At 53.7% G+C, this 57409-nt stretch carries 65 protein-coding genes (2 of these 65 cut by a window edge); 54 read left to right on the forward strand and 11 right to left on the reverse strand.

Annotated features, from left to right (window positions below; genetic code table 11):
- The 7 genes from WC891_06905 to WC891_06935 all read left to right on the forward strand — a co-directional run.
- Nucleotides 1-151: the final stretch of a M50 family metallopeptidase gene (locus WC891_06905; GenBank protein MFA5867670.1), read on the forward strand. The gene continues 893 nt to the left of window position 1, outside the view; only the last 151 of its 1044 coding nucleotides appear in the window; the start codon falls outside the window, past its left edge; it ends in the stop codon at nt 149-151.
- A 120-nt stretch (nt 152-271) separates the two neighbouring features.
- Complete coding sequence (ispG, locus tag WC891_06910) at nt 272-1351, forward strand: flavodoxin-dependent (E)-4-hydroxy-3-methylbut-2-enyl-diphosphate synthase (GenBank protein MFA5867671.1); 1080 nt, start codon at nt 272-274, stop codon at nt 1349-1351.
- A gap of 91 nt (nt 1352-1442) precedes the next feature.
- The gene (gene proS / locus WC891_06915; protein ID MFA5867672.1) at nt 1443-2867 is read left to right on the forward strand and encodes a proline--tRNA ligase; all 1425 of its coding nucleotides are present in this window, start codon (nt 1443-1445) and stop codon (nt 2865-2867) included.
- A gap of 153 nt (nt 2868-3020) precedes the next feature.
- Nucleotides 3021-3668 (forward strand): glycosyltransferase family 2 protein, encoded by a 648-nt coding sequence (locus WC891_06920; GenBank protein MFA5867673.1) that lies wholly within the window; start codon nt 3021-3023, stop codon nt 3666-3668.
- Nucleotides 3669-4001: 333 nt separating this feature from the next.
- Entirely contained in the window at nt 4002-4340 is a 339-nt protein-coding gene (locus WC891_06925; protein MFA5867674.1) for a type II toxin-antitoxin system RelE/ParE family toxin, read from the forward strand.
- Nucleotides 4337-4615, forward strand: coding sequence for a helix-turn-helix transcriptional regulator (locus WC891_06930; protein MFA5867675.1), 279 nt, complete (start codon nt 4337-4339; stop codon nt 4613-4615). Before WC891_06925 ends, WC891_06930 begins: the two co-directional genes overlap by 4 nt.
- A 74-nt stretch (nt 4616-4689) precedes the next feature.
- Nucleotides 4690-5826, forward strand: coding sequence for a hypothetical protein (locus WC891_06935; protein MFA5867676.1), 1137 nt, complete (start codon nt 4690-4692; stop codon nt 5824-5826).
- A 353-nt stretch (nt 5827-6179) separates the two neighbouring features.
- On the opposite strand, the gene WC891_06940 is transcribed toward WC891_06935, so the two are convergent.
- Nucleotides 6180-6686 carry a flavodoxin domain-containing protein gene (locus WC891_06940; protein MFA5867677.1) on the reverse strand — a complete coding sequence of 169 codons (507 nt, stop codon included), beginning with the start codon at nt 6684-6686 and terminating at the stop codon, nt 6180-6182.
- A gap of 177 nt (nt 6687-6863) precedes the next feature.
- On the opposite strand from WC891_06940, the gene WC891_06945 reads away from it, so the two are divergent.
- The 4 genes from WC891_06945 (at nt 6864) to WC891_06960 (ending at nt 9046) form a co-directional block, all read left to right on the forward strand.
- On the forward strand, nt 6864-7364 hold the full coding sequence (locus WC891_06945) for a hypothetical protein (protein ID MFA5867678.1): 501 nt from the start codon (nt 6864-6866) through the stop codon (nt 7362-7364).
- A gap of 222 nt (nt 7365-7586) precedes the next feature.
- Nucleotides 7587-7901, forward strand: a complete 315-nt coding sequence (gene cutA / locus WC891_06950) for a divalent-cation tolerance protein CutA (GenBank protein ID MFA5867679.1) — start codon at nt 7587-7589, stop codon at nt 7899-7901.
- 27 nt (nt 7902-7928) lie between these two features.
- Nucleotides 7929-8507, forward strand: coding sequence for a flavin reductase family protein (locus tag WC891_06955; GenBank protein ID MFA5867680.1), 579 nt, complete (start codon nt 7929-7931; stop codon nt 8505-8507).
- 146 nt (nt 8508-8653) lie between these two features.
- Nucleotides 8654-9046, forward strand: a complete 393-nt coding sequence (locus WC891_06960) for a YtxH domain-containing protein (GenBank protein MFA5867681.1) — start codon at nt 8654-8656, stop codon at nt 9044-9046.
- Nucleotides 9047-9118: 72 nt separating this feature from the next.
- Here WC891_06960 and WC891_06965 read toward each other — a convergent pair whose 3' ends face one another.
- Together WC891_06965 and WC891_06970 are read right to left on the reverse strand one after the other, a co-directional pair.
- Nucleotides 9119-10102: a magnesium transporter gene (locus WC891_06965; GenBank protein ID MFA5867682.1), complete on the reverse strand. Its 984-nt coding sequence runs from the start codon at nt 10100-10102 to the stop codon at nt 9119-9121.
- A 190-nt stretch (nt 10103-10292) separates the two neighbouring features.
- The gene (locus WC891_06970; GenBank protein MFA5867683.1) at nt 10293-11306 is read right to left on the reverse strand and encodes a heparan-alpha-glucosaminide N-acetyltransferase domain-containing protein; all 1014 of its coding nucleotides are present in this window, start codon (nt 11304-11306) and stop codon (nt 10293-10295) included.
- A 116-nt stretch (nt 11307-11422) separates the two neighbouring features.
- Here WC891_06970 and WC891_06975 point away from each other — a divergent pair, with 116 nt between their 5' ends.
- The 42 genes from WC891_06975 (at nt 11423) to WC891_07180 (ending at nt 49837) form a co-directional block, all read left to right on the forward strand.
- On the forward strand, nt 11423-12163 hold the full coding sequence (locus WC891_06975; GenBank protein ID MFA5867684.1) for a DUF72 domain-containing protein: 741 nt from the start codon (nt 11423-11425) through the stop codon (nt 12161-12163).
- 87 nt (nt 12164-12250) lie between these two features.
- Nucleotides 12251-12412: a hypothetical protein gene (locus WC891_06980; protein MFA5867685.1), complete on the forward strand. Its 162-nt coding sequence runs from the start codon at nt 12251-12253 to the stop codon at nt 12410-12412.
- Nucleotides 12413-12563: 151 nt separating this feature from the next.
- Nucleotides 12564-12851 (forward strand): peptide-methionine (R)-S-oxide reductase, encoded by a 288-nt coding sequence (locus WC891_06985; GenBank protein MFA5867686.1) that lies wholly within the window; start codon nt 12564-12566, stop codon nt 12849-12851.
- A gap of 70 nt (nt 12852-12921) precedes the next feature.
- On the forward strand, nt 12922-13878 hold the full coding sequence (locus tag WC891_06990) for a sensor domain-containing diguanylate cyclase (protein ID MFA5867687.1): 957 nt from the start codon (nt 12922-12924) through the stop codon (nt 13876-13878).
- Entirely contained in the window at nt 13875-14195 is a 321-nt protein-coding gene (spoVG, locus tag WC891_06995; protein ID MFA5867688.1) for a septation regulator SpoVG, read from the forward strand. The genes WC891_06990 and spoVG overlap by 4 nt, the downstream gene beginning before the upstream one ends.
- A gap of 13 nt (nt 14196-14208) precedes the next feature.
- A complete protein-coding gene (locus WC891_07000) occupies nt 14209-14802 on the forward strand; it encodes an MEDS domain-containing protein (protein MFA5867689.1) in 594 nt (197 codons plus the stop codon).
- A 45-nt stretch (nt 14803-14847) separates the two neighbouring features.
- Complete coding sequence (locus WC891_07005) at nt 14848-15495, forward strand: response regulator transcription factor (GenBank protein ID MFA5867690.1); 648 nt, start codon at nt 14848-14850, stop codon at nt 15493-15495.
- 39 nt (nt 15496-15534) lie between these two features.
- On the forward strand, nt 15535-17499 hold the full coding sequence (locus WC891_07010) for an MEDS domain-containing protein (GenBank protein MFA5867691.1): 1965 nt from the start codon (nt 15535-15537) through the stop codon (nt 17497-17499).
- A 26-nt stretch (nt 17500-17525) separates the two neighbouring features.
- Nucleotides 17526-19004, forward strand: coding sequence for an ammonia-forming cytochrome c nitrite reductase subunit c552 (locus WC891_07015; GenBank protein MFA5867692.1), 1479 nt, complete (start codon nt 17526-17528; stop codon nt 19002-19004).
- The gene (locus WC891_07020; GenBank protein MFA5867693.1) at nt 19005-19607 is read left to right on the forward strand and encodes a TMEM175 family protein; all 603 of its coding nucleotides are present in this window, start codon (nt 19005-19007) and stop codon (nt 19605-19607) included.
- A 145-nt stretch (nt 19608-19752) separates the two neighbouring features.
- Complete coding sequence (gene nusA, locus WC891_07025; protein MFA5867694.1) at nt 19753-20895, forward strand: transcription termination factor NusA; 1143 nt, start codon at nt 19753-19755, stop codon at nt 20893-20895.
- 12 nt (nt 20896-20907) lie between these two features.
- Nucleotides 20908-21156, forward strand: a complete 249-nt coding sequence (locus tag WC891_07030; protein MFA5867695.1) for a YlxR family protein — start codon at nt 20908-20910, stop codon at nt 21154-21156.
- Nucleotides 21146-23026: a translation initiation factor IF-2 gene (infB, locus tag WC891_07035; protein ID MFA5867696.1), complete on the forward strand. Its 1881-nt coding sequence runs from the start codon at nt 21146-21148 to the stop codon at nt 23024-23026. Before WC891_07030 ends, infB begins: the two co-directional genes overlap by 11 nt.
- A gap of 15 nt (nt 23027-23041) precedes the next feature.
- Nucleotides 23042-23341 (forward strand): DUF503 domain-containing protein, encoded by a 300-nt coding sequence (locus WC891_07040; GenBank protein ID MFA5867697.1) that lies wholly within the window; start codon nt 23042-23044, stop codon nt 23339-23341.
- Nucleotides 23338-23700 (forward strand): 30S ribosome-binding factor RbfA, encoded by a 363-nt coding sequence (rbfA, locus tag WC891_07045; protein MFA5867698.1) that lies wholly within the window; start codon nt 23338-23340, stop codon nt 23698-23700. The genes WC891_07040 and rbfA overlap by 4 nt, the downstream gene beginning before the upstream one ends.
- Nucleotides 23684-24664 (forward strand): bifunctional oligoribonuclease/PAP phosphatase NrnA, encoded by a 981-nt coding sequence (locus tag WC891_07050; GenBank protein ID MFA5867699.1) that lies wholly within the window; start codon nt 23684-23686, stop codon nt 24662-24664. Before rbfA ends, WC891_07050 begins: the two co-directional genes overlap by 17 nt.
- A complete protein-coding gene (gene truB / locus WC891_07055; protein MFA5867700.1) occupies nt 24665-25360 on the forward strand; it encodes a tRNA pseudouridine(55) synthase TruB in 696 nt (231 codons plus the stop codon).
- Nucleotides 25357-26265: a bifunctional riboflavin kinase/FAD synthetase gene (locus WC891_07060; GenBank protein ID MFA5867701.1), complete on the forward strand. Its 909-nt coding sequence runs from the start codon at nt 25357-25359 to the stop codon at nt 26263-26265. Before truB ends, WC891_07060 begins: the two co-directional genes overlap by 4 nt.
- A gap of 9 nt (nt 26266-26274) precedes the next feature.
- Nucleotides 26275-26544, forward strand: a complete 270-nt coding sequence (gene rpsO, locus WC891_07065; protein MFA5867702.1) for a 30S ribosomal protein S15 — start codon at nt 26275-26277, stop codon at nt 26542-26544.
- 67 nt (nt 26545-26611) lie between these two features.
- Entirely contained in the window at nt 26612-28708 is a 2097-nt protein-coding gene (locus WC891_07070; protein ID MFA5867703.1) for a polyribonucleotide nucleotidyltransferase, read from the forward strand.
- An 11-nt stretch (nt 28709-28719) separates the two neighbouring features.
- Complete coding sequence (locus tag WC891_07075) at nt 28720-29982, forward strand: pitrilysin family protein (GenBank protein ID MFA5867704.1); 1263 nt, start codon at nt 28720-28722, stop codon at nt 29980-29982.
- Between the two features lie 17 nt (nt 29983-29999).
- On the forward strand, nt 30000-30773 hold the full coding sequence (gene dapB, locus WC891_07080) for a 4-hydroxy-tetrahydrodipicolinate reductase (protein MFA5867705.1): 774 nt from the start codon (nt 30000-30002) through the stop codon (nt 30771-30773).
- 19 nt (nt 30774-30792) lie between these two features.
- Complete coding sequence (dapA, locus tag WC891_07085) at nt 30793-31671, forward strand: 4-hydroxy-tetrahydrodipicolinate synthase (GenBank protein MFA5867706.1); 879 nt, start codon at nt 30793-30795, stop codon at nt 31669-31671.
- Nucleotides 31671-33320, forward strand: a complete 1650-nt coding sequence (locus tag WC891_07090) for a ribonuclease J (protein ID MFA5867707.1) — start codon at nt 31671-31673, stop codon at nt 33318-33320. The genes dapA and WC891_07090 overlap by 1 nt, the downstream gene beginning before the upstream one ends.
- A gap of 156 nt (nt 33321-33476) precedes the next feature.
- On the forward strand, nt 33477-35624 hold the full coding sequence (locus WC891_07095; GenBank protein MFA5867708.1) for a DNA translocase FtsK 4TM domain-containing protein: 2148 nt from the start codon (nt 33477-33479) through the stop codon (nt 35622-35624).
- A 17-nt stretch (nt 35625-35641) separates the two neighbouring features.
- A complete protein-coding gene (locus tag WC891_07100) occupies nt 35642-36088 on the forward strand; it encodes a helix-turn-helix domain-containing protein (protein MFA5867709.1) in 447 nt (148 codons plus the stop codon).
- Complete coding sequence (pgsA, locus tag WC891_07105; GenBank protein ID MFA5867710.1) at nt 36085-36684, forward strand: CDP-diacylglycerol--glycerol-3-phosphate 3-phosphatidyltransferase; 600 nt, start codon at nt 36085-36087, stop codon at nt 36682-36684. The genes WC891_07100 and pgsA overlap by 4 nt, the downstream gene beginning before the upstream one ends.
- The gene (locus WC891_07110; protein ID MFA5867711.1) at nt 36685-37953 is read left to right on the forward strand and encodes a competence/damage-inducible protein A; all 1269 of its coding nucleotides are present in this window, start codon (nt 36685-36687) and stop codon (nt 37951-37953) included.
- A gap of 11 nt (nt 37954-37964) precedes the next feature.
- Nucleotides 37965-38540, forward strand: a complete 576-nt coding sequence (gene thpR / locus WC891_07115) for an RNA 2',3'-cyclic phosphodiesterase (protein MFA5867712.1) — start codon at nt 37965-37967, stop codon at nt 38538-38540.
- A gap of 65 nt (nt 38541-38605) precedes the next feature.
- Nucleotides 38606-39751 (forward strand): recombinase RecA, encoded by a 1146-nt coding sequence (gene recA / locus WC891_07120; protein MFA5867713.1) that lies wholly within the window; start codon nt 38606-38608, stop codon nt 39749-39751.
- On the forward strand, nt 39744-40226 hold the full coding sequence (locus WC891_07125; GenBank protein MFA5867714.1) for a RecX family transcriptional regulator: 483 nt from the start codon (nt 39744-39746) through the stop codon (nt 40224-40226). The genes recA and WC891_07125 overlap by 8 nt, the downstream gene beginning before the upstream one ends.
- A 332-nt stretch (nt 40227-40558) precedes the next feature.
- Nucleotides 40559-42091, forward strand: coding sequence for a ribonuclease Y (rny, locus tag WC891_07130; GenBank protein ID MFA5867715.1), 1533 nt, complete (start codon nt 40559-40561; stop codon nt 42089-42091).
- A complete protein-coding gene (locus WC891_07135; protein MFA5867716.1) occupies nt 42081-42914 on the forward strand; it encodes a PHP domain-containing protein in 834 nt (277 codons plus the stop codon). Before rny ends, WC891_07135 begins: the two co-directional genes overlap by 11 nt.
- Before the next feature lie 11 nt (nt 42915-42925).
- Nucleotides 42926-44242, forward strand: coding sequence for a tRNA (N6-isopentenyl adenosine(37)-C2)-methylthiotransferase MiaB (miaB, locus tag WC891_07140; protein MFA5867717.1), 1317 nt, complete (start codon nt 42926-42928; stop codon nt 44240-44242).
- Entirely contained in the window at nt 44224-44844 is a 621-nt protein-coding gene (locus tag WC891_07145; protein ID MFA5867718.1) for a phosphoribosyltransferase family protein, read from the forward strand. The genes miaB and WC891_07145 overlap by 19 nt, the downstream gene beginning before the upstream one ends.
- A gap of 3 nt (nt 44845-44847) precedes the next feature.
- Entirely contained in the window at nt 44848-45834 is a 987-nt protein-coding gene (locus WC891_07150) for a 2-hydroxyacyl-CoA dehydratase (GenBank protein MFA5867719.1), read from the forward strand.
- 107 nt (nt 45835-45941) lie between these two features.
- Nucleotides 45942-46313, forward strand: a complete 372-nt coding sequence (queD, locus tag WC891_07155; protein ID MFA5867720.1) for a 6-carboxytetrahydropterin synthase QueD — start codon at nt 45942-45944, stop codon at nt 46311-46313.
- 17 nt (nt 46314-46330) lie between these two features.
- Nucleotides 46331-47017: a 7-cyano-7-deazaguanine synthase QueC gene (gene queC / locus WC891_07160; protein MFA5867721.1), complete on the forward strand. Its 687-nt coding sequence runs from the start codon at nt 46331-46333 to the stop codon at nt 47015-47017.
- Nucleotides 47007-47579 carry a DUF366 family protein gene (locus tag WC891_07165; GenBank protein MFA5867722.1) on the forward strand — a complete coding sequence of 191 codons (573 nt, stop codon included), beginning with the start codon at nt 47007-47009 and terminating at the stop codon, nt 47577-47579. The genes queC and WC891_07165 overlap by 11 nt, the downstream gene beginning before the upstream one ends.
- 4 nt (nt 47580-47583) lie before the next feature.
- On the forward strand, nt 47584-48291 hold the full coding sequence (locus WC891_07170; GenBank protein MFA5867723.1) for a 7-carboxy-7-deazaguanine synthase QueE: 708 nt from the start codon (nt 47584-47586) through the stop codon (nt 48289-48291).
- Between the two features lie 6 nt (nt 48292-48297).
- Nucleotides 48298-49317: a potassium channel protein gene (locus WC891_07175; protein MFA5867724.1), complete on the forward strand. Its 1020-nt coding sequence runs from the start codon at nt 48298-48300 to the stop codon at nt 49315-49317.
- The gene (locus WC891_07180) at nt 49307-49837 is read left to right on the forward strand and encodes an archaemetzincin family Zn-dependent metalloprotease (protein ID MFA5867725.1); all 531 of its coding nucleotides are present in this window, start codon (nt 49307-49309) and stop codon (nt 49835-49837) included. Before WC891_07175 ends, WC891_07180 begins: the two co-directional genes overlap by 11 nt.
- A gap of 146 nt (nt 49838-49983) precedes the next feature.
- Here the strand turns inward: WC891_07180 and dut are convergent, their stop codons facing one another.
- The 6 genes from dut to nrdR all read right to left on the reverse strand — a co-directional run bounded on the left by dut (nt 49984) and on the right by nrdR (nt 55099).
- Nucleotides 49984-50415 (reverse strand): dUTP diphosphatase, encoded by a 432-nt coding sequence (gene dut, locus WC891_07185; GenBank protein ID MFA5867726.1) that lies wholly within the window; start codon nt 50413-50415, stop codon nt 49984-49986.
- Entirely contained in the window at nt 50415-51341 is a 927-nt protein-coding gene (locus tag WC891_07190) for a GGDEF domain-containing protein (protein MFA5867727.1), read from the reverse strand. The genes dut and WC891_07190 overlap by 1 nt, the downstream gene beginning before the upstream one ends.
- A 136-nt stretch (nt 51342-51477) precedes the next feature.
- Entirely contained in the window at nt 51478-52203 is a 726-nt protein-coding gene (locus tag WC891_07195; protein ID MFA5867728.1) for an anaerobic ribonucleoside-triphosphate reductase activating protein, read from the reverse strand.
- Nucleotide 52204: 1 nt separating this feature from the next.
- Nucleotides 52205-52450 carry a thioredoxin family protein gene (locus tag WC891_07200; GenBank protein MFA5867729.1) on the reverse strand — a complete coding sequence of 82 codons (246 nt, stop codon included), beginning with the start codon at nt 52448-52450 and terminating at the stop codon, nt 52205-52207.
- Nucleotides 52447-54621: an anaerobic ribonucleoside-triphosphate reductase gene (nrdD, locus tag WC891_07205; protein MFA5867730.1), complete on the reverse strand. Its 2175-nt coding sequence runs from the start codon at nt 54619-54621 to the stop codon at nt 52447-52449. The genes WC891_07200 and nrdD overlap by 4 nt, the downstream gene beginning before the upstream one ends.
- A 25-nt stretch (nt 54622-54646) precedes the next feature.
- Nucleotides 54647-55099 (reverse strand): transcriptional regulator NrdR, encoded by a 453-nt coding sequence (gene nrdR, locus WC891_07210; GenBank protein ID MFA5867731.1) that lies wholly within the window; start codon nt 55097-55099, stop codon nt 54647-54649.
- Between the two features lie 204 nt (nt 55100-55303).
- Between nrdR and lexA the strand changes: the two genes are divergently transcribed.
- Nucleotides 55304-55930: a transcriptional repressor LexA gene (gene lexA, locus WC891_07215; GenBank protein MFA5867732.1), complete on the forward strand. Its 627-nt coding sequence runs from the start codon at nt 55304-55306 to the stop codon at nt 55928-55930.
- Here lexA and hflX read toward each other — a convergent pair.
- Nucleotides 55886-57217: a GTPase HflX gene (gene hflX / locus WC891_07220; protein MFA5867733.1), complete on the reverse strand. Its 1332-nt coding sequence runs from the start codon at nt 57215-57217 to the stop codon at nt 55886-55888. The two genes, lexA and hflX, sit on opposite strands and share 45 nt — an antisense overlap.
- On the reverse strand, nt 57195-57409 hold the final stretch of the coding sequence (locus tag WC891_07225) for an LL-diaminopimelate aminotransferase (GenBank protein MFA5867734.1). Its footprint extends 943 nt past the window's final position; only the last 215 of its 1158 coding nucleotides appear in the window; its start codon lies beyond the right edge, outside the window — the gene reads right to left on this strand; it ends in the stop codon at nt 57195-57197. Before WC891_07225 ends, hflX begins: the two co-directional genes overlap by 23 nt.

Here is a 57409-nt window from a genome sequence, read left to right on the forward strand (position 1 = left end):
GCTATGGACGGTCGAGCGGGTGATAAGACGGCAGCTTTCCAACCGCGCGGTTTACGCTTACCAGTTCACCGGCGTCGGCCTGCTGCTCTTGGCCACTATTTGGGCTCTTTATCTTGATATTTTTAAGGCCATACCCGATCCGTTTAAGTAGACTGAAGTGAAAATGGAAGTGAGTTTTGGGGTGATTGTTGAAGTGAAGATAGATGCTCTTTTTCACTAACATCACTCCGAAATTAACCTAGGTCACTAGAAAAAGGTCAATCTTTTGAACATTGTCAGATTGAAGACTCGACAAATCAATATCGGCGGTGTAACGGTCGGCGGCAACGCCCCTGTCCGCGTTCAATCCATGACCAACACCAAGACCGCCGACGTCGAGAAAACGCTCAAGCAGATCAAACGGTTGGAGAAAGCGGGCTGCGAGTTGATCCGCGTTTCGGTGCCTGACGAACAATCGGGCAACGCGATTAAGGACATAAAGCCCGACATGAAGGTTCCGCTTATCGCCGACGTTCATTTCGACTGGCGGATGGCCATACTGGCCATGCAAAACGGCGCGGACTGCGTCCGGATAAATCCCGGCAACATGCGAGACCAGGATATATCGGCGGTGGCCGCGGAGGCTAAGAAACTCGACAAAGCCATGCGCGTCGGCGTCAACGCCGGCTCAATCAGGGAAGACATCCTTAAGAAACACGGCCACCCGACGCCGGAGGCTCTAGTGGAAAGCGCGGTCGCCGCGTCCGCCGTTCTGGAGAAGGCCGGCTTTAACGAGTTCAAGATATCCGTCAAAGCCAGCTCGCCGACCTCGACCATTGACGCCTATCGGCTGCTATCGAAGCAATCCGAATACCCGCTTCACATCGGCGTAAGCGAGGCCGGTCCTTTTGTCTCCGGGACTGTCAAATCGTCGGTAGGTTTGGGAATTCTCCTCTCTGAAGGCATCGGGGACACAATGCGTGTTTCCTTGACGGCCGATCCCGTGGACGAGGTGTTTATCGCCAGGGAGATCTTGTCGTCGCTGGGTTTGATTAAGAAACTAGACATTATCTCCTGCCCGACCTGCGCCCGGACAAGTTTTGACTTAATCGAACTGGTCAGGGACGTCGAGGAAGAGCTTGGCAAGGGCGATTATCCGCCTATCACGGTGGCCATAATGGGATGCGTTGTGAACGGACCGGGCGAAGCCAGGGAAGCAGATATAGGCCTGGCGGCGGGTAAGGGCAAGGGAGCGATTTTTAAGAACGGTGAGGTAGTTCGCACGGTCAATGAAGACGATTACCTCGACGAATTAATGCGCGAGATAGATATAATAAAGCGGGATTATAAAGAAAACGACTGGCAACACTAAAGATTTCCTCTCCCCTACGGGGAGAGGATTAAGGTGAGGGGACCAAGCCCCACAAGGAGCGCATGTGACCGATCTAACTATAGATGAGAAGATGCCCGAGAAGCTGACCAAGAAGAGTCAGAATATGTCCCGCTGGTACACAGACGTCATCAGGATGGCTAAACTGGCCGACTATGCGCCCGTCAAGGGCTGTATGGTTATCATGCCGTACGGTTTCGCTCTGTGGGAGAACGTCAGGGACGCGCTGGACAGCCGCATCAAGGAAACCGGCCACGTAAACGCGTATTTCCCGCTCCTCATTCCGGAGAGTCTCCTCCAAAAAGAGGCCGAGCACGTGGAAGGCTTTGCGCCGGAGGTCGCCTGGGTGACGGTCGGGGGCGGGGAAGTGCTGGAAGAGCGCCTGGCCATCAGACCGACCAGCGAAGCTATTATATGCTCAATGTACAGCAAATGGATCAGGAGCTACCGCGACCTGCCGGTCCTAATCAATCAGTGGGCCAATATCCTTCGTTGGGAGAAGGTCACGCGGCTATTCCTGAGGACAACGGAGTTTCTCTGGCAAGAAGGGCACACTGTGCACGCTACGGCCGAAGAGGCCGAAGCCGAGGCTTTGAAAATGCTCGACGTCTACCGGGAGTTTGCCGAGAACGTCCTGGCCATGCCGGTACTGGTCGGCCTCAAATCGGAATCGGAGAAATTCGCCGGCGCGTCAACGACCTACGCAATAGAGGCTTTGATGAGCGACGGGAAGGCTTTGCAGGCCGGCACCTCGCACGACCTGGGCCAGCATTTCGCCAAGGCCTTTGATATCAAGTTCCTGGACAAGGACGAAACCGAGAAGTTCGGCTGGCAAACGTCATGGGGCGTATCAACGCGGTTGATCGGAGGATTGGTCATGACGCACGGCGACGACGCGGGCTTGATCATGCCGCCTCGCATCGCGCCCGTCCAAGCTGTAATCGTGCCGATATGGGACGACACCAACAAAGAGGCGGTCGGGGCGGTCGCCAACGCTTTAAAGGACGCGCTGAGTAAGAAGTTTCGTGTAGAAGCGGACCTTCGCGACGAGTACAGACCGGGCTGGAAATTCAATGAACACGAGCTTCGCGGTGTACCTCTGCGAATTGAAATCGGTCCCAAAGACATAGAGAAAGACCAGGTTGTAGTGGTTAGACGGGACACCAAAGAAAAGATATTCATACCTCAGGCACAACTTGAATGTGAGGTTGAGCGTTTACTGGAGGAAATCCAGCAATCTCTATACGCAAAGGCCTTAATATTCCAGAAGGAGAATACATTCAAAGTAAAAACGCTGGACGAGATGAAGAACGTGATGCGACAAACGCGCGGATTCATGGACGCGCACTGGTGTGAGTGTCCCGAGTGCGAGGATAAGGTCAAAGCAGAAACCAAAGCGACCATACGGGTGCTGCCGTTCAACGAAGAGCAGACGGATGGAAAGTGCGCAGTCTGCGGAAAACCGGGAAGGCGAGCAATCTTTGCCCAAGCATATTAAGCTCAAGATAAATAGACTCGCATGCTGCTCGCGATCTACCATCGTTAGTGCTTTGGGGTCAGGCCCTTTCTTCTTAAGTGATAGGGCCTGACCCCATGTTTCAAGAAAAGCATTGGTTTGCCGATAAACCCTTCGATAAAGGATAATCAGAGCATGAAAGTAATCGTGATCATTCCGGCATATAACGAAGCGGAGAGGATCGGAGCCGTCATCGGCGCCGCTAAGGCCTGCCGGGAGGTTGACGATATCCTGGTAGTTGATGACGGAAGCAAGGATGATACCGTAGAGGCGGCCAAGGAATACGGCGTAAACGTACTGGCTTTGTCTCACAACATAGGCAAAGGCGGGGCAATGTGGTCCGCGATCATGGCCACGGACGCTGACGTGGTCGTTTTTATAGACGCCGACCTGCAGGGATTACGCCCCAAACACCTAGCGGCATTGATCCGGCCGATGCGGGAAGACGAAACCCTGGACATGACGGCCGGCCGTTTTACAGGCGGCCGCATGGCAACCGACATGTCGCAGAAGTTCATGCCCAGCATAAACAGCCAGCGTGCCATCAAACGATCTCTCTTGCTGAAGGTCCCCGACTTTAGTAAATCCAGGTTCGGCGTTGAAACAATTATTAATGAATATATCAAGAAAAACGGGGCCAACGTCCTGGAAGTGCAGCTGGCGGGCGTTTCTCATGTTATGAAAGAAGAGAAAGACGGCCTTGTCAAAGGCGCTTCTGAACGCGCGAAAATGTACGGAGACATAATTAAGTCAAAGGTCAAGAAACAAGAACCTAAGAAATAGTAGGGAAAGAAATAGACTCGCATGCAGCCTGCCTGCCGCAGGCAGGCTCGCGGCCTACCATCGTTTTTGCTTTGGGGTCAGGCCCTTTCTTCATAAGCGACAGGGCCTGACCCCGTGTTTCAAGTCGCAACGCCTTCGCGAACAATGCTCTCCGCTCGTGCGTGATTTGTCTGCATGCACGATATTATAAGTGCTAATTTTTCCCCCTGGGGGAGAGGAAGGAAACCCAGGGTCGAGGCTCCCGCCCGCCCTCAGTCGAGACTCGCACAACATGGGCGCTCGGCCATACTATTTAAAGACTATTTACCGAATATAACTTATAGGATATAATTAGTGAAGAAGTGGAAGATTGAGTACTACACAACTGAAGCAGGGCATGTACCGGTTCGTGATTTCATCGACGACATGCCAATAAAAGCGAAAGCCAAAACCTTTCACACGTTCGTTCTTATCGAAGAATACGGGCCGTTAGTCGGAGAACCGCACGTCAAGTATCTTGAGAAGGGTCTGTGGGAGATCCGGATTAGCGCGCTCGAGGGCATTTACAGACTAATGTTCACAACAGTAAAAGGGAAGATTATTATTCTGCTTCATGGATTTCAAAAGAAATCTCAAAAAACGCCTTTAGGTGAATTAAGGACCGCGAGAGCTAGGTTGCGGGAGGTCAAATGAAAAACTACACGTGGGAAGAACATAAGAAAGAATTGCTAAAGGATCCCGAATTCTGCCGCGACCTAGAGGCGTGCGAACCGGAATTTGCCTTAGCGCGCGAAATAATTAAAGGTAGGATACAGGCAAGTCTTACACAGTCGGAATTGGCCAAGAAAGCGGAAACCAGCCAGGTCGTGATATCCCGCCTCGAAAATGGGCGAATGAATCCATCGGTTAACCTGCTCAAACGGGTTGCCAAAGGTCTCGGCAAACATATCTCAATCTCTTTTAAATAGACGCAACATTGTATTCCTCTCCCTGCCTGCCGGCAGGCAGGCCTCGAGAGGGAGAGGGTAGGGTGAGGGTGAAAATGCGTAAGTTTTTCACGGTCATATTCTTTCTTCTGTTTACTTTACTATTTACCTTCGTTCTGCTGCTTGGCGAACTGAAGTTCTACGTCCTGACGCCAGCTTTCATCAAAGACCCGATGCGGGAGACGCAAGTCTACAGTAAACTTGTCAAGAATGCCGACGCCTTGACAAGCATCATGCAAGGCCAGGACCCGGCGATTGAGCAGGGGATCGCACAGATGCCGGAGGCGGCGCAGAAACTATCACAGGCAATGCTGAAATCGGTGGATGAGAAGTGGATGGAGAGGGAAGCGGAAAAGGGAATTGACGCGCTTTACGCATACGCGACGACTGACCAGCCGGACGTAAAGATAAGCCTCGACCTGAAAGACTTTAAGACCAGGTTGCGCAAGAATCTCTACACATACATGCTGGAAGAATATAACAAGTTGCCGGAAGTACCGTTGGAGCAATTCGATCAGCAGATGGCGCAGAAACCAGGCCAGTTTCCAACCACGCGGCCGGCCGGCTTCACTCTTGAGCAGACTCTAGCCAAAACCGGCCTGAATCCTTTGGACGAGATTATGAAGAACATCCCGGACAAGTACGACTCCAGCTTTACTGATAAAAACCAACCCGAAGCTATGGAGGGCCTGGCAGGATTCAAGCAAGTGAAGACCGTGCTTAACGCCCTGAGCATTATTTTCTGGGTTTTGCTGGGGGTAATTATCGTCTTCCTCCTACTGTTCGCCAAGCTAACCAGTAGAACACTGTTGGAATTCTTGATGCGTCTAGGCATCTTCTTATCCGCGGCGCTGGTTCCATTCTTAACATTTGCCATCCTGTGGTATGTGACGACAAACATATTCCTGGTTGAAGGACTGGCTCGCCTAGATTTCCCGTCGCTGGTGGTCAAGCAGATCGTTGAACCGTTGGCAGCGTACACAGTCGGCCGGGTGTTCATACATCTGTTGGCCTGGTCCGGCGCAATGTCGGTGGTTGGGCTTGCCCTGGCGATACCTACAGGAATCATACTTAGACGCAAACCAACACCCCCGAGACCAGAAGAACCTACGCCTACAGAAACGAAACCCTTGGAACCAAAACCCGATAATACTCTTCGACCGAGCGTAGCGAGTGGAGAAGCCGCAAAATAGTCTCGCCTGCCGCCTGCCTGCCGCGGGCAGGCTCGCGGCCTACCATCGTTTTACTTTGGGGTCAGGCCCTTTCTTCATAAGCGATAGGGCCTGACCCCGTGTTTCAAGTCGCAACGCCTTCGCGAACAATGCTCTCCGCTCGTGCGTGATTTGCCTGCATGCTTGATCTTATTATTTCCTCTCCCCTGCGGTCTATACAGAGAGGTTAGGTGAGGGGGACGAAGTGAGGGTGCCGCTTGCCGGCACTTTAATGAAAATCAAGCGGGATCAGGTCTTTAATGGAGACTGAGGGCGATCAGGAAATTCCGGATAATGTTGCAGTTAGTTTGTGTGGCGATAAGTGACTCCAGCGCCTAACGCAATGACGCTGCTATTTCTTTAGCCCAAGACGTAACAGCTTCCCAATCGCGGAAGTCACCGAGCGAGCCTTTAGCTTTCTTTATCATCCACTTTTCCAACCCCTTTAGCTTCTCAAGATCGACCGCGCCTCTGAAGATAACAATACCTCGAGGTTTTATGAGAGCGGCGACGTCCTTAAGCTTCTTGGGTAGATTTCCTCCGTCCATAAACGCGTCGTCTTCCTCTTCACCTGTCGGCCCGCTTGAAAAAATCCAGACAGGTTTATCGGCCAGCGCTTCTTCATTCGCCTGTATGAATTTCACGGCCTTCTTGCGCCAAAGCCCAATATAAACAGCGCTACCAATTATGAATGCGTTATAGGACGACACATCACCAACCTTATCAACCGGCGTCACGTCAACCTGTAAACCGGCCTCACGCAGAGTCTCTCCAATCTTCTCGGCGATTTCCGCTGTCGCGCCGTACTTGCTGGCATACGCGACCAGTATTTTCCCTTCCATGTATCCTCCTCATGTTTTAATATGCAACTTCCAGATATTTTAGATTATCACTAACTGGGCTGGTGTGATGGCCGTTGCGACTATCATTTATCTGGTGTTCTTTAAATAGTCTTTACATTTCTCTTCAGAGTGGTTTAATGGGCGTGAGAAGACGCAAGAAGGGGGGGGGGTGTTGAAATGAAGAAAAGCGTAATTCTTGTATTGGCCGTAATGTTTCTGCTTGTCGTAGCGCTTGGAGGAACTGCGGCGGCGGGCGGTGGATTCGACGAATTCGGATATAACTACACAGCCCGCATTTTCAACGGCACAGGCGAATCTTGGTCTCTGGCCAAAGGCCTGCCGACCGATTATCTGGGCATATATGCCCACGACAAACTCATCATGAAATGGAATGCGGAATGGGATCGCGGCAATGCCGAGGGTTGGTCAAATCCGCCTTACAATGCTTGGGAAGATAATGAATGGAACGGGATGAAACCCGGTGGATCGGGCGCAGTCTGGCACTACAAGATCATCTGGGTCGGTTCGGAGATGGAGGCCGGTCCGTACTGGCGCGAGGGCGGCTATCCTATTTGGGGCCAGTTCGAAGTGATAATGGATCAGGGGATAGACCCTTCTTACGGACCAGGTCATATGTGGTTCGCAAAAGCGATTCCCTGCGGGTACGACGCCAAGTGATCTCAGATACTTGAGATGTGTCAAAAGGACCGTCTTAATAAAGCGGTCCTTTTGCATTTTTAACGGCCGGAGCCGGGGGTTGGACTGATAGTGTTACGGCTAAACCGGGCAAGACGCTGGATTTAGGCGACGTCATGCTTCATCCCACACTACCGTTCCCGTAGGTTTCTGCCTAAACTACGTTAGATTCGCATTTATTGAATATATTGATACCATAGGGTCATGATACAAATTCAGACGACAGTCGCCACCAAAGAAGAGGGCGAGAAGATCGCCGATGCGCTTGTGCAAGCAAAACTGGCCGCTTGCGTCCAAATTATCGGGCCGATAACCAGCATGTACAGCTGGAGAAACAAGGTCGAAACCGCCCAGGAATGGCTAATACTAATAAAAACCCGTACCGACCTTTACGACCGAGTCGAGAAAGAGATTCTGGCTTTTCATTCTTACGAGACTCCAGAAATCATAGCCATACCCATCGAGCGGTCATCGGCGGAGTATCTTGGCTGGCTAAACGAAGAGACCATAGGAGACTAAATGCCCAAAAGGGAGATGAGCTAAAAGATGAAAAAGAATCTAGGTGCTATCCACAGTCTGTATCCGATGCCGATAGCGATCGTCGGGTCAATGGTGGAGGGGAAGCCGAACTACATGACCATAGCCCACGTCGGAATCATCAACCAAGAGGCGAAGCGGCTGGTAACACTAAGCGCCACCAAGGTTCACCAAACCAATAAGGGCATCAAGGAGAATATGACCTTCAGCCTAAATATGCCTACGGAGAGCATGGTTGTCGAGACCGACTATATCGGCATCTATACGGGAAAGAAAACAGACAAGTCTGTTGTTTTTGAGGCTTTCTACGGTGAGCTCAAAACCGCCCCCATGATTTCCCGGTGTCCCGTTAACATGGAATGTAAAGTGCTGGACGTTCTGGACTATTCTTCACACGATGTTTTCATAGGAGAGGTCATGGCCACGTACGCCAACGAGCAGGTGTTAACGGATTGCGTAATCGATCTGGCAAAAGTAAAACCGATACTCTTTGACATGAACCAGAGAAAATACTGGAAACTCGGCGATCAGTTGGCCAATGCTTGGGAAATCGGCAAGGAATATAAAGCGGAGGCAACCGAGGTCTAAGGTTTCTTGACCATAACGAGCAGCATCTTGAACCGAGTGAGCGCGCTCAAGGCATGAGGCGTACGCAAAGGCTGTAAAACTAGACTAACCCCTAGTTTCTTTAAAGGTTAACCGGGTTTATTATCAAATCGCGATGTACTTAAGTAATGAAAGGAGAGTGGGTCGTGATGGTCAACAAGAGTGACGTCTACAAGGTTGGTGGCGGACTGCTTTTGGGAGCGGCAATCGGCAGTGCTGTCGGCGTATTGTTTGCCCCTAAGGCAGGCAAAGAGACAAGGGAAGACATTAAGACTAAAGCAAATGAAGCCCAGGAAAAAACACAAGAGCTGATTGAGCAGACAAAAGAACGCGCTGAACAGATGTATGAAAAAGGCCGTAATGTTGTCACCGAAAAACGGGATTGGGCTTTGGAGGCATTCAACTCAGGCAAAGAAGCCCTGATCGGACCTGGGAGCTCGTCTGAACAAGAAAACAAGGACAAGAGCGCTCGCGCGGCAGCCAAACCGAAGGCGACAAAAACTCACGCCGCAGCCAGCTAATTAATGGTTTGCCTTAACCAATATCTTCTGGCTTATGTGGTTCAGTACCGCGGCTTAGAACCGCGGTTCGCTTTATTTTATTAGCCATACCGCGAAGAGGAAGTAAATCAATACGCTGATCAAGTCCTGAAGCGCGGTCGCCAACGGACCGCTGCCTAACGCGGGATCCTTGCCAAGTGTTTTCAACGTCATCGGTATAAGAGCAGCCAAAAAGGAGGCTATAGTGCTGGCGGCACACAGCGACAGGCCGACAACCAGGCCGATATCAAAAGACCCGCTGATAAAAATCGCTCCAACGCCGCCCATTGTCCCGAGAATGAGCCCCAGAACAAAGCCGACGATGAGCTCCCGCATTATGTAGCTTGCGTATTTAATTTTCAAAGTCGCTAGCGCACGGACAGTGATTGCTTCGGATTGCGTTCCGACGGAATCCGCAATATAAGCGACTACGGGGACAAAATAAGCAAGGGCCACCGATTCCTGAAGCGTTTTCTCGAAGAGACTTGAGATCAACCCCAAGCCCAGACCGGCAACCGCTCCAAAGATAAGCCAGGGCGCTCGCGCCCTGATGACCCTGCTATACCGTGCGGTCGCCAGTTTAATAATATCCGAGCCGCGTCCCCTTATCCCGGAACCCAGCAAGGCGTCTTCTAAGTGCTCTTGGTGCATAACGTCGATTATCTTGGCCGCCACGACCGCGCCCACAAATGTGCCGTCCCCGTTTACGACCGGCACAGCGGTTATATCGTACTTAACAGCCTTCAAGACAGCATTCTCCTGGTCGGCGTGCGGATGCAAGGTAACGGCGGGAGGTTTCATTAAACTGCTGATCGTCATATCCAACTTAGTTTTTGACAAGCCCGCTAAGTCGACAACGCCAACGAGCTTATTTCTGTCATCCACCGCATAGGCGTAATGAATGTCGTCCCACGCGCCCTCGTTGATAGCTTCCAGGACATCCTTCAGCTTGTGGCTCGGGGTAACGGCCAGCACGTTTTCTGACAGAATAGCGCCGACGCTTTCGGCCGGATATGTGGGGGTTTTAGTCTTCATCATGTCCCCGTCATTCTCTCAAACAACGAGCACATAATAAAGACCGCTGTCAGCTTTAAATGAAATTCAATGAGCCGTGGATCAGACTAAAACGGAAACCGGTCGGGGTCGGCCTGTCTTTAAAGACGTAGCCCAGATGGGCGCCGCAGCGTGTGCATTCCACCGCGGTGCGATCTATGCCGAAGATTTCATGTCAGATGCGCAGGCTCAGGTGATTGCGTTTTGCCCCGATTGTGACAAGCCAAACAACCACGATCAAGGCGGCGGATAGGGCTAGTCCGTAAAATAGCGGTAGGCGCTCATTGTAGTGGTAATACCAGATAAAGTAGGCTGCTATCACATATTGGAGAATCCAAGCTGTCAGCGCGGCGCCGCCGAATTCCACTAGCGGTTTCATATTGTCAATAATCAAACGGACTCGTTTTGTCTCGATCAAGTAGTACAGCAGCATAAAGTAAATCGCTGAACACCCAGCCGCAATCAGAGCATAGCTGGACGTGACTAAGTATTTTCGCGGCGGATATATCATGCCGACGACGGAACCGACGACAATCAATATTCCGCCCATCTGATACAGATATTTTTCATACTCAAAAGTGTTCTTGACTAAACGGTCGCCGGCAATCATACCGAAAACAGTGATTGAAGACCATGTGAGAATGGACGCCGGACTGCCATGCGCGTAGGACCTGATGTAGACCAAGAATGACGGAGAGTAGAGTAACAGATATAAATGCGCCGCTAGCATCGCCGCGACGACGGGTATCTGCAGTTTCGTTTTAAGAAGCATTAATAGATATGCTATCAGATAGGCTGCTCCCAATGATTCCAAAATTCCCCAAGTCGGGTGAAAGCCTATCGTTCCGCCAAACAATGGCGCCCTTAGGTCGTCTATAATCAAGCCCGCGATTATAAGGATGAAGGCCCGCTTTATCACTCGGAGGAATATCTGTTTCTCGGTGGCGCCGTGGTCACGGCGTCTGCTGACAGCGACGGCTAAAGACACGCCCATTATAAACAGGAAGAAAGGTGCGACCAAGTCGCCAAACAGGAGCATATCTGTTCGTCCGTGGACGAAGATCAGCGGCGGATTCTTGGTGAAGAAGGGGACATAGTCATAGACGAGCATCAAGATTATGGCCAGTCCCCGAAAATAGTCCAGGGACCCCAATCGTGTGCCGGGCGCTAACGCGACAGTCTCTTTCATATGGATAGCTTACACAAGTCCGTCTTCTGATATAAGTGGGGTAAAACCTGGTTTTGGATGACGCTTATTGTTGGTTTTGCTATGCTGAAGTCATCCGGCCACATACGGGAAGGAATATGGGCGCTAGCTGTTATATAGGAACAAGCGGTTTTTCTTACGACCATTGGAGCGGACCTTATTACCCTTCTGAGATTCGCCAGAACGAAAGACTTGCTTTCTATGCCCGCGACTTTACAACTGTCGAGATAAACGCGACCTTCTACCGGCTGCAAAGCGCGCAATCCTATAAACGTTGGAAAGGGGACACCCCGCTAAGTTTCCGTTTCTCCGTTAAAGGCAGCCGATATATTACACACTTGAAGAGGTTGCGCGACACCGGCGAAGCGGTTGCCAGGTTCTATGCCTTAGCCGACGAACTTGGCGAAAAGCTCGCGGTCACACTCTGGCAGACACCACCAGATTTTTACAAAGACCTAAACCTTTTGGCTGATTTCTTGACGCTATTGAAAGCTCAGGCGCCGTCCGGCGTCCGTCACGCGTTTGAATTTCGCAGCGAGGATTGGTTTACCGGCGAAACATATTCTCTGCTGGATTCACACGGCTGTGGTTTGGTTATCGCTGATTCCGATCTTTATCCTACTCAGACGGATGTTGTCTGCGGCGGATTTATTTATCTAAGACTCCACGGCCGGAAGGCCAACGGTTACAACTATCGTGAAATCGACCTTAAGCCATGGGCTGACAAAATCGCCAGTTGGATGGCCGAAGACATTGATGTATACGCCTACTTCAATAACGACACCAAAGGTTTCGCCATCCGAAACGCGTTGTCTTTGAGGCGGATGCTAAAAATGTAGTAACAGTTCCACTTTTACGGAAATCTAAGTATTGAATCCCTCCGCCAAAGTGTTATGCTTGTAGTAACAAACCCGGAGAGAGGTGATATGATGCTCGCCAGAAGGGACGACAAACGCGAACACAGCGACAAGTCCCATCCCCAAACAAAAAACCGCGACATTGCCCGCTTCAAAGCAGCACAGAAGATTGCCAAATACACCCCAGGTCACAAGGACCGGCCTCATACATCGCACAGCGACAAACACTAAGGGATCAAGCTAAAACCGCATAACCCGCCCTCGCCATTAATGCCGGCGCTAAGTCTCCTTGTCCGCATTCTAGGAGATTCCCTAGTATAAGCTTGTCTTTCTTTATCATACGCTTCTGATATGAACGGAAGAGCAGCATGAGGAGTGGTTAATGAAAAGACTTGATGGCTTATACGAATGTGCGAGTTGCGGGTTGCCCGTATTCGATGCGGCTCAAGAGTTTAGCTCAAGTAACGACTGGCCGAATTTCTGGCAGCCCATACGACCGGATCACATCAAATTGAGTAAGGACAGGTCCTCGAATCCAACACGAACATCTGTGGAATGCGCTCGTTGCGAAGCGCATCTTGGCCACGTTTATAACGACGGTCCTCTGCCGACGGGACTTCGCTATCGATTGAATCCCGTTGCTCTGCAGTTCGTCGTGGCCAAACTCTAGTGCATTTCCTAGTTAAATAAACGGTGGACGTTGGGTAGGGTTGTCCTACCTTTTTGTTAGCGAGGTCAAAGTGGCTCAACACGAGATGCGTGCGTTGCCTGCCGAACTAAAAGAAGAAGTCGCCAGCCTGCAAAAAGCGCGCGATTGGGCCGAAGCGCTATTGTCCCAATACTCAGACCTTTATGACTTTTCTTGCGTTTCATTTTTAACTTTAGACCGTGACGGTACGGTTCTGGAGATAACGCCTAGCGGCGGCGCTTTGATTCAAGGCGACCGCAAAGACGTCCTCGGCCGCAGGTTCCGCAAGTTTGTCCGGCAGATGTCCCGCCCCGCCTTTGATAACTTCTTGAGCGACCTATTTAAGAACAATAAAACCGCTGTCACTGAGATTCGTCTCCTTAGCCCAGACAATAGAGAGCTGGTTGTCAGTTTGGAGGGCAAGGTTTCCAACAACGGTCTAGAGTGTCGGGCTGTAATGATCGATATAACGGAGCATAGGCGTATCGAAGAAGAACTAAGGTTCCTGACAATTTACGATCCTCTGACCGGCTTGCACAACCGATCATTTTTTCAAGAAGAAATGCGGAGACTGGAGAAAAGCCGCCAGTTTCCCATAAGTATTATGATGGCCGATCTTGACAACCTTAAGGTCACCAATGACCTGCAGGGCCATGCAACCGGTGACTCCTTGCTCGTCAGGGTGGGGAAGGTATTGAAAAACTCTTTTCGCGCTGAAGATATCATTGCCAGAATCGGAGGTGACGAGTTTGCCGTTATCTTGCCGGGCAGTAACGCGGTTAACGCCAAGGAAGCCGAGAAACGTGTTCGCCGCGCCATTTCAGCTGACAATATCAAACATGAGAACGCACCGATATCCATTTCGCTCGGGTTCAGCACCTCTGAAAAGAGAATGTCCTTGGCGGAATTGTTAAACGATGCGGATCGCAAAATGTATCAAGCCAAACTACTGGTCAAATCGACCGGTGGTCTTAAGCCAGTCGCCGTGCTTAAAAGGAGAGGCAAATGAATATAACGGCAGTGTCAATGAAGGTTATTGATCAGGAAAAGGTGCGCGCTTTCGCGTCGATCACGATTGACGACGAGTTTGTCGTACACGATATCAGGGTGATAGACGGCACAAAGGGCTTATTTGTCGCCATGCCTAGCCGGAAATTACCGTCGGGAGAGTTCCGGGATGTCGCCCATCCAATAAAGCAACAGGTCCGCGGCGTAATAGAAACCGCCGTTCTCGAGGAATACGAGAGGCGCCTGGAAGAAGGCGAGGATATTCCCGCTTCCATCGAGGAAGCGCAGCCCAGCCTTGTCCCGGCCCTTTTGTCTTAACCGGAGAGCTGGGATGAATATCCGGGAGAAAAAAGCCGTCAACCGGCCAAGACTAGGCGAGCATATATGTTGCCTATACGATTCAGATGAGGAGATGCTGTCAATCGCGATTCCGTTCATAACGGCGGGATTGATGTTGAACGAGAAGTGCGCCGTGATCACCAACAAGAACGGCGTATCTTTGTTTAAAGCGCGGCTTGAGCGAGGCGGCATCGACACCTCTGGTTTTCGTAAAACCGGCCAGTTGGTTCTGCGTCAAGACCCGTTTGAGTGTCCGCTAACAGCGTCAGCGGTTAACTTGCCGGCAACCGGGAATCAGTTTCGCGTCCTCGCGTCCGAACTGTCTAGAAGCGGATACAACGGCTATAGATGCTCTTTTGCGGTCACCGACTTTCTGTGCCACCTTGACGGCCACGCTTTTATCGAACGGGAGATCTTGTTGAACCAACTGCTGGCTAAGATACCGGCCATGCTGTTGCTTCTCTACGACCGCCGGCTGCTTACCGATTCAATCTTGACCGACATGCTGGAAATCCATCCGCGTGTAATCGACAACGGAATGCTATATGAGAATCCGACTTATGTTCTACCTGAAGAGCTTCTTTAGGAACTGCGTCTTGACCTGCATACGTGATAAGTCTAGAATCAAAGTATGGACAAGATGAGGCTCATAATCGCCGAGGATCACGCTATCGTTCGCGAGGGCATCAAAGAGCTTTTTTCCGGCAATCCATCTTTTGACGTTGTGGGAGAAGCGCCGGACGGCGTCGAGGCTCTCCGAATGCTGCAAGAATTACAGCCGGATCTCTTAATCTTAGATATCAGCATGCCAAACCTGGACGGCTTAAGCGTTACGAAACAGGCGAAAAAGAAGTATCCGGATCTTAAAATCGTCGTACTGACAATTCACGACAGCTCTGAATATGTCTATCAGATATTTAAGAACGGAGCCGACGGGTATGTTTTGAAAGAAGCGGCCTACGAGGAACTTCTGTCGGCCATCGACGCCGTAACCAGAGGCAAGAAATTCCTAAGCCCGGGCGTTTCCGGCGACGTCATCAGACACTATCTGGACAATCCCTTAACCCAAGCCAACCCTATAGACAGCCTGACTCAAAAAGAACGGGAAGTTTTAGGCTTGATAACAGAGGGCCGCTCAAATAAGGAAATGGCGGAACTGCTGTTTGTTAGCGTTAAGACGATTGAGTTCCACCGAATGAACATCATGAAGAAATTGGACATCCACAACCAAGCCGCTCTTATAAAGTTCGGTATTAATTCAAATCTGATCAATAAGTAGCCTATCAATGGCAAAGTGAATGGCGTGAGTTTCCAAATATTGAGCGACCTTAGGCAAACCGGCATCGAACAAATCGGTGATGTCCCCTGGGGGACTCATTTCTGCCAGTTCTATGAGACCAAACATGACCTAGCCGAACTGCTTGTTCCGTACTTCAAGGCAGGACTGGAGAACAACGAATTCTGCATTTGGATCACTTCTTACCCCCTAAAGAAAGCCGAGGCTAAACGTCTTCTTAGGGCTTCCGTCGACAACTGCGATTCTTATCTTAAGAATGGTCAGCTCGAAATCCTTGATTACACCGAATGGTATACGAAAGACGGCGGCTTCGATTCAAATCGCGTCTTGAACGGCTGGGTACATAAGTTGAACATTGCGCTGGACAAGGGATTCGACGGAATGCGCTTATCCGGCAACACATTCTGGCTGAAAAAAACCGATTGGTCCGACTTCGTAGCCTACGAAGAGGACATTGAAAAAGTCATAAAAACCTACCGGATGCTGGCCATCTGCACATACTCTCTTGACCGCTGCAACGCGAGCGAGGTAGTCGACGTTGTCGGGAACCACCAGTTCGCATTCATAAAAAGACAAGGACAGTGGGTGAAGATTGAGACTTCGGACGCGAGACGCGCCGGCGCCCAAGTGGAGCATCTTGCGTCCTTTCCTCAGTACAATCCTAACCCTGTTGTAGAACTTGATATAAACGGCTATGTGACGTTTACCAACCCGGCCGCACAGGTTCTCTGGCAAGATTATATTGACGAGCATGGCGGACGCCTCTTGACCGAAACCCGTCCTGAAACCCTGGGCGCTTTAAAAAAGAAAGACAACAAGGTTCTAACCCGCGAATTTGTCGTCGGGGACGCCATATATTTACTGACTCTTTGCCTTGTGCCAGGGTTGTTGGGAATCAGGATTTATGGTGTAGACATCACCGCGCGTCAACTTGTCCTGCGCGCAAGCGAGGACCAGCTGAGGTTATTAAGCGAACAGGTCCCCGCCATAATCTGGGTCGCTGATAAAAACATGATTATTACCTCTTACACCGGCAGCGGGATGAACTCGCTTGGCGTTACGGCCGACCAGAGAATCGGCACGAATATAGCCAACGAGGAAATGAATCTGCCCGACAGCATACGAAGAACAGTGCTCGATGCTTGTCAACAAGCGTTGGACGGGAAACCGACAAGGTATAACGCAACACTCGATGGCCGGCATTGGGAATCAAATGTCAGCCCGTTTCGCAACGAGGCCGGAGAGATCATCGGAATCATAGGCGTCAGCTACGACTCTACCGACATATTCGAGCGCGACCTTGAAATAAGTCAATCCAAACAACAGCTCAAAGACCTATCGGCTAAACTTCTGGAAGCCCACGAACTGGAAAGGAAACGCGTCGCCGGCGACATACACGATTCCATCGGCCAGTATCTAGCGGCTATCGGAATGCGCGCCAAAGGAGCCATGAATCTTCTTGAAACCGGAAAATCCGATGAGGCAACCAAGTCTCTGGAATCACTGCTTCCCCTTATTAAGCAAAGCGTCAAGGATGTGCGACGGATTCAAGCCGATTTAAGGCCGTCACTGCTTGACGAGCTTGGAATAATTGCCACCATCAACTGGTATTTAAAAGAATTTAGGACCACCTTTCCCGAAGCCGCTGTTCGCAAGAGAATTTCTGTTGACGAAGCCGAAATTTCCGATATATTGAAGCCTAATATATTCCGTATCCTGCAGGAATCGTTAAACAACGCGGCCAAGCACAGCCGCGCTAGTCGCGTCACGATCTCACTAACCCGAAATAAGGACCGCCTTGTTCTTAAGATCAGTGATAACGGCTGCGGTTTCGACACCCAAGAAACTTATAAGAATGAAGATGGGTCCAAAGGCCTGGGCTTAAAAAGCATGCGTGAAAGGGCTGAGCTGTCCGGCGGAAAGTTTAGCGTCCGATCACAGCCCGGTGACGGAACGACCATAGAGGCTTCTTGGCCTATTCAGTGAAGGCCGACATTTGATATGCTGTCGGCATGGTCAGAAATAATCCTACTCGTCTTCTGATATTTTTGATTGTCGCGGCGGCTTTTTCAGGCTGCACCGCAAAGGTCGCGCCAGCGCCTCCAGCTCTAAGCGTTAACGCAGCCACAAGATACGATCCCGCGAGCTGGGGCAAATCGTTCCCCGACGAATATCGAACCTGGTTAAAAACAAAAGACAACCGTCCTGCAGGTAAAAGCGTCTATAAGAGGGGAGGCGCGGCCGGCAAAACTTTCGACAAGTTGAGCGAATATCCGTATCTCGCTTTGTTGTACGCCGGCTGGGGTTTCGGCATCGAATACAACGAGCCGAGAGGACATTATTATATGTTGGCCGATCAGGAATCCGTCGATAAATCCCGGCTTAAGTCGGGAGGCGTCTGCCTTACCTGTAAGACGCCTTACGAATCTCAACTATTCGGGGATAAAGGTTCCGCCTTATTCTCCATGCCCTACGATCAGGCCAACGCCCTGATCCCCGCACAGAACGGAAGGGTGGGGCCAACATGCATAGACTGCCACGATCCGGACAATATGGACCTTCGCCCAATCCGGATAGCTGATGTTGAGGAGCTGGCGCGGCTGGGCAAAACCGATCTGAACTATGGCGACATGAAGTCGCTGGTTTGCGGTCAATGCCACTCCAGTTATATTATTCCGCGGGACGCCGGCATGAAGTCCGTCAGCCTCGAATTACCCTGGCGAAACGGAGCCTGGGGTGATTTATCTGTCGAAGGCATGATTGCTCAGATAGAGGGTGACCCCGCGAACCTGGAATGGAAACAAAGCATTACCGGAATGAAACTGGGATTCATCAGGCATCCTGAATATGAGATGTATTCTCGCGGCAGCACCCACTGGTCGAAGTCCGTCTCCTGCGGTTCTTGCCATATGGAAAAAGCGTGGAACGAACAAGACGCCAAATATACCGACCACAACGTGATCAGCCCGCTTGATTCTGACATGAGCCAGTGTCTTGACTGCCACTCGACATCCAGCGCCGCTAAATTAAGACAGGCCGTGCTGTCAATCCAAAAGGAAATCGTCGGGGAGATGAACACCGCCGGATATGCGACAGCCGTGGCCGCTAAGTTAATCGAGCGAGTGAACGGGATGAAGGCGGCCGGCGCCGATGTCGATGAAGATAATCTGAATAAAGCTAGCGCCTCTTACCGCCAGGCCTTCTATCGCGTCGTCTTTCTAGCCGCGGAGAACAGCGCCGGATTTCATAATCCGCCGGAGGCGCGCCGCATAGCCCGCGACGCCGTCCGCCATGCTTCCGACGCGCAACTACTTTTGATTAATGTAATCACCGGCGCAGGCGCAGGCGCGCCGACTTTCGTTAATCTTGATTTGCCCAAGTATCTTAAGAATAGGGGAGATAAGAACCTGAACCTGGATGTGGCGTTGGAATATAAAGAAACCTCGCTTTTCTCCGACATCAAGCTCTTGCCTTACATAAAGGGGATTTAAATGACCAGAGAACCGTGGCTGACAAAAAACCGGCTTGAAACTTTGGTTGACGGAATCTTCGCCATTGCCATGACTTTGCTGGTCTTGAACCTTAAAGTGCCGACGATGTCCGACCAACAAGCGATGGCTGACCTGCCGGCTGCTTTGGGCCGGTTGTGGCCCCATTTCTTCGCCTTCGGTTTAAGCTTTGTTTTGCTGGCCAGTTTCTGGATGGCCCACCACCGGCAGTTTCATTTTATAGAGAAAGTTGATTCTGTCTTTATCTGGCTAAACGTTCTGATGCTAGGCTTGATCGTCCTCGTGCCGTTCTCAACCAGCCTGATGGGAGAGTACGAGGCGTCGCATATCGCCGTTGTCTTCTTTGAGCTCAACCTTTTCGGCATCGGCGTATGCATGTACCTCTACTGGTGGTACGCGGGTATCAACAACAGGTTGCTTAGCGACAAGGCAACCGAAACGACGTTTCGTTACGGCCTCAAGCGTTCCGCGGTCCTACCGGTTGTGTCCCTGATCGCGGTCGGGATTTCGTTGGTGTCGCCTCAATACAGCACTATTGCCTTTCTTCTGATTCCGTTTACAATGGCTACCTTCTTACGACGGTAATAACCGCCAACAGCCTGTTCGCTTTCATGCACCTTACCTTGTAATTATTTAACTGCTTATGATATAGTCATAAGTGCGATTATTAATGTGTCCGTTGACGGAGTGGGTTGATTTACCCGCTCTTTTTTTTCCTTTGGAGGACGATATGAACAGGGAAATGATTGACGCGCTGAAACAACTGGAGAGGGAGAAGGGAATCCCGCTTGACGTCTTATTGGAGACGTTGGAAAGCGCGCTTCTGTCCGCCTATAAACGTAATTACACAACCACTCACGACGCCAGAGTAACGGTCGACCCTGAAACCGGCGAGATGAAGGTTTTCGCGATAGAAGAAGACGGCACGGAAGAGGAAGTCACACCGTCTGATTTCGGGCGGATAGCCGCTCAGACCGCCAAGCAGGTTATCCTGCAGCGCTTCCGCGAGGTTGAACGCGACTTGCTATATGACGAGTTCAAGGACCGCGAGGGAGATATCGTCACAGGCATAATTCAGCAATCCCATCAGCAATATACCCTGGTGGATCTGGGTAAGGTCGAGGCGCATCTGCCGCCGCGCGAACAGGCGCCGGGGGAGCGCTACGACCACGGCTCGCGGCTAAAAGCTTACGTTATCGAGGTCAGCAAGAGTACCAAGGGGCCGCAGATCATAGTGTCCAGAACCCACCCCGGCCTCTTAAGGCGGCTGTTTGAGCTTGAGGTTCCGGAAATCGCTGAAGGCTTTGTGGAAATAAAATCGGTCGCGCGCGAGGCTGGTTTCCGGTCAAAAATAGCGGTTTCCAGCAACGACGAGAACGTCGATCCCGTCGGGGCGTGCGTAGGGGCTAAAGGCTCGCGCGTCAGGATGGTCGTGTCCGAACTGCGCGGAGAAAAAATAGATATCGTTAAATGGAGCGACGATTCGGCTGTGTTTATCGCCAGCGCCCTGTCGCCGGCTAAGGTGAGCCAGGTTTTGGTTAACGACAAAACAAAGACGGCGCTGGTAATCGCGCCTGAAGACCAGTTAAGCCTGGCTATCGGTAAGGAAGGACAAAACGTAAGGCTGGCCGCTAAATTGACCGGCTGGCGTATTGACATAAAGAGCGAAATCCAGGTTTCGCCTGAAGAACTGGACGCGTTCAGGGTAGAATCGGGCGAAATTGTGGCCGCGACTGAAACAGTCGCGACCGCCGAGGCCGGCATGCCTGCCACGGCAGGTAAATGCTGCGCCGTAACCACAAAGGGAACGCCGTGCAAGCGGAAAGCCGCTGAAGGCAGTGAATACTGTAAACTGCACGGCAAGGACAAGTAAGGACTCCCTAAGATGCCCGCGCGAACATGCGTCGGCTGCCGAAAGGTCGCGGACAAAAACGAGCTGGTCCGTGTGGTAATGACGCCTTCCGGCGCGGCGGTAGATCCGGAAGGATGTGCAGCCGGGCGAGGGGTGTATGTTTGTCCCGCTGAGGATTGTCTGGCCGCGGCGCTAAAGAAGAACGCGATTGCCCGCGGATTAAAGGTAAGTAAAGCGGATACGGTCAGCGGATTTGCTGAGAGGCTTAAAGATGAGCGATAAGGAAAATGAAATCTTAGAAAACGAGACAGGAGAGACTCCCGTCTCGGATGAAGCTATGGAGGGCGAGACCGTCTCTGATGAAGCGTCCACCGACGCCGAGGCTACCGAGGACGGGCCCGTAGAAAAACCTGTCCTAGAGGTAAACCTTGGCATTACGGTTAAGGACTTCGCGGCCAAAATCGACCATCCGGCGTCCGAACTGATTAAGAAACTTTTCGCCCTCGGCGAGATGGTTACCATCACGCAATCACTGTCAGAAGAAGCAATCAACGTTTTGGCCGACGAATTCGGTTACGAAGCCCATGTTGTCGAGGCCCCGGAGCTTAAGGTAACGCGCGACCGGCCCAAAGACAGAGAGAGCGATCTAACGCTCAGGCCGCCTGTCGTCACCATCATGGGCCACGTAAACCACGGCAAGACACTTCTCTTAGACGCGATCAGACAAACCGATGTCGTCAGCCAGGAAGCCGGCGGCATTACCCAACACATCGGCGCTTATCAGATCGTTCACGCCGGTAAGAAAATCACCTTTATCGACACCCCCGGCCACGAGGCCTTTACGACCATGCGAGCGAGAGGCGCGAAGGTGACGGACATCGCGATTCTGGTTGTCGCGGCCGACGACGGCGTTATGCCTCAAACGATAGAGGCCATAAACCACGCCAAAGCAGCTGAGGTGCCGATTATCGTGGCCGTTAACAAAGTTGACAAACCCGAGGCAAATCCCGATAAAGTCAAGCAACAGCTGACCGAATATGAACTGGTGCCGGAGGCTTGGGGCGGAGAAACCGTCTTTGTCGACGTATCCGCAAAAGCTAAAACCGGCATCGACGCGCTCTTAGAGATGATTCTGCTCGTGGCCGAGGTTCAGGAGCTTAAGGCTAACGAGAAAGCGCCGGCCGAAGGCACCATCATCGAGGCCGAACTTGACAAGGCTAGAGGTCCGGTCGCCACCTTGCTGGTCCAAAGGGGATCACTCAAAACCGGCGCCCTGGTCGTCGCGGGTACAAGCTACGGGCGCGTCAGGGCTATGAACGACGATAAAGGCAGCAAGTTGTATAAAGCATTGCCCAGCCAGCCTGTCGAGTTGCTCGGTCTCAATTCGGTGCCGAGCGCCGGAGACATAGCAGAGGTTGTTTCCAGCGAGAAAGACGCCAAGGACATCGTGGGCAAACGACAGACGGCCGAACGGGAACGTGAAATAGCCAGGAAACATGTCACTTTAGACAACCTGTTTGAGCAGATTCAGGAAGGCGAGATCAAGGACCTTAATATCGTAATAAAAGCCGATGTGCAAGGCAGCCTGGAAGCCTTAAAAGAATCACTGGCGAAGATTGAGAAGACCGAGGTCAGACCAAATATTGTCCATGCCGGCGTAGGGGGCATAACAGAGACGGATATTATGCTGGCCGCCGCTTCCAACGCCATTGTGGTCGGCTTCAACGTCCGGCCGACGCCTAAAGCCAAGGAAATGGCCGCTAAGGAAGAGGTTGACCTTAGGTTTTATAACATAATCTACCGCGTGATCGAGGACATAGAAGCAGCCAGAAAAGGCATGCTGGCGCCGGAGATCTCTGAAGTCGAGTTGGGACGGGCCAGGATTTTAGATCTCTTCAAGGTGTCTAAAATCGGCACAGTCGCCGGTTGTATGGTTGAAGAAGGCGAGCTTAAAGCCGGAGCGAACGTTAGAGTCGTTCGCGACGGCGTGGTCATCCACGACGGCAAACTAGACTCGTTAAAACGGTTCAAGGACGACGCGGCGTCGGTCGCTCAAGGGCTGGAATGCGGTCTTCACGTAGAGAATTACAACGACGTCAAAGTCGACGATTTTATCGAGGCGTACGCTATCGTCGAAACGCCTCGCACTTAAACCCCGGAGGTTACCGTGATCGTCGGGATAATGGTTGTTCGCCTTCGCCTCCCCGAGGCCGGTTCACTTAAAGATAAACGTCATACGGTTAAAAGCCTTCTTAACCGGGCTAAAAGCCGTTATGGCGTAGCTGTTTCAGAGGTTGACGAACATGATACGTGGCAGCGGACGAAACTTGGTTTCTCGACGGTTGCCGGCACTGAATTCCAGGCTCGCAAAGTGCTTAACGCGCTGGAAAACGACATCCTGACGCATCACTCGGCCGAACTAATCGAGGTCCGACGGAAGTTCGTCGGCATGGAAGAGGATAGATGAGCTTAAGGACTGAGCGCGTGGCCGAAGCCATCCGCGAAGAACTGATGAGCATACTGCAGAAAGATCTCAAGGACCCGCGGATAGGGATTGCCTCGGTCACCCACGTAGAAGTCAGCCCTGACCTAAAGCACGCCCGGATTTCCCTTAGCGTTCTGGGCGACAAGGAAGCGCAAGAAGCGTGCCAGGCTGCCCTGACCAAGGCATCCGGGAGGATCAAAAAAGAACTTGCCAAAAGAATCAGGCTTCGTTGTACGCCCGAGCTTGTTTTCACGATCGATATGAGCGTGGAGCACAGTCTCAGAATATCCGAAATCCTTAAAGAGATAGAAACGGACCATGACGATGAGCCAAACGAGTAAAGGTTTTTTCGGCGAGGCAGCCGCGGCTATCGAGGCTCACAATGATATCGTTCTGGTAACGCACATCCTGCCTGACGGCGACGCCATCGGATCCTTGATCGGCCTGGCTTTAATACTCAGGAAGCTAAACAAAAACGTCGTGGCGTCGTGGGGCAACCGTTTCGCCTATCCGCCTCAATACTCCTTCCTTGAAGGCCAGGAAGTGCTGGTTTCGCCGGACAAGCTCCCCGATCGACCGCAGGTTCTGGTCGCCTTGGATTGCGGCGGACCGGAGCGGTTGGGATCGCTGGAAAAACTCTTGAAAACGTCTGAGCTCACTATTAACGTAGACCATCATCGCAACAACTCAGGCTACGCGATGATTAACGCCGTGGCGCCCGATTTCGCTTCAACCGCCGAAATGGTTTTTGAAATCGGCAAGGATCTGGGTGTTTCGCTCGACAAGGCAATCGCCGAGAACCTCTACACCGGCCTGGTTACCGATACCGGCCGCTTTCAATACTCCAACACGACGGCCGGTTCGTTCGTTACGGCCGCCGAGCTGATCGGTTACGGCGTCGATCCGGCCAGGATATTCCGGCATATCTACGAAAACACTACCTTCGAGCGGCTTAAGCTGGCCGGCGTCGCTTTTTCCAAAGCCGTTTTCGACGAGGCCACCGGCCTTATATATACCGCCATTACCAAGACTGATTTTGTCAAAACCGGTTCGTCGATCGAGGACACCGAGAATCTCATCGACTCTCTGCGCGCGGTGAAGGGGATAAGCGTAGCCGCGGTTTTTAAGGAAACGGACGCCGGGTGGCGGGTTAGCTTGAGGTCGACCGGGAAAATAGACGTCGGGGCGCTGGCCGAGGCTAAAAAAGGCGGCGGTCACCGATTGGCCGCCGGCTACACGGCTACCGGGGGCCTCGATGAGTCGCTACAAAATCTTAGAATCAGTTTGGCCGGCGGGAACGAATAGATGGATGGACTTCTGGTCGTCGACAAACCAGCCGGTCCTACTTCTCATGACGTCGTGCAGGATATACGGAGGCTGTCCGGAGAAAATCGGGTCGGCCACGCCGGGACGTTGGACCCCGCGGCAACCGGCGTACTTTTGCTGCTGATCGGGAAGGCGACCAAGTTGTCGGAGCGTTTTCTTGGCGACGATAAAACATATACCGGAACCATCCGTTTTGGCATGACAACCGATACATTAGACGCGGCCGGCAAAACTGTTGAAGAGCGCGGCTCGACCGGGCTGACGCTTGACGCCGTCGAGAAAGCAGTTCTTGACTTGACCGGCGATATCGAGCAGATTCCGCCCATGGTCTCGGCTATAAAGGTCAATGGGCAGCCCTTATACAAGGCCGCGCGCCGGGGACAGATCGTTGATGTTCCGCCCAGGCAGATCACGGTCCGGAGCTTCATTGTCAACGATTGGCGCCCGGGAGACGCCGCCGAGGCGGATTTTACGATCGATTGTTCCAAGGGCACCTATATCCGCAGCCTGGCGCGTGATTTGGGTGAGGCCGTCGGCTGCGGAGCCCACCTGGCAGCTTTAAGACGGACGCGCAGCGGCGAATATTCGATTGAAGACGCGATACCTTTGTCAGAGCTAGAAGAAGGCGGCTTGGCATTGCTTACGATGCGCCTCATACCCCTGGAATCCTTATGAAAAAATCAATCGTCACCATCGGTTTATTCGACGGGGTTCACGTAGGCCACCGGCAGGTGATAACGCGGGCTGTTTCAGAGGCCAGGGCGGCGGGTTTGAGAAGCGTCGCCGTCACGTTTGACAGGCATCCTTCCGATATTCTGCATCCCGGTCACGGACCTTTGTTGCTCACCGACGCTGCGACCAAGAAAAGACTCATCCAGGAACTTGGCGTAGACGAGGTGCTTATTGTCCCTTTCACCGAGGAACTTTCCGTTCTTAAGCCTGGGGAGTTTTTAGATAAGGTGGTCCTGCCTCTCGATCCGGCCAACATTGTCGTCGGTTCGGATTTTAAGTTCGGCCGGAACAGGGAAGGGGACACGGCCTATTTGAGCGACTATGCCGCCAAACACGGTTTTGGCGTTGAATCGCTCAACCTTCATACCGTTAAAGGCGAAAAGGCCAGCAGTTCGGCGGCTAGAGAGCATCTTATCGAAGGCGACGTCGGCTCAGCCGGGGCCATTCTCGGACGTTGTCCGGTGTTCCGCGGCAAAGTCGTGTCCGGAGAGAAGAGGGGCAGGGAACTCGGTTTTCCGACCGCCAATGTCGAGCTGGCCGAATTCCTGTGCCTACCAAGAGACGGCGTCTACGCAGGCAGAATAGGAACGGGCGGGAAAACATACGCCGCGGTAATCAATGTGGGTCTGGCTCCGACTTTCGGAGTCCGCCGCGCTTCGATAATCGAAGCCTACGCGTTGGACTTCGACGGCGACCTATACGACCAGGACATTCTGGTCGAGTTCTGTGAGCGGATAAGGGGAGAGAAAAAATTCGACAACGCGGCAGACCTGGCCAAACAGATTGCCGACGATGCACAAAAAGCGCGGACTATGATAGAATTGACAAATACTTTAAAAGGAGGTTGAAGAGGGCACTTGACGTTAACAAGAGACGAGAAAGAGACGTTGATCAAGGACCATAAGCTGCACGACACGGACACCGGTTCGCCGGAAGTCCAAGTAGCCCTGCTTACCACCCGCATTAACGAATTAACCGAACACCTCAAGACACACAAAAAAGACAACCACTCGAGGCGCGGTTTGTTGATGATGGTCGGACAGCGGCGCAAATTGCTGAACTACTTGAAAAAAAGCGACGGCGAGCGGTATGAGCAGCTCATCGGTCGGCTCGGCTTGCGCCGGTAGACGACTCTAAGCACTAAAAAAGAAGAGGTAAGAGGAAGAGAAGAAGACTCGAGTGGAGGTAACCCCTTTGCAGCAAAGCATTTCCGTTGAGATCGGCGGCAAGACGATCACATTTGAAACCGGCAAACTTGCCAAACAAGCCAGCGGAGCGGTCACCGTAAGATGCGGCGATTCGCTTGTCCTGGTAACCGTGGTTGGCGGCCCCGAACCGGAAGTCCCACAAGGCTTTTTGCCACTTACGGTAGATGTTGAAGAGCGCATGTACGCCGCGGGCAAAATCCCCGGCGGATTTCTAAAGCGCGAAGGCCGTCCTAGTGAAAATTCAATTTTGACTGCCCGGCTAATTGACAGGCCGATCAGGCCTTCTTTCCCGGACGGATATACGCCGACGATTCACGTCATCGCGACCGTTTTGTCGGCCGATATGCTCAATCCGCCCGACGTTTTGTCGATGGTCGGCGCGTCTGCGGCTATCAGCCTATCCGACCTGCCTTTCAACGGACCGTTGGCGGCCGTTCGCATCGGCTTGATTGAAAACGAAGTCGTCATCAACCCGACTTACGAGGAACTGTCGAAGAGCACTGTCGACGTCATCGTGGCCGGCAACAAAGAAGAAATCATCATGGTGGAAGGCGAGGCCGACGAGGTCGACGAGGAAGTAATGTTGGCTGCTTTAACGGAAGCCCGCGCCGCCATTATCACGCTTATCGAAGCGCAGGAGAAATTCCAGAAACTAGCCGGCGTGCCCAAGCGCGAGTTTACACCGCTTGAGATGAACGAAACCCTTTACGAAGAGGTCATGACATCGGTTAAACACGACGTTAAGCGAGCCATGACCATTACTGGCCGGCATGAACGGCGGGATCGCTTAAACGAAATCAAAGCCGAAGCAATTGAACGGTACGCGGAGGTTATGGACGAGAGCGGCCGGGACATAAATTCTGCGCTTTACGACGCGGAGAAGAAAGAGTTCCGCCGGATAATCATCGATGAAAAACGACGGGCTGACGGGCGCGGTTATACCGACATACGACCGATTTCAATTGAAGTCGGATTATTGCCGCGGGCTCATGGTTCCGGTTTGTTCACCAGGGGCGAGACACAGGTCTTGACCGCTTTGACCTTGGGCGCTATCGGTGAGGTTCAGAAAGTAGACGGTTTGGGGATAGAGACCGCCAAAAGGTTCATGCACCATTACAACTTCCCGCCGTTTTCAACGGGTGAGACAGGGTTTATGCGCGGACCCAAAAGACGCGAGATCGGTCACGGAGCGCTGGTGGAAAGCTCGATCTATCCGATGGTTCCGGACGAAGAATCTTTCCCCTTCGCCATCCGTCTTGTTTCTGAAGTACTTGAATCCAACGGTTCCAGCTCCATGGCCAGCGTATGCGCGAGCAGCCTTGCGCTAATGGACGCCGGCGTAACGATTAAGGAACCGGTGGCCGGTATAGCCATGGGCTATATCAAGGAAGGCGACCAAGATGCGATCCTGACCGACATCATGGGCAGCGAGGACTTCATGGGCGATATGGATTTCAAGATCGCGGGCACGAAGAACGGCATTACCGCCTGGCAGCTTGATTCCAAGATCGCCGGCATCTCCCACGCGACGATTGCCAAAGCTTTGGCCCAGGCTAAAGAAGCCCGGCTGGCCATCCTTAAGATGATGACCGACGTCATCGCCGAACCCCGAAGCGAGATGTCGCAGTACGCGCCGCGATTGATAATAGTCACCGTACCGACGGATAAGATTCGCGAGATCATCGGCCCGGGCGGCAAGATGATCCGCAGCATTACCGACGAGACCGGCGCCTCGATTGACATCGAAGACGACGGCCGCGTCTTTATCACAGCCCGCGACGTCGAGAGCGGCGAGAAGGCGCAAGAGATGATCAACAAGATCATAGCCCCGCCGCCTCCCGTCAATATCGGCGAAGAATTCGTCGGACCCGTCGTTACAGTCGCACCGTTCGGCGCTTTCGTCGAACTTATGCCCGGAAGAGACGGCTTGATCCACATCTCCAAACTGGCCCGCAGGCGAATTGACAAGGTAGAGGACGTTGTTAGCGTCGGAGACAAGGTCCACGTTAAGGTCACCGCCGTAGACGACCGCGGCAAGGTCAGCCTGGTGCCGGTCGACGTAGATAAGCTGAAGGTAGATTAGCGTGTAACGGCGTGAGCGGAGATAACTTTTACCAGTCAACCCGGCTTAAGAACGGCCTGACCGTCATCAGCGAAAGGGTGCCTGGTGTCCGCTCTATCAGCCTTGGCCTATGGGTCAAAGCGGGCTCCCGCGACGAGAACCGCCGTCAGGCGGGACTGACGCATTTTCTGGAACATCTCGTTTTTAAGGGAACCACTACCCGGTCGGCCCGCGCCATCGCGGAGGAATTTGACGCGGTCGGCGGCGAACTCAACGCGTTTTCGGCTAAGGAATATACCTGCCTTTACGCGCGAGTGCTCGATCAGCATCTCGACACCGCTATAACCGTCCTAAGCGACCTGGCCACCAATCCTGTTTTCCGTCAACCTGATATCGATTCTGAGCGAGCGGTTGTTTTGGAAGAGATCAATATGCACGAAGACGCGCCGGCTGAACTTGTGTATGACCTGTTCGATCAGCGTCTTTTCGCCGGCCACCCTCTGGGACGGCGCGTGATAGGGACGGAGAAAGCGATCCTCGCCATGACGCGCGACGATATCGTTGCCTACTTTAAAAACGGCTACACAGCGCCCAATTTTGTTGTTGCGGCGGCCGGCAATGTTCTTCATAATGAACTTGTCGGGCAGATAGAAGAGGCTTTAGGGGGCCATGACGGCGCCGCCAAGACTCGTCGAGCCAGACGGCCGTTGGTGGCGTCCGATACATTCGTCCAACCCCGCGACACTCAACAAGCCCACATTTGTTTTGGCTTCGAAGGTGTGTCCGTTAAAGATGAGGATCGTTTTATCCTGAGCCTGATCGATACGGTGCTTGGCGGAGGCATGAGCTCTCGACTCTGGCAGAAGATCAGGGAGAAAAGAGGGCTTGTTTACGCCGTATACTCTTTCCGGAGCCAGTACGCCGAGACGGGTTCGATGGCAGTTTACGCTGGGACGGCCGCCGACAAAGCCGTCACCGTGTGCCGCCTTATCTCCGAGGAGTTCGATAAAGTCGCAACCAAAGGAATTACCAATAAAGAACTGGTCAGGGCTAAAGAACAACTCAAAGGAAGTCTCGTCATAGGCCTCGAGGATATTACGACAAGGATGTCGCGACTGGGCCGGGGATTGATGTGCGGGGCCGAGATTCTGTCCGTCGACGATCTTATCGAAAGAGTGAACTCGATTGCTTTAAGCGACGTCAAGCGAGTCGCCTCTAATATACTTACAGGTCCGCGAGTATTAACGATAATCGGACCGGTAAAAGAAGAACTGTTTACCGGTTTTACGCGATAAGACAAGGGAGGTTTTCTGTGTCTATCAAGGTTGTTGTCTGCGGAGCGGGGGGGCGGATGGGACGCGAAGTCTGCCGCTCGGTTATTGCTGACCCTGAACTTGAGCTTTATGGCGCTTGCGATTCTTCTTTGGCTTTCTCGGGTGAAGAAGTTGGTGGCGTAGTGATGTCCGGCAGTCTGTCTGAGGAGCTTAACAAAAAGCCGGAGGTGGTCGTAGACTTTACGGTGCCTTCTTCGGTCAAAGGAAACATCAAAGCGGCAACCGACGCCGGCGCTCACTGCGTCGTCGGCACGACCGGTCTGGCTAAAGCCGATTTAGACGAAATAGCCGCCTACATCAAACCCAGGAAAACAAACGTGCTTATAGCACCCAATTTTGCCATCGGCGCTGTATTGATGATGGAACTATCGAAAACGGCCGCTAAATACATGGAGTCTTACGAGATCATCGAACTGCACCATGATATGAAAGCCGACGCGCCGTCAGGAACGGCGATAAAAACAGCGGAGGGTTTGCCCGCCGAATCCGGCGGGCGACTAAAGCCGGGCGAAAAAGAGACGCTGGAGGGCGCCAGGGGCGGTTTTATCAACGGCGTCCACGTCCACAGCGTACGTCTGCCCGGTCTGGTAGCCCATCAAGAAGTAATTTTTGGCGGGCAGGGCCAGACCTTAACGATCAGGCACGACTCGATCGACAGGACGTCGTTTATGCCCGGGGTTGTTCTGGCGATTAAAAAGATCGCCGATCACCGGGGATTGACCTACGGCCTGGAGAATTTCTTAGACATTTAACGACAAACGGAGGATGATTATGGATTTTGGCGGCATTATTACGGCAATGGTCACGCCGTTCAATGACGATCTGACCGTCGATTTCGAGGCCGCGGCCAACCTGGCCTCGTATCTGGTCGACAACGGCTCCGAGGGATTGGTTATTACAGGAACGACCGGGGAATCAACCACGCTTACTATGGATGAATCGGCCGAACTTTATAAAGTGGTCATGGCCTCGGTCGGCGACAGGGCTTATGTTATCGCCGGTAGCGGCAGCAACTCGACCGCGGAGGCGATCCACCTGACGCAGGCAGCCGAAGCGGCGGGAGTCCACGCGTCGCTTCAAGTAGCTCCGTACTACAATAAGCCTTCCCAGGAAGGGTTCTACAGGCACTTCAAGTCGGTCGCAGCTAATACAGCCTTACCGTTGATCCTCTACAATATACCTGGCAGAACGGCGAAGAACGTCGAGCCCGAGACAATTATCCGGTTGAGCGAGATAGACAATATCGTCGGCGTCAAAGAAGCCAGCGGAAGTCTTGACGCGGTCACCAAGATCGTCATAGGTTCGTCCGAAGGATTCTTGGTTTACAGCGGCGACGACTCAATGACTTTGCCAATCGTCAGCCTGGGCGGACGGGGCGTCATAAGCGTCGCGTCTCACATCGCCGGCAACGAAATGAGCGAGATGATTGAAGCATTCTCCGGCGGAGACCACAAACGGGCGACAAGCCTCCACAATAAACTATCAGGCCTGTTTCGTGTCCTGTTTATCGCGCCCAATCCGGCGCCGGTTAAAGCTGCTCTGAATATTCTCGGGCGGAATGTCGGCGGCGTACGGCTCCCGTTAGTCGAGGCGACGGACGACGAAAAGGTAAAAATCACAGCAGTTCTTAAGGATTTGGGGATAGCCTAGTGCTCAAAATCGTCCCGTTGGGCGGCCTCGGCGAGGTCGGCAAGAACATGATGGTGCTGGAGACCGACAACGACATCATCATTGTCGACGCGGGTTTGATGTTCCCCGAGGACGATCTGCTTGGAATTGACCTGATTCTGCCCGACTTTTCCTACGCGATCCGAAAGAAGCGTAAAGTCCGAGCCCTTTTCTTAACGCACGGCCACGAGGACCATACCGGTGCCGTCGCGTTTTTCTTGAAACAGGTCAACGTGCCTGTCTACGGAACGCCGCTGACCCTCGGCCTGGCACGCAACAAACTCTCAGAGTACAAGATGCTCAACAAGGTGAAGTTGAAGACGATCGAACCGAAGCGAAGCGTTAAAGTTGGCGATTTTAAGGTCTCTTTCATCCGCGTCAGCCACAGCGTACCGGACGGCGTCGGCCTGGCCGTTGAAACGCCTGACGGGACTATCGTTCATACCGGTGATTTTAAGCTTGACCAGACGCCTGTGGACGGCCGGATGACTGAAATTGATAAGTTTGTCGACTTCGGCAAGAAAGGAGTTTTGGCCTTACTCTCCGACAGCACTAACGCGGAGACTCCCGGGTATACCAAAACGGAAACAACGGTCGGAGAGGCGCTGGACGCGGCGGTTAAACGAGCCAAGCAGAGAGTCGTTATCGCCTGCTTTTCGTCCCACGTTCATCGCATCCAACAGGCGATAAACGTCGCGTGCGACAACGGGCGGCGCGTGGCGATCGCCGGACGCAGCATGAAGGCAAGCGTGGATATCGCCTCCGAGCTCGGCTATTTGAAAATCCCCGACGGTTGCATGATCGGTTTGCATGATGTCAAAGACTTCCCGCCGGAGCGGATCGCCATCCTTGCGACAGGCAGCCAGGGAGAACCTATGGCGGCTTTGGCCCGGCTGGCAAGCCACGACATGAAACACATCGAACTTGTGCCCGGAGATACCGTTATCATATCGGCCTCGCCCGTGCCGGGGAACGAGAAATCCGTCGCCAGAACGATCGACCAGTTGTTCCGCATCGGCGTAAACGTCATTTACGAAAAGTCGGCGGGGGTTCACGTTTCCGGGCACGCGGCCCAGGAAGAGCTGCGCCTGATTCTCAATATAGTCAGGCCCCGATATTTTATCCCGATCCACGGTGAATACCGCCACCTAAAACATCATGCGGACCTGGCGAAGAGTGTCGGTTTGCCCGCCGAAAACGTTCTGTTGGCCGAAAACGGCGACGTAATAAAGTTCAAGAAAGGGAAGGGCAAGATCGACGGGAGCGTGGCCGCGGGGGCCATGTTCGTCGACGGACTCGGCATCGGGGACATCGGCGACGTCGTCCTGCGAGACCGGCTAAGATTGAGCCGCGACGGCGTTTTCATCGTGGTCGTCGGGATCGCCCGCAAGAAGGGTGAGATCGTCATCGGGCCAGATGTCGTCTCCCGCGGTTTTGTCTACGCAATGGACACCGGCGAACTTATCGACCAAGCTAAGAAGACCGTATCTAACGCTCTTAACGAGTGTCTCGCCGACGAGATTGTCGACGAGGGATTGCTCAAGATGCATCTGCGCGAGTCGCTCGGGCGTTTCTTATACAAGCAGACCAAGCGGCGCCCGATGATCATGCCTATTATCATTGAAGTATAGAAGTGACGGGGGTGATTTTTGAAGTGAAGAAAGTGAAGCCATTTACCACTAGCGTCACCAATGTCACTCTGGCATCACTTCCTGTTTCACCAGAGTCACTTCCAGCTTCACTTCCGACGTCACTTCCTGTTTCACTAGCATCACTACGGAGCTACATTGGCTAAGAAGAAACAATCCCTAAACTTGAAGCCGGGCCAGATACGCGATATCTACGCGATCGCGCTGACCGCGTTGTCTCTTTTTATCGCGGTCAGCTTGTTCGGTTCGGGCGGAGAGATCGGCGTTTGGGTGGCCGGTGTCCTGAGAAGCGTTTTGGGTATCGGTGTTTTCCTGGTGCCGTTCATGCTGGTGGCCTGGGCTTTGATGTTCTTTATCGAGCGCTGGCGGAACCTCGTTAAGTCTAAAGGCCTCGGCCTGGGACTTGTCTTCTTTTCGCTTATTTCCGTAATCCACCTTACCGTTATTGACGCGGCGAATCCTGCTACCGCCTTCAAGCCGGCCCCGCCCGCCGTTATCGGCGATTACGGCGGATATGTAGGGGCTATCTTAAGTTATTCCTTCACCAGAATCGCGGGTAAACCGGGCGCCTATATCATCCTCTCAGCGATTCTCCTGGTCGGTTTGGTCGTGACAGCCGGAATTTCTTTATCCGAAGCCTCTGACGAAGCGCTTACGCAGGGCAGAAAAAAGATCAACGACATCAAACGCAAGCAACGACGCGCGGCTATAGAAAGCGGGTCGGTGGCGGCTCCGCCTAAGCCTGATAAAAAAAAGGCCGCGGCGGCTAACGACGCGGCGCGATTAGCTGAGACCATCCGCCTGGAAGAAGCCCAAACAGTCGCCGGCGCGGGCGCGGGCGCGGTCGTCCGCGATAAAACCTATCAGTTCCCGCCGCTGGACTTGCTGAAAGAGGCAGCCCCCCGCTCCGATAAGGCCTGGAAAAAGAATGTTAACGATCGGATCAAGATCGTCGAGGAGACTCTTCGTGATTTCGGCGTCGAAGCTGTTGTGGCCCAGGTCGTGAACGGTCCGACGGTTACGAGGTTTGAGCTTCAGCTCGGGAGCGGGGTAAAGGTCAACCGGATCATGTCTCTGGCGAACGATCTTGCACTGGCGCTGGCCTCTCCCGACGTCAGAATACTCGCGCCCGTTCCGGGTAAGACTTTGGTCGGTGTTGAAGTGGCCAGCGAAGACAAAGAAATGGTTACGCTGGGCGACGTTCTTAGAGCGGCCGCGGCGACTGAGCCAATGGGTTCTTTGACCACGGGCATCGGAAAAGATATCGGAGGCGGCCCGGTCGTCGTTAATCTCGGGCATATGCCGCATCTCTTGATTTCCGGCGCGACCGGTTCCGGAAAAACCACGTGCGTCAACGCTATTATCATGTCGCTTTTGTTTTTCTCCCATCCCGATCTGGTTAAGATGATTTTGATAGACCCGAAGATGGTCGAACTCAACCACTATAATTCAATTCCTCATTTAATCGCCCCGGTCATTACGAATCCCAAAAAAGCCAGTCTGGCGTTGGCCTGGGCTGTCAAGGAAATGGAGCAGCGCTTTAAGATGATGGCTGAGGCGGGCGCCCGCAATATCGAATACTACAATGAAAATCTCAAGAAAGACTCGGCGGCCATGCCTTACCTCGTCATCGTAATCGACGAGCTGGCGGATTTGATGATGGTGGCGCCGGCCGAGGTCGAGGACTCTATCTGCCGGCTGTCGCAAATGGGTCGGGCCGTCGGCATCAACCTGGTGGTCGCGACGCAGCGGCCCAGCGTCGACGTCATAACCGGCGTCATCAAAGCTAACATTCCGTCCAGGATCTCTTTCGAAGTGGCGTCGCAGATGGATTCCCGCGTCATCCTTGATATGCCTGGCGCCGAGAAGTTGATCGGGCGGGGCGACATGCTTTTTCTGCCGGCCGGCTCGGTCAAACCGAAACGAATTCAAGGCGCGTATCTTACGGAGAAGGAGATTGCCGATACGACCGCGTTCGTCCGCGAGCAGCGCGAACCCGAATACAGCGATGAGCTGATGACCGAGGAAGAACAGACTCCCTGGACCAACCTGGAGTACATCGATCCTCTGCTCGATCAAGCAATCGAGGTGGTCGTGCGGACGGGCGCCGCCTCGATTTCTATGCTGCAGCGCAGGCTGCGCGTCGGCTATTCACGGGCGGCGAGGCTCGTAGACACGATGGAAGAACGGGGCATCGTCGGCGGCGCTGATGGCAGCAAGCCACGGGCGGTCCTCTTGAGCGAACAGGAATTCGAGAGGCTAAAAAACGGCGAATCGGACGAATAGAAGAGAGGTAAACCCGCGTGGCCACAGTCGGAAAGATTCTAAGAACGCGGCGGGAAAGTTTGGCTCTGACCTTGGAAGACATGAGCATAAAGACTAAGGTCGGCGTCAAGTTTCTGGCGGCAATCGAGAACGAACAATACGATCTCCTGCCGCCGTTGTCTTACACCCTCGGATTCGTCAAGTTATACGCCGAAGCGGTCGGGCTGGACGCCGGTGCGGTCGCCGCGCAGTTCAAGCGGGAAGCGGGTCCGACCAAATCAAACCACGAGCCGGCCGAGGACTCCCTGCTTGATAGGGACATCCTTAAGAAATCCTTGCCGGTTTGGGTAATCGGCGCCATTATCGCTTTAATCCTCATGGTCAGCGCCGCCTACTACGGGTGGTGGCGGGCTACCCCGAAGGCCACCGCCCCGGGAGGGGGGCGGCCGGTCGCCGAGTCAGCCGCGACGGGCACAGCTAAATGAATCTGGCTAATAAAATAACCATATCCCGAATAATATTGATACCGGTCGTCATGGCCTTCCTTTTGTCGCCGGGAAGCTTGTCTTTCCTCGGCATAGGCTTCCAGTGGGGCGCCGTCGCCGCCGGCTTAGTGTTCATCCTGGCCGCGCTTACAGACACGTTAGACGGGTATATGGCTAGAAGTAGAGGCGAGGTAACCGTCTTAGGCCAGATACTGGATCCGCTGGCCGATAAGCTCTTGATATCCGCCGCCTTGATCAGTCTGGTTTCTCTGGGCAACTTGTCCGCTTGGGTGGCCGTCATCATCATCGGCCGCGAATTCGCGGTAACGGGCCTGCGAATGGCCGCCGCCGTCAAACATATTGTCATCCCGGCCAGCGGCTGGGGCAAAACTAAGACCGTTTTTCAGATCCTAGCCATAACCTTCTTAATCATCCAACCATCCTTTCCGCTGATAAACATACAAGTCGTCTGGATATTGCTGGGCGTCGAATGGACGTTGATCATGGTCGCGCTGGCCTTGACCGTGTTCAGCGGGATCGACTATTTTGTCAAAAGCTACGGCGCGCTATTCGCGGAAGAGGGGGCACTGGACTAAATGATCTGCGAGATAATTAACGTCGGTACGGAGCTTCTGCTGGGACAGAACTTCAACACGAATGCCCGCGACATCGGGATATTATTGGCCGCCGCCGGCATCGATTGCTACCGGCAAACCTCGGTCGGCGACAACCTTGACCGGATTGTCTCGGCCGTCAAAGAAACTTTGGCGCGAGCGGACGCAGTCATATTGACAGGCGGCCTCGGCTCGACGGACGACGATTTGACCAGAGACGCGATCGCCGAGGCAACGGGCCGCCCGCTGGTCCTGGATCCTTCTCTCGAGTCGATGATCAGAGAGAAACTGCGCGAATTCGAGCCGAAGGCGTCCGACAAGACCATACGGCAAGCGTATATTCCTGAAGGCGCCCGGCCTATTAAACCCACGCTTGGAACCGCGGCCGGCTTTATCCTGCAGGTCGAGGGCAAAATCATCGCGGCCACGCCCGGGGTTCCCGCTGAGATGGCCAGAATGCTTGAATCGGACATAATCCCGGAGATGAAAAAGTCAGCGCCTGGCGCGTCACCGGTCATCTTAAGCCGGGTTTTGAAAATATACGGTCTGCGCGAGGTCGAGACGGAAAGAATCGTCCATGACCTGATTTTGGAGCAGACAAATCCAACAGTCGCGCCGTTGATCGCCAAAGGCGCGGTTACCCTTCGTTTGACCGCGAAGGGGAATACGCGCGACGAGGCGCGGGTTTTGATCTCCGGAGTCGAGGCTCAGGTTAAGGAGCTACTTGGAGACGCGGTATTCGGCGCCGATGCGGAAGAGATGGAGGACGCGGTGGGCGCGCTTCTTAAGAAACGGGGCTTAACGATAGCGCTGGCCGAATCCATAACCGGCGGCCTGGCCGCCTCCAGACTAATAAACACGCCCGGCAGTTCGACTTATGTTAGAGGCGGGATTGTCGCTTACGCGAACTCCGTCAAGACCGACCTCTTGGGCGTGGCGGCCCAAACGATTCTGAACCACGGCGCGGTCAGTGCGCAAACCGCGGAGGAGATGGCGTCCGGCGTCAAGAAGGCGCTCGGCGCGGATATCGGCGTTTCCTCGACGGGCGTAGCCGGACCGGGCGGCGGCTCGCCTGACAAACCGGTCGGGCTGGCATATTTCTGTTTGGCGACCGCCGATACGCTGGAATGCGAACACAAGGTCTTTCGCGGAACCAGAAACGAAATAAGATTCAAAGCCTCCCAATACCTATTGAACATGCTACGGCTCTACCTGCTGGGCCGAAGCGGACGCGGCGACGAAATCGCTTGAGGGAAGGCACCATGAAACGACTGTTTATAGCTTTGGCTATGCCAGAAGAAGCCCTGCCGGCGGTCATCAAAGCTCAAGAAGAGCTTAAAGCCGCCGTTCCGGGCGCCAAGTGGGTCGATCCTCGCGGCGCGCATATAACGCTTAAGTTCCTCGGCTCGGTACCGGAGGAAACCGCGGCGGATATTGTCGCGGTCCTCGACGAAGCGGTCGGCGGTTTGCCCGCCTATACCTACGCGATCCGCGGTCTGGGAGGTTTTCCCACGCCGACACGACCGCGCGTTGTTTGGGCCGGAATAGACGACGGCGGGCAAACCGCCGAACTGTCCAAGCCCATCGAGCGGGCCATGGGGTGGCTGGGTTTCAAACCTGAAGATCGCGACTTTCATCCCCACATAACCTTGGGACGGGTAAAAACCCCCAGGTGGCTTGAGAAACCGGACGCCCTGGCGGAAATCGGACAAGGTTTGGAAGTTGAAGGCCTTAGAGCACTCGATGTCACCCTGTTCGAAAGCAAGTTGTCGCCCAAAGGGGCGACGTATATCGCCATCAGCCGGGCATCCCTTAAGGATACCACCGGTGTATCTTGACACGAACATATGTTTGTAGTAGAGTTCCGATAGTTAATAAGTTTAATTAATAAGAGGAGGAGACGGTGGAAAAAGAAAAGGCCCTGGAAATGGCGCTGCAGCACATTGAACGGCAATTCGGCAAGGGTTCCGTTATGCGACTTGGCGACGACCATATCAACAGGGAAGTCGCCGTTATCCCGACCGGCGCGCTTGCCCTTGATATAGCTTTGGGCATCGGCGGGGTGCCGCGGGGACGGGTGGTTGAGATCTACGGACCGGAAGCCTCCGGCAAAACAACTCTCGCTTTGAGCATCGTCGCTCAAGCTCAGAAGTCCGGAGGCGAAGCCGCTTTTATAGACGCCGAGCACGCGCTTGATCCGCTTTACTCCAAACGTATGGGAGTCGACATCGATAATCTTCTCGTCAGCCAACCCGATACGGCCGAGCAGGCGCTTGAGATCGCGGACATGCTGGTTCGTAGCGGCGCCCTCGACGTCGTGGTTATAGATTCCGTCGCCGCCCTGGTGCCACGCGCCGAAATAGAAGGCGAGATGGGGGATAGCCATGTCGGCTTGCAGGCCAGGCTGATGTCCCAAGCTCTTCGCAAACTTACCGGCACGATCAGTAAATCCCGCACAACCGCCATTTTTATCAACCAGTTACGGGAGAAAATCGGCGTCATGTTCGGCAACCCGGAAACGACGCCGGGCGGACGGGCGCTGAAGTTCTACTCTTCTGTCCGGATGGATATCCGCCGGATCGAGACCCTAAAAGTAGGTACTGACATGGTCGGCAACCGGGTTCGGGTCAAGGTCGTTAAGAATAAAATGGCTCCTCCGTTCAGACAAGCCGAGTTCGACATTATGTACGGCGAAGGGATTTCGCGCGAAGGCGGAGTCGTCGATATGAGTACGGACATGGGCATTATCCAGAAAAGCGGAGCCTGGTATACCTTTGGCGAGGAGCGCCTTGGACAAGGCCGGGAAAACACCAAGCAATTCTTAAAAGAAAACCCAGCGCTGTACAACAAGATAGAGAAAGAGATTTTAGATAAAGTCGGCGCCGATAAAGAAGAAGCAAAGGCAAAGGACAAACAGATTACCGACAAACAGTCAGATACGCCTTCAATAACTGAGACTGCCGCTGACGTCAAACCCAAAACGGCCGAAACATCGCCTCCCGTGCCTGACGAAGCGCCGGTGACCGCCGCCGCCGGAACCGATGACTGATACCTCCGAGGAAGAAGCGTTCGAAAAGGCCTGCGGCTTTCTTTCTTATCGCCAGCGAACCGAGCAGGAGATGGCTCGTTACCTCGATAGACGAGGTTGCGGCGATGTCCGAGACGCGGTTATTGCCAGGCTCGTCCGGGCCGGCTTGATTGACGACCAGGTTTTCGCGGAAACATGGATCTCCGAGCGGGCCGGCAGCCAGGGCTACGGATCGCGGCGTCTACGCTCCGAATTGCTTAGGCTGGGTGTACGCCCCTCCCTGATCGACGAGACTCTAGAGTCCGTTTATCCAAACGATAGAGAAGACGACCGCGCAGCGGCGATAGCCGCCAGACAGTGGCCGAGGATATCCGGCAAGAACCCTTATGACCGAGGCAGAAAACTTTATTCATACCTGATTCGCCGCGGCTACGAAAACCAGGCCGCTAAAGAGGCCGTTGACAGTCTGATGCGAGCTGACAAGGAAAGCGAATGACGCTTTAGGGGCTTCCTTGACGCGACCGAAGCGCCAACGATACAATTAAACAAGGTAAGTCATATCTTTGTTCTTGTAAACGTGGTTTTTATCAAGGTCACGATCGAAGTCTTAAATAAATGTCTGATAAAAACGTAAAGGTGAAACCGGCGAAGACGGTTGTTCCGAAACTTGGGCTCTCAAGAGTTCCAGGTTGTGCGGGCTGTAAAACATAGAGTATAAACAACGCCCTGGCCGGGGTGTCCTTTAAATCAAGAATACGGATTTGAACTTGCCGAAGCCGCGTATCTAGAGCGGCCCGGCATTTTTTTTGGATAACAGGAGGTTAAAGGATGACCACAGTCTTAATGTTAATCTTAGGTTTAGCAATTGGCGGAGCGGCGGGCGCAGTCGGCTATAAAGTCTACACGTCGTCGCGCGTCAGCGTGGCGCGGGAGTCGGCGTCGAGAATTCTAGCCGACGCCGAGCACGAAGCCGAAACGAAAATGAAGGAAAGCCTGCTTGAGATCAGGGACGAGATATACAACATGCGCGTCCAAGCCGAGCAGGATATCAAGAAACGCGCTTCGGAGATTGAAAGGCGCGAAAGCAAGATGGCCGAGCGCGAAGAAAACCTAGAGAACAAGATGAGCGCGCTGGAAAGGAAAGACCAGAGCATAGCAGCTAAGGAGCAGAACAGCGAACGTCTGAAGAATGAGCTAGAGAACAAACTTAAAGAAGAAACCGTGTTGCTGGAGAAGATCGGCCATATGACGAGGGAAGAGGCGCGTCAGCAGTTGGTTCAAAGGGCTGAGGAAGAGGCAAAGGTACACGCGGCCCAAATCGTCACCAAAATCGAGAACGAGGCAAAGGAAGAGGGCGAGAGACGGGCGAGGAATCTTCTTTCGCTAGCCATCCAAAGGGTCGCTTCCGACCATACCGCCGAAACGACGGTCTCGGTTGTGCCGCTGCCCAGCGACGAGGTCAAGGGGCGCGTAATCGGCCGAGAGGGAAGGAATATCAGGGCTTTTGAGACGCTGACCGGCGTCAACCTGATAATCGACGACACACCGGAAGCGGTCACCTTGTCGAGCTTCGACCCGGTACGCCGGGAGATCGCCCGCCTGGCGCTGGAGAAGCTTATCGCCGACGGCCGTATCCATCCGGCGCGCATTGAGGACATGTATAACAAATCAAAAGTGGAGGTCGATCAGAGGATCCGCGAGGAAGGCGACGCGGCCGCTCTGGAAGCCGACGTCCACGGCCTTCACCCTGAGCTTATCAAGGCGATCGGCCGGTTGCGCTATCGGACCAGCTACGGACAGAACGTATTAAGGCATTCGATTGAGGTGGCCAACCTTTCCGGCATCATGGCAGCCGAGCTGGGCGCCAACGTCAAGCTGGCCAAACGCGCGGGCTTACTGCACGACATCGGCAAGGCCGTCACCCATGAGGTCGACGGCCCGCACGCGGCCATCGGTTCCGAGATCGCCAAACGCCTTAAAGAATCGCCTGAAGTCTGCCACGCCATCGCCGCCCACCACGGCGAAACCGACCCGCAGACGGTCGAGGCCGTGCTGGTTTCCGCCGCCGACGCGGTGTCCGCGTCCCGGCCGGGAGCGCGTCGGGAAACCCTGGAAAGCTACGTCAAACGGCTTGAGAAACTGGAAACCATCGCCGAGTCATTCGACGGCGTCGAGAAGTCGTTTGCCATGCAGGCTGGCCGCGAGATACGCGTTATGGTAAAGCCGGAGGACTTGAGCGACATAGATTCGGCCGCGCTGGCGCGCAACGTCGCCAAACAGATTGAGGACGAGCTCGAATACCCGGGCCAAATCAAAGTCACGGTCATTAGAGAAACCAGGGCCGTCGAGTATGCCAAGTAGGTGCTACGCCGATCTTCATATTCATAGCACCTCGTCAGACGGGACCTTTACCGCCTCCCAAGTCGTCGAGCACGCCTCTGAAATCGGGCTTAAAGCGATTTCGTTAACCGACCACGATACGGTCGGGGGCGTGGCCGAAGCCATTAACACAGGAAACAGGTTCGGCCTAACAGTAATTCCCGGAATCGAGATGGGGTCGGACGCCGGCGGTAAAGATATTCATATGCTTGGATACTTCATCGAATATCATGACGACAACCTTCTCAGCATCTTGGAGGACCTTAAAGTCCAGCGTCTCAGCCGGGCTGACGAAATGTGCTCCAAACTTAGCGAGGCGAACATGCCCGTTTCCGTGGAGGAGGCATTGGCTTTGGCGCCCGGCGGCGTTCTAACCAGGGCGCATATCGCCAGGGCGGTGGTTAAAAAAGGTTATCTCGACAGCGTTAACTCGGTTTTTGAACGCTATCTTGGTAACGGTCTGTCTTGTTTTGTGCCGAAATACAACCTAACGATCGATAAGGTTATCGCCACAATCAAAGACGCCGGCGGTTTGCCCATCTTGGCGCATCCAAAACTCTCAAAGATCGACGATATGATAGGCTCCCTGGTCGACAAGGGCCTCCGAGGAATCGAGGTATATTGTCTTGACCACAATAAAGCTGATATCAAACGGTATCTTAAAATCGCTGACGATTATGATTTACTGGTGACCGGCGGTTCCGATTGCCACGGGCCTCGAACGCCCGGCAGGTTTTTCATGGGGGAGTGCGGAGTCACCGAAGACCGCGTCGCTGCTCTTATCGCGGCGGCAAATCACGCTTAGTCGCTAAACCTATGAATTTCTACATCAAGACCTTCGGCTGCCAAATGAACAAAGCCGACTCGGAATCAATCGCCGCCATCCTTGCCGGAGCCGGCCATCTGGAAACGCGGGACGTCAAGGAAGCGGACCTTATCGTCGTAAACACCTGCAATGTGCGCGAACACGCGGTTAAACGCGTGCGCGGTCATGTGGATTCCATCAAACCCCGAGCCAATAATGGTTTGCCGCCGTGGATCGCCGTCGGCGGGTGTGTGGGCGAGATGGAGAAAGCGTCTATTTTCTCGTCCTTGCCACAAGTTGAAATCGTCTTCGGTACCTCGTCTTTCCACCTGCTTCCAGAAGCGATAACCGGCCTTGAGGCCGGCCAAACACGCCTTGACCTGACATCCTTTAACGGTGAATTGCCGGGCGACTTGCCGGCCGCGCCTGTCGATCCCGTCAGGGAATGGCTACCTATCAGCCGGGGCTGCGACAATTTTTGCTCTTATTGCGTCGTGCCTTACGCCCGCGGACGGGAACACAGCCTGCCAGCCGACGAGATTATTAACCGCTCCCGCATTCTGTCCGAACGGGGAGTCAGAGAAGTCACGTTGTTGGGACAAAACGTCAATTCGTACGGAAACGACTTGGGGGAAACCAACGCTTTTCCCGTTTTGCTGAAACGCCTGAGCGACGTTGACGGACTAAGGCGTTTACGCTTTCTGACCTCCCATCCCAAAGATATGTCCGACGCGACGATTGCCGCCGTCGCCGAGTACGATAAGGTGTGCGAAGATGTACATTTGCCGCTGCAAGCGGGTTCCGACAGGATTCTTAAGCTTATGAACAGAGGATATGGTTTAGCGGATTACCTAAAACTGGCGTCAAAAATAAGGCAAGCGGTTCCCGGCGTTGCTTTGTCGACAGACCTGATTGTCGGGTTTCCGGGCGAGACGGACGCTGAATTCGGGCAAACACTGGACGCGGTCCGGGAGATCCGGTTCGACGCGGCTTACACCTTTATTTATTCACCCCGCACAGGCACCGCGGCCTCTAAGATGAATGATGATGTGCCCGCCGATGAAAAAGAATCGCGCCTTCGTCGTCTGATTACGCTACAATCTGAGTTAAGCCTGGAAATAAACAAAAGGCTTGTCGGAGAGACGCTTGAGGTCTTTCTCGAAAAGACCAGCCGGCACGGCGGAGGCAGTCTGGCCGGCCGGACAAGAACCAACAAGATCGTAAACTGCCTTGCGGAAATTCACATGATTAACCGGTTCGTAAAGGTAAAGATAGACGGCGTTACTTCGGCCTCATTAAAAGGAACCGTATGTGGCGCGATAGAGTAGAAGCAGGCCGGGCCTTGGCCTCGCGGCTGCGGGACTTGGCCGGCCCTGACACCATCATATTGGGGATTCCCCGCGGCGGCGTCATTGTCGCCGCTGAGACAGCCGCCATCCTCAAACTCCCGATCGACGTGTTGATAACCCGTAAACTCGGCGCTCCCGGCAATCCCGAATTTGGAATCGGCGCCATCGCGCCTGACGGCAAGACAGTCGTTGACGAAGGCTTGATAAAGTATTTGCACGTCACGCCGGATTATCTGGAAAAAGAAAAGTCGACCCAGCTGACCGAGCTTAAGCGTCGGGAGGAACAATACCGGGGCGACACAACCGAGCCCGACTGGACCGGCAAAACACTTGTACTGATTGATGACGGGATCGCCACCGGCGCTACCATAAAGGCAGCGGCTCTTTATGCCAGACGCCGGGGTGCGAAGCGCGTAATCATCTCGGCTCCCGTCGCGCCTTCCGACACCGCCGAGAGGTTAGCCGACGCCGCCGACGGATTTGTTTTTCTCGAAACGCCCGAGTATTTTCAGGCGGTGGGCGCTTTTTACGAAGACTTTTCGCAAACGACGGACGATGAAGTCCGGCAGGCCCTGGCTTAAGCGATGACGCGTTATGTCGGAATAACCTCGACCGTTCCGGTTGAGGTTATCTTCGCGGCCGGAGCGGTGCCGGTCGACCTCAATAACCTTTTCATTTCCTCACTCGATCCTTACAAACTTGTTGAAGACGCCGAGGCGGCCGGCTTTCCGCGTAACTATTGTGCCTGGATAAAAGGCATTTACGGGGCTTTAAGGTCGCGTCCTGAAATTGACACTATTGTCGGCGTCATGCAGGGCGATTGCGGGAACACGGCTGCCCTGATGGATGTCGTTGCCAGTGAGGGGCGGCTGGTGATCCCGTTCGCGTATCCTTCGAACCGAGACACCTCCCTTATATATGAAGAGATAAAGCGCCTCGCAGACGCGTTACATACGGACACAACGACAGCGGAGGAATATCGCCGCGAGCTCGCGGATGTCCGGAACCTTAGCCGGAAACTTGACGAAATGACCTGGCGAGACGGCCTGATAACCGGCCGTGAAAACCACTTTGCCCTGATCGGAACAAGTGATTTCGGGGGCGACCCGGCTGCCTACGCCGCGGACCTGTCGTCTCTCATAGCGGAGGCCGAACAGCGAGAACCGGCCAAAACCTGCGCCCGCCTAGCCTTGTCGGGGGTGCCTCCGATAGTGAACGACCTTTACGATTTGATTACCGGCCGCGGCGCGGACGTCGTGTATAATGAAGTGCAAAGGGAGTTTTCGATGCCTCGCGTCTCCGCGAATCTGTCCGAGCAATACGCTGGTTACACCTACCCTTACGGCGCCATCGCGAGGGCTGCGGAGATAGGAAAACAAGCCAGCGTAAGGAAAGTCGACGGAATAGTCCATTACGTTCAGAGTTTCTGCTACCATCAGCTCGACGACCTGGTTTTTCGTGAAGCTTTTGATTTTCCGGTGCTTCGGCTCGAAGCCGATAAGCCCGGTCCTTTGGACGAGCGGTCACGACTGCGACTGGAAGCTTTTATAGAAACACTAAACGGGGAGTGAAGTGTACGAAGTGAGTTTTGAGGTGAAACTTGAAGTGATGAATACTACTTCACTGCCGTCACTAAAATCACTTTGCTTCAACTATAAAGTTATTGGAGGATCAAGTCATGTACGAGCTAACTGTTAAGACTCATTTTGACGCCGCGCATAGCTTGGCCGGATATCCCGGTGAGTGCGCCCGCCTGCACGGTCATACCTTTAAGGTCGAGGTCGTTGTAGAAGGGGAGGCGCTGAACTCGATCGGCATCGTTTGTGATTTTAAGGATCTCAAGAACAGCGTTAACGAGATTCTCGACCGTTTCGACCATCGCCACATAAACGAAATTCCGCCTTTCGACAAGACCACCCCGACCGCGGAGAATCTCGCCAACTACCTGTACCATGAACTGCGTCGCGCCGGCGGATTTCCACCCGGCGTGAAAATCAAACAGGTCAACATGTGGGAATCTGACAGCGCCTGCATTTCGTACCGGGAATAGACTCTAAGGTGGCGTCAATGCGTTCGATTGTCCTTTTGTCCGCCGGTCTTGACTCTTCAGTTAACCTGGCCATGGCCGCCGCGGAAACCGAGGTCGTAACCGCATTAACTTTTGACTACGGCCAAAAAGCGGCGGCGAAAGAGATAGAACGCGCCAAAGCCATGGCCAAACGTTACAGCATAACCCACTCGGTTATAGATTTGAGCTTTCTGCGAACCCCTCTGAGCGCTTTAACCGGGCCTGAATCCGTGCCAACGATTTCCGAAAACGACCTTAAAAACGGCGGTAAAACCGCCGCTTCGGCGGCCTCCGTTTGGGTGCCCAATCGCAACGGCGTCTTCGTAAACGTCGGGGCGGCCGTGGCCGAAGCGAGTCAAGCCGGACTTTTGGTTGCCGGCTTCAACGAGGAAGAAGCCGTTTCATTTCCAGACAACAGCGCCGACTTCGTTGACGCCGCCAACCGCGCTTTTTCCTTTTCCACCCGAGGTCGCGTCGTGCTGACCTCCTATACACAGGAGCTGGTTAAGGCCGAGATTATCGCCTTGGGGCTAGAGCTCAACGCACCTTTTGACCTGATCTGGTCCTGCTATAAGGCGGAGGAACTGATGTGCGGCGTTTGCGAAAGCTGCGCAAGATTCAAGCGAGCGGCTCGCCAAGCCGGCGCCGCCTATCTCATAGAAGGACGTTTCGCGGTTGATAACTAAACTCATACCCGAGGAATATATATACGACGGTACCCAGTTGAGCAGCCGTTTTATTGCTAAAGTCGCCGAGTTGCCCGGCGACGCGTGCGTCTCGTTTTTCGGCCCGGCCGACGTCCCGACGGATAACCTGGTGGACAAGGAAGACAGGCTTGCCGGGGCAACCATAAAATCCGCGAGAATGGTTCATTTCTTGATAAGAATGGAAGGACGCTCCCTGGAAACGGCCGTGGCCTTTCAGCGCCTGATCATGGCCGGGGTCCTCGAGAACTTGATTAAGATAACGGATCAGGCCGGCTGGGCGCGCGAAGGCGACGATATTTATCTGACGGACAAAACCGGCAAAAGAAAGCTTTCCGTTTCCATCGCCACTACCGGCGGGGCGGGGGATTGTTTTATCCATATCGGGGTGAACGTAATAAGCGAGGGCGCGCCGATCCCGGCGATTGGCTTGGCCGACCTGGGAGTTAACGAACGGGCATTCGCGGACGGCGTTCTTGCCCTGGTCGACCGGGAACTTTCCGGTCTCCTTCACGCGGCCGCCAAAGTAAGGCCGGTGAAGTAGGGAAGTGGCCGCTGGGCGCGTCATCGAGCTGTTTTCCAGCATCCAAGGAGAAGGCCGGTACGCCGGTCGTCCACATGTTTTCGTTCGCCTGGCCGGCTGCAATCTGAGCTGCTCTTATTGCGATACACCAGAATCGCGGTCAACCGCGTCGGGCGCGTCCATAACGCCGAACGCCCTGCTGGATAAGATCGCCTCCGAGTTGCGGAGCTGGCACCACGCGGTCGCCATAACCGGGGGAGAACCGCTATGCCAAAGCGATTTCGTCGCCGAACTATTGCGCCTCAACCTTATCAAAGGCATAGCCGCCAAACCGTTCTTGCTTGAAACCAACGCCAGCCTGCCGTCTGAACTAGAGAACGTCATCGCGTACATTGACATTGTCAGCGCCGACATTAAGCTCCCGTCAGTTTCGGGGACACCGCCTTTATGGGACGAGCAGCGGGAGTTTATAAAGATCGCGTCCCTTAAAGAAGCCTATGTTAAAGTGCCTGTTTCGGCTAAAACTGATGTAATCGAGTTTACCCGGGCCGCGAAGCTGGTAGCCGATATAAATCCAGGACTTCCTTTTTATATTCAGCCGGTCGAACCGTGTGCTAAAATAAATCAGCGCGTCGATTCGTATACGCTGGTCAAACTGCTGAAAATCGCCGGAGAGCGGCTTAGCGACATTTCCGTTATGCCGCAGATTCATAAATACTTAGGGATAAAGTAGGGGCTTGTGACCGCGAAATCTTCAGACTCTTTAAAACACCTGAGAAACGCCGGCTTGCTGCTTGGCGCCATCATTGTCGCTGGCATTGCCGGATACATGCTTATCGAAGGCTGGTCGTTCCTGGACGCCGCCTATATGACGGTCATCACCATCGCCACTGTCGGTTTCAGCGAGGTCCACGCCTTATCGCCCGTGGGTCAGGTCTTCACGATATTCCTGATCGCCTCGGGCGTCGCGGCCGCGGCCTACGTTATCGGCCGTTTTCTTGAATTTTTGCTGGAAGGATACTTTTCTGAGGTCCTGGGGGGACGTTCTATGAAAAAACGTATTGAACAGCTTAAAGGTCACTATATCGTATGCGGTTTTGGCCGGGTGGGCGAACAGGTCGCCCGGGAATTCAAGCGCAGCGGCGCTCCGTTTATCGTGCTTGATCCCAATCCTGACGTTAAGAAATATCTGGACGCCGAGGACGTCTTATACATCCAGGGCGACGCGGCCAACGAGGAAGTCTTGAAAGAAGCTGGGATTGACAAGGCTAAAGGCCTGGTCAGCGTGGTCGACAGCGACGCCGATAACGTTTACGTAACGCTGACGGCCCGCGCTTTGAACGCCGATTTGTTCATTATCGCTAGGGCCAACCTGGAAAGCGCCGACTATAAACTCAAGCGGGCCGGCGCCAACAGGGTTATCAGCCCTTACAGCTTAGGCGGTCGGCGCATCGCCTCTATGGTTCTAAAACCCGTGGTCAGCGACTTCTTAGACACGGTTATGCACGGCGAGAAAATGGAATTCCAGCTGGAAGAGATGACGGTGGGGAAGGACAGCCCGCTAAAAGACTCTTCCGTACGCGACGCCGACATCCGACAGAAGTCCGGCGCGATGGTGTTAAGCATCTACCGCGTCGACGGCCGGTTTGATAGCGACCTTCATGGTGATACCAAGATCGAACAAGGGGACAGGCTGATTGTAATCGGTACGCCCGAGCAGCTGGAGAAGCTTGAGGTAATGAACAAGCATGCCGTATAGTATCTTTGTTCTGCCACTGGGCGAGGTCGACGAAGACATTCTTGAACACATCAGACATACGCTCCATGTGGCTTTCCGTCTTAACGTTCAACTGCTGAAGGGGCGGGCGGTGCCTTTCTTTGCCCTCTCAAATTACCGCCACCAGTTCAGCGCCCCGGCAATCATCCGCCGCATCGCCGGACTTGCCGAACACGAAAACGCCAAAATCCTGGCCGTGACCCCATTCGACCTCTTCGCCCCCCGAACGAACTTCGTTTTCGGCGAAGCGCAGATATCAGGCCCGGCCGCGGTCATATCCTTATACCGCCTCCTCGACGAAGACAGGGATAAGTATTTTAACAGGGTGGGGAAGGAAGCCGTCCACGAAATCGGCCACACTTTCGGCCTGGACCATTGCGACGACGAAAAATGCGTCATGCACTTCTCCCACAACATTGTCGACGCTGATCGCAAACCGCAGACCTTCTGCCGCCGCGACAAAGAACACGTCAATCTAATCATCCACAGCCAAAAAGACTAGGGAATCGTAAATCAGACAGCCATGTTATGTTGCCTAGATCCCCGGGGGAGTAAACAGGAACCTATTCTACCTATGTTATGTTAACTAACACTTCAAACAAGTTAGTTAACATAACATCTATTATGCGAAGTGATTCAAGGGATGGTTCAGACGCCGGTGCTGCCGAAGCCGCCATCGCCCCGGACGGTGTCGGATAGCTCCTCAACAGGCTTAAAAGAGGCTTTAGTGACCTTTTGGATGACCAGCTGCGCAATCTTGTCGCCCCGCGCGATCTTAAACGGCTCAGAATCGTCGAAATTGATTAATATGACCTTGATCTCGCCGCGGTAGCCTGAATCTATTAAACCGGGCCCGTTAACGACGCCGATGCCGTGTTTGGCCGCCAAGCCGCTTTTGGGTTGAACGAAACCCGCGTAACCCTCAGGTATCGCCAAAGCCAGACCGGTCGGTACCATCGCGCGCCGGCCCGGTTCCAGCACAATGTCCACGGAGCTTCGCAGGTCGCAGCCTGCGTCTCCGTCGTGGGCGTAGACAGGCACCTCCGCGCCGCTTTCGAGCAGTTTGACCTCGATCTCCATTAGTTCAGCTCATCCTCGTCTTCCGCAGAGATCACGGCTACGCTAATACGGTCCTTCCCCGCTACTTTTGCTTCTAAAAGGGCTTGATCAGCGCGCTTAACCAGTTTTGCCGTGTGTTTACCGTGCTCCGGGTAGCCCGCGATGCCGACGCTAACCGTGATGGAGGCGTCAAAGCCGTGTCCCGTATCGAAACGATACCGTCTGATTTTGTCCCTTATCCGCTCTGCCAGCGCCCTCGCTCCGACAAGACTGTTCTCGGGCATAATTATTGTGAATTCATCGCCGCCGAAGCGCGCGATGATGTCGATGTCACGGCAAGTTCTCGTTAGCACATCCGCGGTTTCCGCGAGGACCTCGTCGCCTTTGACATGGCCGTAAGTGTCGTTAATGGTTTTAAAATCGTCTATGTCTACCATCAATACGGCTAGCTTGTGCCTGTGTCTTGACGATCGCTTTATCTCGTTGTCGAGCCGCTCTGTAAGATACTTAAAGTTGAAAAGTCTTGTCTTCTCGTCGGTGATGGCCCGCCTCTTGGCCTCCTCGTAGACAACCGAGTTTTCGATCGCCTTGGTAAGCTGGTTGACCGCCAGCCTCAGTACCTCCCCGTTGCCGCGGGCCGCCGACGGATAATCGTCTACCGGAATACACAAGGCGCCCAAGATCACCTTGCCTTCGTTTAAGGGCAGATAGACGTGATCCGACAGCTCAGCCTTGTCTATGTTCATCTTGTTTATGCTTTCGAGTTTCTGGATAGCTTCCGCCTCGTCGTGCTCGCCCATGTTTTTGCTCTCCATGATGATGAACGTCTTCTCGCGGCTGTCCCACACCATCAGCGCGTATGTGTCCAGCTTCAGCATGTTTTCGATAGTGTTCTTGGCGATTTTCCGGAGCTCATCCAAGCGGATTGTTGAGTGTACCTCGTTCACAATTTCACAAAAGGTATTATGGGTCTCATATTTATGTAAAAGTTCTTCCCGCGTCAAAATAATTTCGTCACGGAGCAATTCAATATGTAATTCTTTATTATATTCTATACCCATATTATTCCTTTATGATTTTATTCTATCGAAGTTTTGTGGGTAGGTTTTTGTTACATTCCTCTGCGGCCCGCTCCAAGTCCTTGATCCAATAAGGTTTTACTTTCGCGGCCTCTTCATTGAGAACTCTATCGTTTCTAAACTGCTGAATCGCGTAACGCTCAGCAGACATATTGCCTAGATAATCAGATATTTCGACAATATCGACAAGAGTAACCGCGGCCGGATAAGCGGTCGTTCTGAACTCGTGATGAATCCTAGACCTAATTATAAGGTTTATACTTTCTTCTATTGTAAGTGGACTGATTTGAGAGTTTGTAACAGAACCGTATTTATCAAATACGGCTTTTATGTCCATCGCCACATAGTCCAACAAGCCCTCGGAAATTAAATCCGCCAGAATGTCCGGACGAGAGCCGTTGGTATCTAATTTTACGGGAAGGTCCAGAAATCGAATCCTCTCGATGATATCCCTTAGGCTCGGCGTGAGCGTCGGCTCCCCTCCCGTAATCACCACTCCGTCAATCCAGCCCTGCTTGTCGGTCAGATAATCGGTTATCTCATCGAAAGAAACGGACTTGAGCTTCTCGGGATGTCTTATTAGCTCGGGGTTATGGCAAAACGCGCAGGAGAAGTTGCAGCCGCCAATAAACAGAACTGAGGCTACCTTCCCTTCCCAATCCAGCATGCTGGCCGGTATATAATCCTTAACGGCGCCGTCCAGGCGCGTTTCTACGTCAGTTTTGGTCATGTTAGTTGATGATCCATTCCGCCATCTGCTGACGGCTGGGGACCTCTCCCCTGAACGACGTCAGTTCCCGGCCGCTGTCCTCGCAAACGATGATTGACGGCGTGGCCATCACCCCGTAAAAGGCGCCTTCGGCCAGGCCGTCTATGTCGTCGAGGTTATAGAGTTCAACGTTGGGGGCGCCGTCCAGAAGCGCTTTCGCTTCGGGGCATTTGGGGCATTCTTCTTTCCAAAAAAGCTTTATTTTCATGATGCGGTCACCTCGCTTCTCAGACCGGTTCGGATCCGGTCTTTCAGTTCCGTGACCTTGCCGACGTTCCAAGTCGGCACCTTGGAGTAATATCCGACGATCCTGGTGATGCCGTAGACGTTGGTCGATTCGCAATTCGGACAGGTGTCTTTAAGTCCGCGAGTCGTCGTCCGGCAGTCCTCACAGACCGTGAACTCCGGCGAGAACGCGATCTGCTCGGCTTCGGTGTTCTTGAACGTCTTCATAACGAAAGACTTGATGGCCTTGGGGTCCGGCTCGTGCTCGCCCAACCAGATGTGAATTATGGCGCCCGCCTCGATCAGCGGATGGAACAGGCTCTGCTTCTTGACCCTGTCGATATAGTCGACGGGAGCGTCGGCTGCTAAATGGATGCTGTTCGTGTAGTAATAGTTCGGCGTGTCCGGATTTCCCTTGACGACCTTCCGGGTTTCGTTCTCGAAGTACTTCATGTCCAGTTTGGCCAGGCGGTAACCGGACGATTCGGCCGGCGACTCCTCCAGCACTATCCTGATGCCGTATTTTTCGCTAAGCTTCTTAGCCTCCAGATTCATCTTGGCGATAACGCGCAGGCCGAACTTAAGCGCCTCGTCGGACTCGTGCAGCTGACTGCCGGTAAAGGACTCGACGAGCTCGTTTAAGCCGAGAAGCCCGCAAAGATACGTCATGCGGTCCATCCTTAAATAGGGCGAGCCGTCCTGTGTCGCGCTGAACATGTTCAGCGGCCCGAATTCTTTTAGTTCGACAAGCTGGGTGACGAAATCCCGCTTCTGAACATGCGATTTGGCGACCAGATCCATCGCCCTTTCCACCTCGAGGTGCAGTTTCTCCTCGTTGCCGCGGGCCTTATAGGCGATGCGCGGCAGGTTTATGGTTACGTTCTGCAGAGCTGAAAAACGCATTTTCTCGGGCGTCTTGGTTTCTTTTAGATCTTGCTCGCCGAGCTTGAGTTTCAATCGACAGCACTGGCTGACCGTGCAGGACTCGCCGCGGTCGAATACGAAATACGTTATTCCCTGCTTGGACGCGACTTCGCAGGCTAGGTCGAGAAATTCTTCATGCCCCGGCGTCTCGAACATCTTGTCGTTGATATGGAGCAGCGGTTTCGGAAAGACGAATGTCTTGCCGGTGACGTCGCCTTCCATATACACGTCGAACAGGGCCTTTAAGAAGGTGTTAGCTTCCTCCTCAAAGTCTTTATAGGTCAAACAGCCTTCCGCCGGCTCGTCAAGGTATTCCAGATCGCCTTTCTCACCCCTCATATACTTGCCGCCGGGACCGAGGGCCAGGGTTTCCTCAAAGTGACGAGGCACGCCGTAATACAGGTTGAAGTCGGTGAACGTGACCTGGGCGCCGCGGCTGCCGGCCAGCTGGTTGAACTCGAAGATCAGCATCTGGGCCAGCTGCCTGACGCGCTCGTACGGCAGGTCCATCAGGAGCGGCGCGAAAAACATGTTGACCGCTTCCCACCCGACCGCGCCGGCGTAATGAGACTGCAGCGTCGAAGCCATCTTGACCATATGGCCGATCAAAACCTCGGGGTGCTTGGCCGGACGGGAGACGCTGGTTATGTTGGGCAGGCTGAGGCCGTACTTCTTGACATATTCCAGAGAGTGGCCGCCGCAGTACGGCCTGACAATAAAACCTAAATCATGAAGGTGGATGTCCCCGACCATATGCGCTTGCGCGATATCTTCGGTGAATACTTTCCGGAGGGCGAACTCCTTTAATATCGTCTCGGCCAACGTGAGATTGATGCTTTCCGGGTTGTGTGTCGTATTGCTGTTCTCTTTGTTGGCGTTGAAGATGATCTGTTCCACGTCGTACATCGGCAAACCGATGTGGCTGTGCTTCTTGTGCATCATGGGCAGGTTGCGCTCAAGAAGTTCGATATCGATCAGCTCACGGATGATGCTTGTCGTGACGCGGCGGAAGTTGCTTTCGACGATCTTAGCCTCGACCGTAGCCGCGATCCCCTCAGCCAGGTCCGCGCTGGCGCCTGTCTCGAGGATTAGAGAATTCACGATTTTCGACCGGTCCCAGCTGTTAACTTCGGACTTGCTGGTCGTCGCCACCATCAGGGCGATATCTGTCGCATCGCCCTCCCGCACCGCGCTTTTTACGACGCTGATGCTGCTTGCCGCTGAACTCATAAGCTGTCGCCTCCCTGCCCTGTCCTTACTTTTTGCGGACCTTTTCTATCTCTTGGACGAATTCGCCTTCGTCCTTAAAGTCTTTATAAACAGATGCGAACCTTACGTAGGCCACCTTGTCTATCTTCTTAAGCCTTCTTAAGACCATATCGCCAATCTCGTCGCTTGTTATTTCGTGCTTGAACTGATTTCTGATTTCGTTTTCGATGTCCGACACGACGCGTTCCAGGCTGTCCCGCGGGACTTCCCTTTTAATGGTCGCTCGCAGTAACCCGTCGAGGAGTTTTTGAGTATTGAACGGTTCCCTTTCGTTGTTCTTCTTGATGACGGTAATGGGAACCTCGTCAATCTTTTCAAAGGTCGTGAAGCGTTTGGAGCATTTGAGGCACTCGCGGCGCCGGCGGATGGCGTCGTTCTCATCCGAAGGCCTTGAATCGACCACTTTGCTTTCCGGGTCTCCGCAGTACGGACATTTCATATCAGCCGCTCCCCGTCTGACCTGCAATCACAATATTTTGTGACCGCCTGACCATTATAGACACTACATATTGTGTTTGTCAACGCAAAAAAGAAATATTTCCTAAGAATTTATTCCGGTTATTAATGCGAACGTTTGTTTGCTTTTTAAGTATATCATGTGTTACAGTTTTGCCAAGGCCGAATACAAGACCAAGGAGGTCCGATGGAAAAGGACAAACTGACAAAGCGCCAGAAAGAGATCTTGCGTTTTATTATCAGCGAGGTAAGGAAACACGGTTACCCGCCTTCCGTCCGGGAGATCGGGCAGGCGGTAGGCTTGTCGTCCTCATCGACCGTTCACGCCCATCTTACGAATCTGGAAAAGAAAGGTTACCTGAAACGAGGCCAAGCCCTTCCCCGGGCCATCGGCGTCGTGAAGGACCAAGGCGCCCCGTATACGCCCGATAGCCGCAAGGTAACCGAGGTGCCTTTGGTCGGCCGGATCGCCGCCGGCGAGCCGCTTCTGGCCGAGGAAAACATCGAGGAATATATCCCCTTGCCGCCCGAATTTACCCGCGACCGCGACTGCTTCATGCTCCGCGTAGCCGGCGAAAGCATGATTGAAGCCGGTATTTTAGACGGCGACTACGTGGTTGTCAGAAATCAATCGACGGTTGAAAACGGTGAGATAGCGGCGGTCATGGTCGAAGACTCGGCGACGGTGAAGCGTTTTTACAAGGAACGCACCCAGTTCCGCCTGGAACCAGCCAACAGCGGGATGAAGCCGATTCTTACCAAAGAAGCGTCAGTCCTCGGTAAGATCATCGCCGTCCTCAGGCGGGTCGACTGACGCGTCTCTGTAACCCGTGTATTTGGTCAGCTCCGGCAACAACGGCCGGGGCACGTCGGCGACGATCGCCAATCCGTCGCCGGCCTGGTTCTCCATAATTATTTCCGAAGACGCGTATATCTTCTCCAGCAAGCCTTTTTCGGCGGTCGGGATATAAAGGCTGACTCTGATTCTGCCCTTGGAGGCCTTGTTCGCTATCGCCCCTACCAGATCGTCCAACCCGGCGCCCGTCAACGCTGAGACGAAAACCGCTTCCGGATACTCGCGTTTAATTCGCCCCAGCTCTTCCGGTTCGCTTCTATCCATTTTGTTGAACACGTTCAGCCTTATCACATGACCGGCGCCAATACCGTCCAAAACGTCCTCGACCGCGGCCGCTTGCGCCCGCCAAGCCGGATCAGCGAGATTGATAACATGGAGAAGCAGGTCTGCCTCCCTCACGCCGTCCAAGGTTGACCTGAAAGCCGCCACTAGTTCGTGGGGCAGCTTCCTGATGAAACCGACGGTGTCCGACAGGACGATCTCCCCGCTGCCGAATTTAGGCAGCGGCGGCACCGCGAGTTTGCGGGTCGTGCTGTCCAGTGTGGCAAAAAGCTTGTCTTCGACCAAGACGTCAGCGCCGGTTAGCTTGTTTAACAGCGTGGATTTACCGGCGTTGGTGTATCCGACCAGGCAGACCTCGAACACGCCCCGTTTCTTGCGCCGCTTGCTCTGCGTCGCGCGCACTTTCACCAGTTGATCAAGTTCCTTTTTTAAGTGTCTGATCCGCGACTGGACGCGCCTGCGGTCGATTTCGAGTTTCATCTCTCCGGGTCCCCGCCGGGTTCCTATGCCGCCGGCCATCCGGGACATTTCCAGGCCTTTGCCTCGCAGTCTGGGCAGCCGATATTCGTTCTGGGCTAATTCGACCTGAATCGCGCCCTCCTTGGAGCGCGCGTGGCGCGCGAAAATATCCAGAATGACGCCCGTCCTGTCGACGACTCGGATCCCCGATGCGTCTTCGATGTTTCGCTGCTGGCTGGGCGACAGTATTTCGTTGAATATCAAGACGTCCGCTTTTAGGTTCTTGCCCAGGCGGCCCAATTCTTCGGCTTGGCCCGGACCGATGAAAGTGCGGGGATGGATGGAGTCCCGGTTCTCGATGACGGTTTCGACGACGGCGTCACCGGCCGTCTCGGTCAACGCCTTTAGTTCCGCCAGCGAACCGGTGATTTGTTCTTCTGTCGCCCTCGGCAGCTTTATCCCGACGAGTAGGGCTCTTTCTTTAGAGGTGACGCTGTATTCGATCGAGAGCCTCCTCGAGGCGGTCGTCCTTGACCGTTAACGAAAGTCTTACATAGCCTTCTCCGGACGGCCCGTAGGCGTTGCCCGGAGAGACTACGACGCCCGCCTTCTCTAAAACCAGCGTGGCGAATGAGGATGACGTATGTCCTTCGGGAACCGGCGCCCAGACGAATACCGTCGCTTTCGGCCGTTCCA

The sequence above is a fragment of the Actinomycetota bacterium genome (assembly GCA_041658625.1).
Taxonomy (GTDB): Bacteria; Actinomycetota; JAHEXW01; order JAHEXW01; family JAHEXW01; genus JBAZZW01.

Excerpts from the sequence above, each read along its gene's own strand:
- proS (MFA5867672.1), top strand. The coding sequence starts at position 1,443 with ATGCCCGAGAAGCTGACCAAGAAGAGTCAGAATATGTCCCGCTGGTAC.
- WC891_06920 (MFA5867673.1), top strand. The coding sequence starts at position 3,021 with ATGAAAGTAATCGTGATCATTCCGGCATATAACGAAGCGGAGAGGATC.
- WC891_06930 (MFA5867675.1), top strand. The coding sequence starts at position 4,337 with ATGAAAAACTACACGTGGGAAGAACATAAGAAAGAATTGCTAAAGGAT.
- WC891_06935 (MFA5867676.1), top strand. The coding sequence starts at position 4,690 with ATGCGTAAGTTTTTCACGGTCATATTCTTTCTTCTGTTTACTTTACTA.
- WC891_06940 (MFA5867677.1), bottom strand. The coding sequence starts at position 6,686 with ATGGAAGGGAAAATACTGGTCGCGTATGCCAGCAAGTACGGCGCGACA.
- WC891_06945 (MFA5867678.1), top strand. The coding sequence starts at position 6,864 with ATGAAGAAAAGCGTAATTCTTGTATTGGCCGTAATGTTTCTGCTTGTC.
- cutA (MFA5867679.1), top strand. The coding sequence starts at position 7,587 with ATGATACAAATTCAGACGACAGTCGCCACCAAAGAAGAGGGCGAGAAG.
- WC891_06955 (MFA5867680.1), top strand. The coding sequence starts at position 7,929 with ATGAAAAAGAATCTAGGTGCTATCCACAGTCTGTATCCGATGCCGATA.
- WC891_06960 (MFA5867681.1), top strand. The coding sequence starts at position 8,654 with ATGAAAGGAGAGTGGGTCGTGATGGTCAACAAGAGTGACGTCTACAAG.
- WC891_06965 (MFA5867682.1), bottom strand. The coding sequence starts at position 10,102 with ATGATGAAGACTAAAACCCCCACATATCCGGCCGAAAGCGTCGGCGCT.
- WC891_06970 (MFA5867683.1), bottom strand. The coding sequence starts at position 11,306 with ATGAAAGAGACTGTCGCGTTAGCGCCCGGCACACGATTGGGGTCCCTG.
- WC891_06975 (MFA5867684.1), top strand. The coding sequence starts at position 11,423 with ATGGGCGCTAGCTGTTATATAGGAACAAGCGGTTTTTCTTACGACCAT.
- WC891_06980 (MFA5867685.1), top strand. The coding sequence starts at position 12,251 with ATGATGCTCGCCAGAAGGGACGACAAACGCGAACACAGCGACAAGTCC.
- WC891_06985 (MFA5867686.1), top strand. The coding sequence starts at position 12,564 with ATGAAAAGACTTGATGGCTTATACGAATGTGCGAGTTGCGGGTTGCCC.
- spoVG (MFA5867688.1), top strand. The coding sequence starts at position 13,875 with ATGAATATAACGGCAGTGTCAATGAAGGTTATTGATCAGGAAAAGGTG.
- WC891_07000 (MFA5867689.1), top strand. The coding sequence starts at position 14,209 with ATGAATATCCGGGAGAAAAAAGCCGTCAACCGGCCAAGACTAGGCGAG.
- WC891_07005 (MFA5867690.1), top strand. The coding sequence starts at position 14,848 with ATGGACAAGATGAGGCTCATAATCGCCGAGGATCACGCTATCGTTCGC.
- WC891_07015 (MFA5867692.1), top strand. The coding sequence starts at position 17,526 with ATGGTCAGAAATAATCCTACTCGTCTTCTGATATTTTTGATTGTCGCG.
- WC891_07020 (MFA5867693.1), top strand. The coding sequence starts at position 19,005 with ATGACCAGAGAACCGTGGCTGACAAAAAACCGGCTTGAAACTTTGGTT.
- nusA (MFA5867694.1), top strand. The coding sequence starts at position 19,753 with ATGAACAGGGAAATGATTGACGCGCTGAAACAACTGGAGAGGGAGAAG.
- WC891_07030 (MFA5867695.1), top strand. The coding sequence starts at position 20,908 with ATGCCCGCGCGAACATGCGTCGGCTGCCGAAAGGTCGCGGACAAAAAC.
- infB (MFA5867696.1), top strand. The coding sequence starts at position 21,146 with ATGAGCGATAAGGAAAATGAAATCTTAGAAAACGAGACAGGAGAGACT.
- rbfA (MFA5867698.1), top strand. The coding sequence starts at position 23,338 with ATGAGCTTAAGGACTGAGCGCGTGGCCGAAGCCATCCGCGAAGAACTG.
- WC891_07050 (MFA5867699.1), top strand. The coding sequence starts at position 23,684 with ATGAGCCAAACGAGTAAAGGTTTTTTCGGCGAGGCAGCCGCGGCTATC.
- truB (MFA5867700.1), top strand. The coding sequence starts at position 24,665 with ATGGATGGACTTCTGGTCGTCGACAAACCAGCCGGTCCTACTTCTCAT.
- WC891_07060 (MFA5867701.1), top strand. The coding sequence starts at position 25,357 with ATGAAAAAATCAATCGTCACCATCGGTTTATTCGACGGGGTTCACGTA.
- dapA (MFA5867706.1), top strand. The coding sequence starts at position 30,793 with ATGGATTTTGGCGGCATTATTACGGCAATGGTCACGCCGTTCAATGAC.
- pgsA (MFA5867710.1), top strand. The coding sequence starts at position 36,085 with ATGAATCTGGCTAATAAAATAACCATATCCCGAATAATATTGATACCG.
- WC891_07110 (MFA5867711.1), top strand. The coding sequence starts at position 36,685 with ATGATCTGCGAGATAATTAACGTCGGTACGGAGCTTCTGCTGGGACAG.
- thpR (MFA5867712.1), top strand. The coding sequence starts at position 37,965 with ATGAAACGACTGTTTATAGCTTTGGCTATGCCAGAAGAAGCCCTGCCG.
- WC891_07125 (MFA5867714.1), top strand. The coding sequence starts at position 39,744 with ATGACTGATACCTCCGAGGAAGAAGCGTTCGAAAAGGCCTGCGGCTTT.
- rny (MFA5867715.1), top strand. The coding sequence starts at position 40,559 with ATGACCACAGTCTTAATGTTAATCTTAGGTTTAGCAATTGGCGGAGCG.
- WC891_07135 (MFA5867716.1), top strand. The coding sequence starts at position 42,081 with ATGCCAAGTAGGTGCTACGCCGATCTTCATATTCATAGCACCTCGTCA.
- miaB (MFA5867717.1), top strand. The coding sequence starts at position 42,926 with ATGAATTTCTACATCAAGACCTTCGGCTGCCAAATGAACAAAGCCGAC.
- WC891_07145 (MFA5867718.1), top strand. The coding sequence starts at position 44,224 with ATGTGGCGCGATAGAGTAGAAGCAGGCCGGGCCTTGGCCTCGCGGCTG.
- WC891_07150 (MFA5867719.1), top strand. The coding sequence starts at position 44,848 with ATGACGCGTTATGTCGGAATAACCTCGACCGTTCCGGTTGAGGTTATC.
- queD (MFA5867720.1), top strand. The coding sequence starts at position 45,942 with ATGTACGAGCTAACTGTTAAGACTCATTTTGACGCCGCGCATAGCTTG.
- queC (MFA5867721.1), top strand. The coding sequence starts at position 46,331 with ATGCGTTCGATTGTCCTTTTGTCCGCCGGTCTTGACTCTTCAGTTAAC.
- WC891_07180 (MFA5867725.1), top strand. The coding sequence starts at position 49,307 with ATGCCGTATAGTATCTTTGTTCTGCCACTGGGCGAGGTCGACGAAGAC.
- dut (MFA5867726.1), bottom strand. The coding sequence starts at position 50,415 with ATGGAGATCGAGGTCAAACTGCTCGAAAGCGGCGCGGAGGTGCCTGTC.
- WC891_07195 (MFA5867728.1), bottom strand. The coding sequence starts at position 52,203 with ATGACCAAAACTGACGTAGAAACGCGCCTGGACGGCGCCGTTAAGGAT.
- WC891_07200 (MFA5867729.1), bottom strand. The coding sequence starts at position 52,450 with ATGAAAATAAAGCTTTTTTGGAAAGAAGAATGCCCCAAATGCCCCGAA.
- nrdD (MFA5867730.1), bottom strand. The coding sequence starts at position 54,621 with ATGAGTTCAGCGGCAAGCAGCATCAGCGTCGTAAAAAGCGCGGTGCGG.
- nrdR (MFA5867731.1), bottom strand. The coding sequence starts at position 55,099 with ATGAAATGTCCGTACTGCGGAGACCCGGAAAGCAAAGTGGTCGATTCA.
- lexA (MFA5867732.1), top strand. The coding sequence starts at position 55,304 with ATGGAAAAGGACAAACTGACAAAGCGCCAGAAAGAGATCTTGCGTTTT.